The sequence below is a fragment of the Heliorestis acidaminivorans genome (assembly GCF_008933955.1).
Taxonomy (GTDB): Bacteria; Bacillota; Desulfitobacteriia; order Heliobacteriales; family Heliobacteriaceae; genus Heliorestis; species Heliorestis acidaminivorans.
Window position 1 is genome coordinate 346,029 of sequence record NZ_WBXO01000002.1, and the last position, 57,671, is coordinate 403,699.

Here is a 57,671-nt window from a genome sequence, read left to right on the forward strand (position 1 = left end):
CGTGCCACTGTTGGTGTGGCGAAGTTCTGGGTCTTGCCCTAAGCGGCCGATGAGAATTACCCGGTTCAACATAGAAATACCCCTTTCTTTACCTTTTCCTTGCTTTTCCTTTGGCCAACAAGTGCCCTAATCTTGTTAAAGTACCTGCCTTAGACGTTGAAGCGGAAGTGTACAACGTCACCGTCTTTGACTATGTACTCTTTGCCTTCTAAACGTTGCAGACCCTTTTCTCGGGCCGCTAGTTGACTTCCTACTGCCATGAGGTCATCGTAAGCTGTAACTTCAGCACGAATAAAACCTCGTTCAAAATCTGTGTGAATCACGCCAGCCGCTTGTGGTGCTTTCATGCCATTACGAATTGTCCAAGCCCGAACTTCTTGCACCCCTGCCGTAAAGTAAGTAATTAAGCCTAAGAGAGAGTAAGTTTGGCGAACAAGACGATCAAGACCTGATTCAGTCAGGCCTAGCTCACTAAGAAACATAGCTCTTTCTTCTTGATCCGTTAGTTCAGCAATTTCTGCTTCAATTTTGGCGCAGATAACTACAACATAAGCACCTTCTCGCTCGGCGCGAGCTTTTACTTCTTGTACCATTGCGTTGTCAGGTTCATTTAATTCATTTTCTGCTACGTTAGCTACATAAAGTACAGGCTTGCTTGTAAGTAAGAAAAGACCTTTAATGATTTCTTTTTCTTCGTTAGTCCACTCACCGGCTCGTACTGGTTTTTCTTCTTCGAAGAGAGCTTGTAGTTTTTGCAGTACCGCAACTTCAGCCATGACTTTCTTGTCTTGAGCTTTTAATTGTTTGCGGGCTCTTTCCATACGACGTTCTACGGCGTCTAGATCTGACAAGATTAACTCTAGTTCTATAGTGTCAATATCGCGACTAGGCGATACTTTTCCGTCAACATGAGTTACGTCAGCATCTTCAAAGCAACGAACAACATGTACGATAGCGTCTACTTCGCGAATATGAGATAAAAACTTATTCCCTAGCCCTTCGCCTTTGGAAGCGCCACGAACAAGTCCTGCAATATCGACAAAACGCACAACAGCTGGTACAACTTTTTGAGGTTTAACCATTTCTGTTAGCTTGTCCAATCTTGGATCGGGCACTTCCACAATCCCTACATTAGGCTCAATAGTGCAAAAGGGATAGTTAGCTGCTTCAGCGCCTGCTTTTGTGATTGCATTAAATAAAGTCGATTTTCCTACGTTAGGTAATCCTACAATACCTGCTTGAACTGCCACAAGATCATCTCCAACAACATGTATTCCATTTGTAAGTTTAGTGTAGTGCAAGGTATGACTGATTGCAAGGAAAAATGTAATCCTTTGTCTAACCTTGCCATGGTTTTTTATTGTTTCCATATCTTGGTCGACAGCATACTTTGTAATATAGTTGTTCCACAGGGGGAGGTGTCATCATGAGTCATTATGGTGGTTGGGGCGTTGAAGGAATCATCGCCATTATCCTGATTGGTTTGATTCTGTTTTGGATTTTTGGTGGTTTTGGCCGTAAAAAATATTGTTACTAAGGATTAAGGTTTTCCATCGTTCTTCCTGAGGCCTCTTCTAAAATTGGATCTACTTCCGATGGAATTAATTTTTCTTTCATTACCTTACTTTTAAGGTCTTCTTGCTCTATATCTTTCTGCTTTTGCTCCATTTTCAGCTTAGTAGCTTTAGATTCTTCTTTTTCCCAGCGTAGTTCTTCTGCTACTTCCATCGTTAGCAGTAGAAGATCGTGCCGTAATTTTGTCACTTTTCTCACCCCAAAAATTGTAAAACTTTCTCTATTTCTATCTGCATAGTATGCCCCAAAAAAGAAAAAGGCACATCCTGGCTTTTGCCGGGCTGTGCTTTTTTCTATTAACTATTAACTTCCTTTTCTCCTGCTCGGGAGAGGATTGTTTTCACAGCTTTTTCAAATTTTATACGAGGTAACATGACTTGGTGATTGCAACCAAGACAACGAATACGAAAATCCATACCAGTGCGAGTAACTTCCCAATCAGCAGAACCACAGGGATGGCTTTTACGCATTCTTACGCGATCACCAACAGCGTAATGTGCCATAAGTATCACCTTCTTCTTGCTTGTCATGCTAGCGACTTAAGGCTTGTAATGCTTGATGGGCGCATCCATTGACGCGATAGTCTTCATCTTCAAGGCAGTGCTGTAGAGTTTGTACTACTTTTTCTTGGTAAGATGGTCTTAATAGTTCTAGTGAGCCTAATCTGCCTAGTGAACGGGCCGCCTCAGCACGAACTCTAGCTTCGGGATCTTGCAGGCTCTCTATAAGCTTCTCTACCAGAGTTGGCCTAGCCAAGACACCAGCGGCAACTGCTACTTGAGCTCGTACTTTCTCACTGCTATCGCTTAAACCGCGGCACAGTGCTCTATCTAAGCCTGGCCATTCTTCTTGTTCTGTAGGAGGACCAAAAGAAATCACTACTTCCCAGGCTCTTAAGCGTATCTCTATCTTTTCGTGATTAGTCATAACGATGAGCTTTTGCCAGATCTCTTTGCCTTTCAAGATTCTGCGTGCCGACAATCCTCGTGCCGCTCGGTCCATCCAGGGTCCACCTTCTTGTCGATGTAAAACAGAAAGAAAGAAATCAGTTACCTCTTCTTCAGGTCTCTGCGCCAAAAGCATGGTCGCCGTAAAGCCTACAGCAGGCCCATGACCAAGTAGTGCTTTTTTTAATACTGGAAGTGCTTGAGGGATAGGTAATTTGCCAATGACTTCAAGAAGTTCTTCTTTTTTTTCTGCGCCAGGTGTTTCTATTAGTGATAACCAGTATGTTTCCAGATTGAGGATTCGCGCCAAGCGCCAAGCTGTTCCTCTTGTGTCTAATAGCTCCGTAGCTGAAGCAGAAGCAGTCTGGTCAGCAACTTCGCAATACAATGCAGGGCTTGATGTCCCTTGAACAGCTTCTCGCCACCAGCGAGCTCGATCTTCTAGAGAGGCTTTTTTGACTGAAGCTAGCTCTTCAGCTGTAGGTGGCAAGCCCTCTTCTAGTTTGGACAATAAATATTTTACTAGCTCTATGCCTTCTCTTGGTTTGGTTTTTCGAAAAAACCATTTTTGCCACCAACTTATTTTTCCTTCCAAAATCGTCACCACACCTACAAGGAAACAACTTTGGTAGCACTATTTAAGTGTTCAACAATGGTATACATGTTGCTTACTTTACCGCTTAATACTTTTTCTTTCATCTGATAGTAATCTAGGCAAGTGCCGCAGGAAAGGATTTGTGTGCCTCTTTCTTCTAGTGCTAAGAGGCTTTCTACAACTGGTGAGCCTTCACAAGCTAAGAGCACAGCACTATTTAGAAAAATAAGTGTGCCTGGAACATGATCAGCTTCTGAGAGGGTGTAGAAAAATGACTTGATCAGTATTTTGCCTAGTTGAGCATCGCCCTGACCGATGACATCAGAACGGAGAAAGTAGACTGTATCTTTGTGTAAAGCTAGATCAGTCTCTACATTGGCTAAACCTTCTTCTTGCCTTAGGTCACAGCCTTCTGACATAGAAATAGTTTCTGTTTTTTTCACTTTTTTACCTCCATATCGTATTTATCAAGGCAATGAAGCCGCTAAAAAGGCTTGATAGGCTCGGTAAGTTTCATATATATCACATTTGTGAGCAACCTCGAAAGGTGCGTGCATACTAAGCAAGGGCACTCCACAATCGAGTACATCCATGCCATAGACGGCTAGAAATTGTGCAATGGTGCCACCGCCACCTTGATCGACTTTGCCCAATTCTCCACTTTGCCAGTGAATCCCTGCTTGTTCAAAAATACGACGTACTTCACCTACAAATTCAGCATTCGCTTCTGAAGTGCCATACTTACCTCGACTACCTGTATACTTGGAAATAGAGACTCCATAGCCCATGCGAGCCGCATTTCTCTTGTCGAGTACGCCTTCGTAGTTAGGATCAATAGCTACAGTTACATCAGCAGAAAGAGCTCTCGAGGCAAAAAGACAGCGTCTACTGATCAGTTCAGGTGGTATAAGTTCATCTTGAGGCAAAGAGGCATAAATCATCTCAGCAATGGCATGTTCAAAAAAGCGAGAGCGCATTCCTGTGTTGCTATCAGAGCCTGTTTCTTCTTTGTCTACGAGCAAAACAACGGCCGTTCTATCTACTTCTTTACGCGAGAATAGTGCCTCAACAGCTGTAAAGCAACAAACGCGATCATCTTGTCCATAGCCGCCCACATAGGCTCGATCAAAGCCAATATCGCGGGCTTTTCCTGCTGGTACGGCTTGCCATTCTGAGCTTAGAAAGTCTGCTTCTGTCATGCCGTATTTGTCTTGCAATAGTTCTAAGACAGCTCTTTTGACTCGTTCTTCGGCTTTTTCATCTTTTTTCGCTGGTAGGCCACCCGCTAAAATGTTCAAGCCTTCCCCTTCTACTGCTTCAACCATCTTTTTTTGCATTTGATCTTTGGCTAAGTGCGGCAATAGATCGGTGATAGTAAAAACGGGGTCTTTTTCATCTTCACCAATTATTACTTTTTGGCTTTGGCCGTCTGCTAAGACCGTAAAGCCATGCAGTGCTAGTGGTGTGGTCAGCCATTGGTATTTTTTTATGCCACCATAGTAGTGAGTTTTGAACAGTGCCATCATTTCATCTTCATATAAGGGATTGGGCTTTAAGTCGAGCCGTGGCGCATCTAGGTGTGCTCCGATGAGTAATAGGCCTTCAGAGAGAGGACGTCGGCCAATTTGTGCTAACATAATAGCTTTGTTGCGGTTTATAAAATAAATGCGATCGCCTGCTTGTAAGCCTTTGTCGCCTAGCTCTTCAAAGGGCACATAACCTTCTGCTTTCGCCCGTTCTTCAAAATAGTCTACAGCCCATCGTTCTGTCTTGGCTGTAGATAAAAATTGTCGGTACCCTTCGGCAAAGGTCATAATTTTTTTTCGCTCATCTTTATCTTTCTGATCCCAAAGAGCTTCAACTTTGTAGTTCAAATGTTTTTTATTATTTTTTTTCGATTCTTTATCAGTCATGAGGTATTCCACCCTTTCTAGTTTCTTTTACTAACCTAGTCTTGCCTACTTTGGACTAATTAGCGACAGGAAAATATTATTCTCATTTATAAAAAGTAAATCCACCATAGAGCTCAATAATCCAATCCTTGCTTGCAAACATATAGGGCATGAGCAAAGAGCTTGCTCTAAGTGGCTCTGTCTCTACACGCAGAGGCGATGCACCTTCTATAGAACCACCGTAGAACCAGCTAAGTACAAGGATGAGCAGGAGAGTTGTTGCTGATCCTAGAAGCAAACCTCCCAGTAATTGATCTGATCGTCCGATGAGACCTTCACCGCGCCAGCCTATCCAAGCTTTACTGGCTATTTTGGCTAAGTTGGTAAGGAGTAAGAATAGCATGATAAAAACAAAACCGTTCCAGAGGGAACTGGCTAGGTAGTGGTAGACAAGGTCCGTTAAGGTTTCTACATTTACAGGTACAGTAATTGTAAGGTCTTGCAATTGGCGAGCCATTTCTGCTAAGTAAAACTGCGGCAAAGGCAAATCTTGTAGTATCATGGCCATATTTAAGCTAGGTACGACATCAATACTAACTTGAGCGGAAGGCATAGCTAAGCTTAGTTTATTGCTCATATAAGTCTGCAACCATTCTACTGTGCCTAACCATCGGTCAAGCCAATTAGCTACGAGACGATAGCTAGTAGAGGCTAAGAAAAAACCAAAGATCAAAGCACCTCCACCTAGTAAAGCCGAAAGGAGGCCTCGACGAAAACCGCGGTAAAAAGCATAGGCGATAATTAGTAAAACGATGATGTCTAGTGCATTCACCGAGTATTCCCTCCTTAAATTAAGGGTTAGTTAGTTAGATTTTACCATATATTGTCTACCAAAATACTATCTTATGCAATTCTCTTTTTATCTATTTTCCACTCTTTCCGTCTTGTCCTGCTGAAAGGTAGCATGAAAAAAATGAAAAAGCAATTTGAACTCTTTTGCTTTGTTCAAATTGCTTTTTCCTATGTTCTTTATTCAGGTGAGCGTTTAGTTTAGCCCATCATTTCCAAGAAAGCATCAATCCGTGTTTTTAATTGTTGGCTATCTCCCTGTGAGTAGTCTGTTTCAATATGGAGGAAAGGTAGATCATGTTTTTCTTTTAGATATTCTCGTAAGACACGCGACTCTACATTGTAAGTGTGACAACCTTGCCAGGTAATATCGACAACGCCGTCTGCTTTGTATTCTTCTACTAACTGAGCTAGTAGTTCTAATCTTCTGGTATTAGGGCTCATACAGGAACAGGGGGTGGTTAAGTATTTATCCGCTACGCCCTGGAGAGGCTCTTTTTGCTCATCTACTTCATCTAGGAACTGTTTCATGCCCGAGCAGTTTTCGATGTAAACTACGGCGGCACCAGCTTCTTCGATTAAGCGAAGTACTTTCTCTGCACCTAGTCCTGTGGGAACACCAGTGACGATGATGCGTTTGGCATCTTGTGGTAGTGCTCCTTCACCAGCGGCAATTCGCTCTTCTAGTTCGGCAACTAATTCTTCTACTTGGGCGGCAAATTCAGCACGATCAAAAACAAAGTTGCGAGACCAGAATACTTTGAGCAGGTCTAAACCACTTAAAGGTACAGGATTAGCTTGCATGGTAGCCGCAAGTCGTTGCATTAAGCGACGCTCTGCGTTGAGGACTTTCGTAGCTGACACAATAGCTTCATCTGTAATAGTTACGTTGAATTGTTCTTCTAGTACTTTTTTCGTTCTTGCTACTTCTGTAAGCCAGTATGCTTTGTCGGCTTCTCTTTCATAGCTTGGAGGTAAGTTCATAACTACCATGGGTTTAAATGTGCTCATGAGTTCGAACATCTTTTTCTTACCGTCGCAAGTTGTCTCACCCATGATTAGATCGGAGTACAGGAAAAAGGGGCATTTGTCGGTTATAGCAAAGCCGTAGGAAGATTTGATGAGAGGACAAAAATTGCGTGGTAAGACTTTCTCGCCATCTGCAATCGGTTCTTCTTTGGTAGCACAAAGAGCCACAGGGACAGCACCAGCGGCCAAAATAAGTTCTTGTGGTGCCATAACGCAGTAGTGACCTACAACTTTAGTACCTGCTTCTTTCATTTGTTTTATCGATGTAGCGGCATGAGGGATGGCCATATCAAAGTGGTCCATCGTTATAGGGCGAGATGGGGACATGCTTGTTCCTCTTCCTTTCTGTCTTGCTATCTTTAGTTGAAGCCTTCCCAAGCTAACAAAGCGGCGCCGATAGCACCAGCGTAGGGGGCTTTTGGTGGGACAAGGACAAAGTGGCCTAACTCTTTTTCTAAGGCTTTGGCGATACTTCTATTACGAGATACACCGCCCGTGAAAATGATAGAGCCTTTTTCTCTGGGAAGCAGTCTTGCTACCATAGCGGCAACGCGACGAGCAACGGAAAGATGTAAGCCTGCCACAATCGCTTCACGACTAACACCCTGGTTCAACAAACCAATGACTTCTGATTCAGCAAAAACTGTGCACATGGCATTGATAGGTTGAGGGTCTTCTACTGCTTCAGCAATCCCAGCTAAGTCAGCTACTTCTAGCCCCAAAGCATGAGCTGTCACTTGTAGAAAGCGACCTGTGCCTGCGGCACACTTGTCATTCATGACAAAGTCAACAACGCGGCCCTTATTATTTATAGCTATGCCTTTGGCATCTTGACCACCAATATCAATGATTAACGAAGCTGATGGCGCTAGATAAGAAGCTCCTTTGCCATGACAGGCTATTTCCGTCAAAGCTTTATCAGCAAAAGACAAGCTAACACGACCATAACCGGTAGCATAAATCTTGTCAATCTCGTAATCAATAGTCTTACTAGATTTTTCGAAAAGTTCTACCTTGGCTTGTTCTAGCATTTCTGCTACTACTTCGCGAGGACTCCATCCTGACGGTTTTTGCCAGCAATGAAATTCCTGACCATTATAGAAAGCCACCTTGATAGCTGTTGAACCAGCATCGATGCCTACCGTCCATTTTGATAGTTCCGACAGCAGGATCACCTTCCTTAAGTAACTTCATATATGAGGACTGGTGCTTTAGAGTGCCTTTTCAGCACGTAATTGCCGAATGCTAGTGCCATCGAATTGAATGCAAATGGAGCGGGTAATTAAGCGATCGGCTGTTCGCAAACTGTACCGCCCAGGTAAGTCACGTAGGGCTATGTTGGTAGATATTAGCAGAGGCTTGCCCATACGTTGGCGATCATTAACTAGTTCAAATAGTTCTGTAATCACAAATTCTGTCGTCTTTTCTGTTCCTAAGTCGTCGATAATGACTAGGTCTGCTTGCCGTAAGCTCTTGAGAACTTCAGGCTGACGGCCCTGATTCTGAAAGTCGAATTTGGCTTCGTAGATAGATGTGATAATTTGACTAATCGATCGATAGACTACCGATTTTCCCTGAGCTAATAGCTCGTTGGCTATAGCGCTAGATAAGTGGGTTTTCCCTGTGCCTACAGCGCCATAAAAAAGCAAATCTTTTTGACTCTTGCCTGCAATCACATCTTGAGTAAAACTGTGACAAAGCTTGAGAACTTTGCTCATTCTTTCTGCTAGCGCTGGCCCTTGTTCTCCTTGCCGCGCATACCACTGCAAGTCGAAAGTTTCAAAGTTTTGGCTTTTCATTTCTTCGGTCAAGCCTGATTGAGTAAAAGCTTGGTCAATTTCTTCTTGGATCAAGCAAGTGCATTTTACACCAAAATCGGTCCAGCCCCGATCCTGGCATTTCTGACAATCCCAGTGCACTTCAAATAGGTTTTTGTCAAGTTTTAAAGTCTTGATCCTTTTCTCTCTAGCTTTGTTCAATTCAGCTCTTGTTTGTTCTAATTGGGCTAACTCTTGAGGCGTTATTTTGCCTAAGGCCGTTTGTACAAGTTGAATACCTGTGAGTCGCAAAGCTTGATCGATTTCATAAAACTTTCTATCTTTTTGATAGACTTGCTCCACTCTTCTATCACGCTCTGCTTGCTTCCGTAAACGCTTTGTATCTCGATCGATCATAGGTGGGTGATCACCTCTTTATAGATGCCTAAAACGCTCGTAAGCTTTGGCCTCTTCTTCATTTTTGGGAACTACGTTCTCCCCTGAAAGGGGACTGCTTGCGGCAACAGGAGCTTTGCTTTTGTTGTAGTTACGGTTACGTTGTTGTTTGAATTTTTCTATTTCGCGCTCACCATCTTCTACTGTTCTGACGCCAGCTTGTCGCCAACGAGTAAGTATGACGTCTACGTAGTTGAGGTTGGGGTTTTGTGCGCCTTTGTATGTTTCTTGACAGGCTCTTAAGATTACTTCGTGAGAAAAACCCCAGGTCTGAGACCATTTTTTGTACACGTCTATGAAGATATCGTTGATGCGAATAGAGCTTCCTAAGGTAACCCATACTTCAGAGATTTTTTCATCGAAGTAGGATTTTTTCTCGAAATATTCTTCTAGCTTTTCTGGTCTTTCAATGCCTCTCTGATAGACCAGTTCGGCTTGACGACGGTATTCTGTTACCGTTCTATGGCCTTTTTGGAAGGATAGGCGAAGAAAGAGCATGGTAAAGTCAAGAGACCAACGGTAACGTTGTTGCATTTTTTCAATTTCTCGGATCTCTTCTTGGTTGGCCCCTTGTCCTCGCTGTTGTTGCAAGAAGGATGCCAATTGAGAAAATGCATCATTTTCCTGTGGGAAAAGAGGTGCCGAAGAACGACTTTGGGAAGCTGATTGTTGATCAAGGTAGGCTTTCACTTCTTTTAGTTCTCTGCGCAGATTATTGAGATCAATCCGCTCTTTATCGAGAAGGAGTTTCTCTTCTCGCAGTTGGAAAGCTTGTTCTTGTATACGCTTCTCTTCTTGTAAAAGATTTTTCAGTTCTTCTTGCATTTCTTTTTCTTTTTGACGAAGATCTTCTTCCCAGTTATGAAAGCGTTCTTCTTTCTCTGTTAATGCTTTACGATCTTCAGTAAGTTGGTTGCGCTCTAAGACTTGCCGATTGCGCAGGTCATCAAGTCGACGTATTTCTTCTTGAATTTCTTCATGCATCTGCAAGTATTGCTTACCTAGATCAGCTTGTCCTCCTCGCTGTTGCAGTAATTTAGCAAAGAGAGGTGCAAAAGAAATAAATGCTCGCCCATCTTCGCATTCTATCTCAATTATATTGCTTTTTTTGAGGTGAGCTATGGAATCTGCTACGTGTCTTTGCAGTCCTACTATTTGAATACCTTTCTCTCCAGCGACAGCAATTTTTTCTTCGATTACTAGCAGGGCTTGTAAGGTTTCGTTACTCAGTTGTAGCTCTTCTTTGGAATGATAGAGCAGTTTATGTAGATGAAGCACGCCTTTTTCCCAAAGGCTTTGTAACCAATGCGCTAAAGTCATAACCTGTCCCCCTTCGTGCAGGTGCTGTTGGGACAATAGAAAACCTCCGCTAGAAAAGGTCTAACGGAGGTATCATTGTATCATATTAAGGGTCTGAAAACTACTCTTGCTAGGGAATAGGTATGGGCTCTAGAAGCCTTTTGGTTTGCTTAATTTTTTAAGGATTCATTAAGGGCACTTAAGAGTCTGTCAACGTCAAAACCATGAACTTGTGCCGCTTGCTCTAAGGATTCTCCGGTGGCTGACGGACAGCCTAAGCAGTGCATACCAAAAGAACGGAAGACTGGGATGGTGGTAGGATAGTTTTGGACAATATGGGCAATGGTCATTTCTTTTTGAATCATGGTTGTAACCTCCATAATGCTTTCTTCGTTTATTAGCTTTTAATTAGTAGGTGGCATGGGGCAACTAGTTTGACCACCTGTTTGTACTGCCATAGGTGGTTGTGGTCCTTGGAGAACTTTGTTCTCTTCTTCTTCTTTGGTAGGCCAGCGTGGTAGGCCTTCGATAGGGCCTAGTACGTCCTGGCGAATTTGGGGAAGGCTTACACGAGGAACAAATTCAGACATACGCTCGCCGGGCTTCGCTTGCTCTTTGAAATAGTTCAGCATCTTGTCACAGATTTCTAGCACTTGGTGGCGATTGACACCTTCAATGAGCAGGTCGGCAATTCGCGGAGCGTGACCACCACTACCTCCAACTACTATACGGTAGGAGTCGGCGGCAAGGCCGATAACTCCGATGTCTCTGATAGCTGGTGCCGTGCAGGATAGATAACAACCTGCTACGCTCATTTTTACTTTGTTAGGTACTTCCATGCCACGAAATTTCTTATCAAGCATGGTGCCCAAGCCAATTGCATCAGATGTTGCTCGCTTACAGTAAGCAATGCCAGGGCAGAAGCGCACGCCGCGACAACGTGGCCCTAGTAAACCTTCTGGCTCTCTACCTAGCTCTTCCCAAGCTTTAGCTACGTCTTCTCTTTCTAAGCCAATGAGCATTACTTGCTGACCTGATGTAACATTAACGACTTTAGCATATTTTTTGGCTACTTCGGCAATCTTGGCCAATTGGTCAGGGTTCATAAAGCCACCTGGGTGGTGAGGTACAATGGCAAATGTTTTCAAGTCTCTTTGTTTGTTGGCACCTTTGGGAGCTAACATATCTTCAAAACCTGGAGGTGTTTTGGGTTCAGTCATTTTTTTATCCCCCTTTCGTTAACCTGATTAATCTCTTTATTTGACGAAAAAAAGCAGAAGGGTTTTGATGATATCGTTCCATATCCTCAAAATTTAAACCCTTCTGCCGAGTATTACATCTTATCTTTTTTTTAGAAGCGGGAGAAGAGGTTCTTTAGCTTATCGTTCCAAGAAGTTGGGCCTACTTGTACAGGCGTTCCTGTGCCGAGCATGGCTTGTAGGTCTTCTTGAGCATTGCCTGTTAATTTTAAGTCGAAGTTGTCTTGTAAGACTTGTAGTACACCAGGTGTGATGAATTCAGGCGCATTAGGACCGATATAGATGTTTTTCACGCCTAAGCTGAAGAGGCCAAGTAAGATGGCAACTGCTTTTTGTTCGAACCAAGATAGTACGATGCTGACAGGCAGGTCGTTGACGGAGCAACCGAAAGCTTCTGCAAGAGCGACGGCAATTTTTACGGCTGAACCAGAGTTGTTACATTGTCCTAAGTCGATGTAACGAGGAATACCGTCAATGTCACCGAAGTCATGGTCATTGAAGCGGAATTTACCACAGGAAGTGGTTAAGATGACACAGTCTTTCGGTACGGAAAGAGCTAGTTCGCGATAGTACTCGCCGCCTTTGCCTGGCTTGTCGCAACCGGCAATGACGAAGAAGCGCTTGATTTTACCCGCTTTTACAGCGGCAATTACTTTATCAGCGAGACCTAGAACTGTCTCATGATGGAAGCCTGTGAGCATAGTTTTGCTAGAGTCAATGTTAGCGGCTGGTAAGGAAAGAGCTTTTTCAATCAAAGGAGCATAGTTGTTGTTTTCGATTTTTACAGCTCCTTCTAAGCCTGTAACACCGTAGGTGAAGAAACGGTCAGCGTAAGAGCCTTTGATGGGCATAACACAGTTAGTTGTAGCTAAAATAGCGCCAGGGAAGTTTTCAAAAAGTTGACGCTGGTCGTACCAGGCTTTTCCGATGTTGCCTTTGAGGTGACTGTATTTTTTCAAAGCTGGGTAGCCGTGAGCGGGAAGCATTTCAGAGTGCGTATAGATGTTGATGCCTTTGCCTTCTGTTTGCTTAAGCAGTTCTTCCAGTGCAAAGAGGTTGTGACCAGTTACGACGATACATTTGCCTTCGATTTTGTCAGAGCTAACTACAGCTGGTTGTGGTACACCTAGTTTTTCGGTGTGAGCGCGGTCAAGTAAGTCCATAACTTTTACTGTACCAGTACCGACACGCAGTGCCATGGCAATATGCTCTTGTACGTTAAAGTTAGAGTTTGTTAAGGTCAAGTACAGGGCCTCTTGTGTGATAGCGTCTACTTCTGCGTCCGTATAACCAAGCTCTCTAGCATGGGTAGCGTAGGCGGCAATACCTTTGAGACCGAAGATAATTGTATCTTGTAGTGCTGCTACATCTTCATTTTTTCCACAGACACCAATTTTGTTTACACATCCACCTTTGGGAGTTTGAGAACATTGATAACAATGCATAGTTATTGGCCTCCTTAAAAAATTTGTTTTTTATCTTTGCTGTTGTTAATATGAGTAACTTGGTTATATTAAACCAAATATAACCTACTTGGTCAGTGATGTTTATCACGCTTTTAAAAAAAGACAAAAAAAAGCTGAAGCTTTTCTGCTCCAGTCTCTTTTAAGCTTATTTCTATTTCTGCCTTATTTCTAATAAGATATTTTTGGACTTGACGAGGTCTGCTACTGTTGTCTCGCCTAGTACGTCCAACATAGCCGCTTGAGCTCGGGCCCATACATTGTGTAGTGGGCAATTACTCTGGTTATGGCAAGTGCCAGCTCCCACAAGACATTTGTTGATGGCAATTGGTCCTTCAATCACTTCAATAATATCTTGTAGCGATATGGTCGATGGATCGGCCAAAAGGCGCACACCGCCACCGGCTCCTCGTGTTGCTTCTACCCAGCCTTTGCGACTTAAAGTCGCCATAATCTGAGGAAGAAAGTTAGCTGGTATGCCCTGACGCTTGGCTATATCTTTGGAAAGAGTGTACTCTCCTTTTGGCAAGAGAGCCAAATCAAGTAGGGCTGTGATAGCATATTCTGCTTTGCGCGTGATTTCCATGGAGATGGCCTCCAGTCCCAACTGCCTATATTACTTTATTGGTAATATTAACATTTTCAGTACTTGCTAGACAAGCTAAAAGAGCTTGTTGGACACTTTTTATCTCCATAAGAAGCCTTATTTAAGAAGAAGCCTTATTAGAGAAACCTTTTAGCTGGCCATACGAGCGACTACTACTACGGCCGGACTTTTTTGCTCATCAAAAGCTTTACCTGTTAAGTCTCCATACCATTGCAGGTGCTCATAGCCGAGATGATGCAAGTAGCTTTGTAATTCTTCTCTCTTGAGGGGCTTAAGTAAAGTCTTGTCTTGCCAGGTTTTATTATTCGCTCCTTTTTCAACTTTGAGATGGGTTACAAAAGTAATCAGCCCATCTTGCTCTGCTTCTTCATAATGGCGCTGAAAAGTAACTTTTACATCCTCTTTTTCTCCTGTGAGCAGAGGAAATTGACCGCCCTGTTCTATGATTTTGGCAAAGTTTACAATTTGAATAACCATAGTTTTCTGAGGCGAGGTAAGTTGCTTTTGCCAGTTTGCTAATGCTTCTACGATTTGTCCCGGCTTAGTTAGATGAGGAAGAGAATTACCAATACAGTAAAGCCCTTCCCATTGTTCCGAAGCGGAAAAGGTTAGTTTGGTCATGTCCATGACTTCAAAGTGCACTGAGCCACTGTTAGGATTGCTTTCTCCTACCTTTTGCTCTTTGCTTTTAGTGCGTCCTGCTTCTACCATTTCTTGATGCAGATCCATAGCCAAGAGCTGGTAGCCACGCTTAGCAAGAGCAATGGCTTGTCCCCCAGTGCCGCAAGCTACATCTAGAATACGCTTGTAAGAGTCTTGCGCAAATTGCCGGTCTAGAAAGTCAACTACTTCTTTTTTCGTAGGAAAGACCAGATCGTAATAAGATTGAAGATGATCGTAGAGGGACATTGTACTATCCACGCCTTTCCATTTTAGATTTTTTACTAATAGAGCACCGATTTTTGCCAATAGAGCACCAAAAAATGATAAAATGTGATAAAAGAACAAGCGAAGGAGGTAACTATCACTTATGGATCTTCTGCGTAGCTCTTCTTTTGACAAAGTGATTGCTAACCACGATGTTTACGTGGTCAAATTCTACACCAACTGGTGTCCTGACTGCATTCGTACAGAAAAGGGCTTTCGAGAGCTGGCTAGTGCTTATGGAGATAAAGCTCGCTTTGGTACTGTCGATGCTGAAGAAGCGGCTTCCCTGGCGCAAAACCATGGTGTTCGAGGGATTCCCACGGTTATTGTTTTTCGCCAGGGAAAAGAGATTAAGCGCCTCTTGAGCAAAGATGCCAAAACAAAAGAACAAATTGATGATTTTCTACAACAGGTGCTGATCTAAGGGCTTTATAAGTTATTACAGTACTTAGTATTTTACAAACCTGCTACTACTTCAGGACGAGCGACAAGTTCTTGCGCTTGTCCTACTTTTTTGCGTAAATTCTCGTCATCAGCTACGGCTCGAGATAGCTGTCTGAGCACATCCATGGTTCTGCGTGCAAAAGCAATGGCATCTCCTTCTGCCATGTTGGCCATAGCAAGAAAAGTGCTCCACTCTGGCGCTTCTACCAGTAGTTTCATCAACCAGCAACCTTCTAAGCGAAAGTGAGGTTGTGGTAATTTAGGTGGTACCATGTCTAGCACACGCTTAAAGATATCGGCGCCTTCTCGCAAGTTCTCACTGACGTTTTTGGCACCATGGATAATGTGCTGTTCAAATCGCCCATCTTCCATAACTACACCGCCCATTAAAGCGGCTAGCTCCACTTCATTGACGCGATATAGAAGTCCTTCAAATAGCCATTCTGTTACTAGCAGTTCTTCTACATGAAGCTTAGCTAAAGCCGCTCCTCGCGGCATCATTTTGCCATCTGCTGTGAGGTACTGGTGTTCTACCAGAAACTGTACCATCTGGTGGTAAGATTGGCTAATTTCTTCTATACGTGTTTGGGCACGTGCTATTTTTTCTTCTGCAATACGCCAAGAGCGGTTATGACTTTTGGTTTCGCTATTTCTTTGCTGGCAAGCAAGACGATCTTGACGATTGCATCGCAGTTTAGGCAGATCTTGAAGTCGGCTTTGCAGTTCTTTCTTGCGCTCTTCTGCTAATTCTATGCGACGGCGAAGTCGATCGCTTTTAGACTCCTGCTGTCCCCATGTTTTTAGTTTAGATAATATTTTGCGCAGTTCTTTTTCTAGAGCTTGTCGGTTAGTAGGGCAAGCGTCTTCGCCTTGTACACTACAGCGAGGTGGTATAGCTTCAGCTGTTAACTTTTCCATTGTTGAGCGAGCTCTTTCTGACTCTCTCGTTTGCTGATAAGCCTTAAAGTTGTGGGTAAGAATTTTGTTTACTTGTTCTTCCGTATGATGGACAGCTAAGTTGACGACAGAGTTAAAAGAAAGGGTGAAGTGAGAGCGGATTGCTTCGGCAGTTTTTTCGGGCCAGTGAGGAAAACGATCTTCGGAAAAATACTGATAGTCTGCTCTTACAATAACTAGACCGCGTTCATCCATACCTCGTCGTCCAGCACGACCAGCCATCTGGTGGTATTCCGTACCGGTCATTACTCGGAAACTCTTGCCGTCAAATTTGGTCGTAGTGTCGATACAGACTGTCTTAACAGGATAGTTAATGCCGACAGCAAAAGTTTCGGTAGCATAAAGTACTCTTACAACGCCTCGTCCAAAAGCTTCTTCGACAGCTTGCTTGACAATTGGTGGCATGCCTGCATGGTGAAAAGCAATGCCTCGAACAAGAAGTTGACGCATTGTTTTCCAGGAGGTGCTTCGAGCTAGACCAGCACCTAGCTTTTCTTCTATTTCAAGTAAGCTTTGTTCTACTTTCTCTTCTTCCTGTGGATGTAAAAAGGTATTACCTAGCCAATCACTAGCGGCTTGCTCACAACCAGCTCGGCTAAATAGAAAATAGATGACTGGAACGAGCTCCATAGAAGCAAGGCAGGAAATGAGATAGCGATGACTAGTCATACCGATTAGACCGTTACGACCGAAGCGTTTTTCTCTATTATTCTGCTCCGCTAAATCCTTAGGCGGTTCTTGCATCTCATTCCAGAAGCCAATCATGTCTGATGCTGATCCTAAGCCGATATCTTTTTGATAATAAAAGTGTTCTAAAGGAACGTGGCGATGGAGATATTTCACAACTGGAACTGGCCGTTGATGGACGTAACCGAGCCAGCTCGCAATTTCGTCAATGTTAGGCACTGTTGCAGATAGGCCTAGTAAGCGCACTTGTGGAGGCAATAAGATTAGACATTCTTCCCAGACAGCACCTCGCTCGGGATCGTTGAGATAGTGAATTTCATCGAAGACTACGTGGGAAAGGGCTGGGGGTACATCTTTTTCGATAAGCATATTGCGAAATATTTCTGTCGTCATCACAATGATCGCCGCTTGTCGGTTGATTTGATGATCACCTGTTAATAGTCCTACTTTTTCTTCACCGTAGGCTCTACAGTAATCACGATATTTCTGGTTGGACAGGGCTTTAATAGGTGCTGTATAGAAAATTTGCCGCCCTTCTTCCATTGCTTTATGCACTAGGTAGTCAGCAATTAAAGTTTTTCCATTGCCCGTATGAGCGGCTACGAGACAGTCATAGCCTTGATCAAGCTGATTTACGGCCTCTACTTGAAAATCATCAAGTTGTAGACCTTTAAAGAAGGGGTTTTGGGGATTGGAAAGGGGTGGCTTCTGTACTTTTTTCAACCGATAAGTACGTTTAAATAGACTAAGGTCCCTAGAAAGTGCTTTTACCGGTCTTGGTGCACCATCATGAACAGGTACTTCTGCTACAGTCTTTTTCCCTTTTCGTACTTTTGCTGAACCATTTTCGGGGCTTGTACTGCGCTGTTTGCGTTTTTTGGGACCGAATATTTTGCTTTTATTTTTTTTCAAAGGTGGGAGCCCCCTTTTTTCTTTCCATCTTAAGTTCTTTCCATCATAAGGAAGGTTTTTCGCTCTTTAAGTGGCTAGTTCCTCTTTTTCACTACTAAGCCTTATTAAATTTTACGAACCTTAAGTTTTTTACTCTGTAGCGTCAAGGCTATCTTCTGCTTCACAGTCCACGTAAACATTAGGATTTAATGGTTCTGCTTGTAAGTTCATTTCTTTTACGAAGATAACTATTAATCCAGCCTTTTCCGGTTTTTGGGAGGTAACTAAAGTTCCTTTTACATGAACCCATGCTCCTGGTGCAATTTTTCCTTGAGCTGTATCCTTTTCTACTACATTTTCTACAGTCATACCCATAAGAACACGATCTGCTAGACAGGAGTTAATTACATAACGTGCTACAAAATAGACAAACTTATCTTTTACTTTTTCTTTGATAAGAAAACCGCTAATTTCTACAGGTTTGCCTAGATAGCTTTCCGGTTCTTTGTTAATCTCTAGAATCAAATCGAGATAATTATTTTCATCAAATAAAATTGTTTCCTTATTTTGATTTACAGGAATAATCTCTGCTGTAGTATCCAAAAGATCTGTAAGAGTAAAAGTAAAAAGAAATCCGAAGAAAATAAAAGCGAGCAGAGATGGAAGGAGCACTTTTTTTCTGATCCACAGGATCATAAATTCGCCCCCTTATTTACTTCTGTTGCTTTTACAAGATACACAAAAGGTCTAGCCCCTAGACCTGGTCGTCTTGGCTAGACCTTCTTTTCTTTATCTTTACCTATTTTCTATCTAAGCTCTAAATCATCTTGAAGAATTTTTAGTATAGGTTGGTCTTCGAGGGCGTAATAGACCATCTTGCCTTCTTTGCGATAGCGCACAAGCTTTAACGTTCGTAGAAGACGGAGTTGATGAGATATGGCCGATTGACTCATCTTTAGCAGATAGGCTAGATCGCAGACACAAAGTTCGCCTTGTGAAAGGCCGTGGAGAATGCGCAAACGAGTAGGATCACCGAGAGCTTTGTAGATTTGAGCTTTTTCTTGATAACTTTTGGCTTGAAGCATGTATTTTTCTCGCTCTAAGACTAATTCATCGTGAACTTGATATTCTTCGCAACAATCAACTTCTCCGTTAGTTGTCTTACAGTTTGCTACCTTTTTTGGGGAGTTATCGGTTTCTTTTAGCAACATTTTTTCCACCTTTTCCTAGAAACTTGGCAGGTTTTTTGGGCCTTAGCAAGAAGTGAAACTAATAGCTAGATCAACGCTTAAGGAGGTTTATTTATGTCCGATCCTTTAACAAGCTTTTTACAAAAGTCTGACCAAGAACTGAGCGATGAAATCAAAAGCTTAAGCAAGAAATTAAACCTTATTGAACAAGAAAAAAACCATCTAGAAGCTCAGGAAACGTCGATGCTCCAGAACCTAATCGAAAAGTTACTACCTATCCTTGATAAAGTCTATGCAGGTGGTATTAAGTTCCCTATTGCTGATACAGGACATTGTTACCCTGAGATTGTCCTTTTCTACGATGAACGCAAAAAAGTCTTCTACACTTTAACCAAAAACGGTGAGATCATGGAGCGCGACTTTATTACTCCATCTGATGTCAACTTGATGCCTACTTGGGTTTTCGTCTCTCATTGTCCTTTAGAAATTGTTACTCAGAACATGGTTAGTGCTATCGAGCAATATCGTTCTTTTGTCATTGATGCAGAACAGAAGCATCAACGCAGGAAAGAATTTCTGTTGAATCATCCACAGTTAAAAATCCCAACTATGTAGCCTCTGAAGGACTTTTCTTCATTTCATCCACAGATTCCAGGACCTTCGTCCACAATTTTTGAGTCTTTTATCCACAATTATAGCGCGAAAAAAGGGGCTTATCCACAGCTTTATCCACAATTCACCCCCTTTTTTCCTTTTCTTCTATTACTGACAAAGCAGTACTGTTCTAACCATTCGGTTCAAAAATAATACAGTTCGCCGCTGAATATTGGCAATTTGTCGAAAAATTATGTACATATTGTATAGTATTTGCTAATCTTTAATGGCCTTAATTTTAATGTCTGAATATTTCTAAAAAACTAAAAAAGCTTATTAATGAGGAGGGCGCTGAATGCAAGGAGAACTGATCCCTGCTTTTCCGGGCAATCACAACATGGCTAATTACGAGGAGGCCCGGGCCAACTTCAAGTGGGAAGACGTAGAAAAAGAGTTTTCCTGGTATACTACAGGTAAAGTAAACATCGCTTATGAGGCCGTTGACCGCAACGTGCTGGAAAAGGGCTTGGGCGATAAAGTAGCACTGTACTACTCAGACCCTGCTCGTAACGAAGCTGTGACTTACCGTCAAATGATGGAAAGGTCTAACCAATTCGCTAACGTACTGAAAAAGTATGGCATCAACAAAGGCGAGCGCGTCTTTATCTTTATGCCTCGCAGTCCTGAGCTCTACGCTTCTTTCTTAGGTATAGTTAAGAAAGGTTGTATCGCAGGACCTCTTTTCGAAGCTTTCATGGAAAATGCAGTTAAAGATCGTCTAGGTGATGCAGAAGCTGTAGCTATTGTAACTACTCCTGCTCTCCGTAACCGTATTCCTAAAGATCAACTACCTCACTTGAAGCATATCTTCATGGTAGGAGTACCTGAAGAAGGTCTCGGCGAAGGCGAAATCGACTGGCATGCTGAGATGGCAGAAGCTTCCACTGAATTTGATATTGAATGGGTCGATCGTGAAGATCCCATGCTTCTTCTCTACACGTCTGGATCAACTGGCAAGCCAAAAGGTGTGCTCCACGTACATAATGGCATGATTCAGCATTATCAGACTGGTAAATGGATTCTTGACTTGAAAGAAGACGATATTTACTGGTGTACTGCTGACCCCGGTTGGGTAACTGGTATTTCCTACGGTGTCTGGGCTCCTTATCTTAATGGCGTATCTTCTGTCGTTCGTGGCGGACGCTTTAAGCCTGCAGATTGGTATCAGACAATTCAAGATAACAAAGTAACTGTATGGTACAGCGCACCAACTGCTTTCCGTATGTTGATGGCTGCTGGTGACGATCTAGTGAAAGAGCATGATCTATCTTCTCTTCGTCATGTTCTCTCCGTTGGTGAGCCACTGAACGCTGAAGTTGTACGTTGGGGTATGAAAGTCTATGAGCGCCGCATTCATGATAACTGGTGGATGACAGAAACAGGCGGTCAGATTATCTCTAACTACCCATCTATGGCTATTAAGCCTGGTTCCATGGGTAAACCATTCCCTGGCATCGACGCTGCTATCATTGATGACAACGGTAATGTGTTGCCTCCTCTTCAAATGGGTAACTTAGCCGTTCGCAAAGGCTGGCCTTCTATGATGAGAAAAATCTGGAAGAACGAGCCTAAGTATAACGAATACTTCAAGATCGAAGGCTGGTATGTATCCGGCGACTCCGCTTACATGGACGAAGACGGTTACTTCTGGTTCCAAGGTCGTATCGACGACGTTATCAACACTTCTGGTGAGCGCGTCGGTCCTTTCGAAGTTGAATCTAAGCTAGTTGAACACCCCGCAGTTGGAGAAGCTGGCGTTATTGGTAAGCCCGATCCTGTTCGTGGCGAAATCATCAAAGCTTTCATCTCCCTCAGAGAAGGTTACACTTGGTCTGAAGAGTTACAAGCTGAAATCGTTGCTTTCGTTAAGACAGGTCTGGCGGCTCACGCGGCACCAAGAGAAATCGAAGTTCGCGACAAACTGCCTAAGACTCGCTCCGGTAAAATTATGCGCCGTGTTCTCAAAGCTTGGGAGCTTGGCCTACCAACTGGTGACCTTTCCACAATGGAAGACTAATATTTACTACGCCCTTGCAGAGGCACCCCGGCTCTGCAGGGCCTTTTTTTTATGTCTTCATAGGTCTATATCATAGGAGGCTTAGCTTTGGGGAAGAATGAGCAAGTACTAAACAGACAGGTGATATCGACCTTCAATTAGACAGGAGGCCCTTGCATGGACCGACCTAACAAATCCTCAGAAGATGTAGTGGAAGCGGGAAAAAAAGAGTGGGCAGGCACTGTCAAAGCACCGGCACCAGCAGAAACTACAGGTGCCGAATATGCAGGAACAGAGTTTGCTAATGAGTGGGCTGGATCTATAAAGCCTACTTTTCCTGCTGGGCCTTTTGGTTCAGGTTCAATTGATAGCCAAAATGTAGGCAATGCTAATTCCAGCCAAGAAAGCACTGTCGCATCAACACCTTCTAATTGGGTTCTTATGGCTTTAGCAGGTGTGCCCCTAATTATGGTGCTAGGAAATTCTATGCTTATTCCTGCCTTTCCTCAAATTCGAGAAGCTATGGGGATCACACCCTTGCAAGTAGGCTTACTGATCACCTTTTTTTCCATACCTGCAGGTCTGGCCATTCCTTTTGTGGGCTTCTGGTCCGATCGCATTGAAAGAAAAAAAATTATTGTACCTGCTTTAATTATCTATGGTATAGGCGGATTAATTTCTGGCTTAGCTCCTGTACTTTTTAATAATTCTTACACAGTTATGTTAGCAGGAAGAATTGTTCAAGGATTAGGAGCCGCTGGAACAGCACCTCTTGCTATGGCTCTTGTAGGAGATCTATATCAAAGTAAGGCGCGCAATAAGGCCTTAGGTGTGTTAGAAGCAACTAACGGAATGGGTAAAGTTATCAGTCCGATTCTCGGCTCACTGCTTGTCTTATTAGTCTGGTGGTCCATCTTCTACGTTTACGCAGCTTTAGCTATTCCTGTAGCCTTAGCAGTAGCTTTTCTGGTCAAAGAGAAGAAAAAAGAAAAAGCGGCACAGGGCAAAAGCCTGTCCGCTTATTTCTCCGGTGTTTTTGAACTTTTTAAGAAGAAAGCCGCAACATTACTTATCGCTTTTTTCGGCGGTATGCTAGCTTTGTTTACTCTCTTTGGTGTCCTTGCTTACCTTTCTGATGCCTTAGAAGCTACTTATGGCTTACAAGGTGTACGAAAAGGATTTGTCTTGGCTCTCCCTGTTCTAGCCTCAGCTTCTACCGCTTTGGGAACAGGCTTTTTACTGCAGAAAAAACCAAATTTCTTAAAATCGGCCATTCTTATAGGACTGGGACTTTTCTCAATTTCTCTAGTACTTTCAGCTCTTTTTCAGACCATTCCTGCCGTACTAGCATTATTAGCAGTTCTCGGGCTTGGTGTTGGTCTTGTCTTACCAGGCTTAAATACTATTGTCACTTCATCAGCACCAGAAGAAGAACGTGGAGCTATGACAGCTTTTTATGGAGGCGTTCGTTTTATTGGTGTTGCTTTGGGACCACCTATTTTTAGCTTGTTAGAGCGAGGTGGCCCTGTAATGCTTTATGGGCCCTGGGCTGTGGTGGGTGCTATTACACTTTTCTTAGCTTGGCGTTACCTGCAACCACCTAAAAGCCAAGCTACTGGTTCAGCCTAAGAGCCAACGGTAAATAGTTAGAGCAAGAGCTGTAAGCCCACCAGCCATGAGAGGACCTACGGGTACTCCTCCGAAAAAGACGATCCCTAAAAGAGATCCTAAAATCATACCAACGATAATCTGAGGTTCGCCGTGTAAAAGCTCAATGCCCTGCTTGTTAAGATTAGTGGCAATAACACCACCAGCTAAAGCGATTAAGCCTGGTACGGAGACAAAGGTCTGATAGACTTCCTTAAATCCTACTTTTCCTGTGGCAAAAGGGGCTAACATGGCCAGTGTTAACATGAATAGTCCCATATTGACGCCGTGACGTTCAGCCCAATGTAACCAACCATGCCAGCCCAAGAGATGCAGGATCAATATAGCCACTGTGGCCATTACTGTGAGTGGAGACCTGGCGAAAATGCCAATGGCAATTACAATAAGCAGTAGTAGAGTTCCCCCATGCAAAGGGTACCTCCTCCTCTCAGGAGGTTTGTCTGCTACTATGCTTATGCAGTACCTTGTCGTTCATGCCAGTAATTACCCTTTGTTCCATAAGTCGGATTCGCGAAAAAGTTAAATGAGGTAAGAGAGGGAAAATATCTTCCCTCAAGCAATAGGCAAGATCTTTCTCAAAACCTTGTTCGATCAAACGCTGACCATGATCAGTTAGTTTCATTAAGTCCATTAATTGATAGCGGTTTAATTGATAAAGTTGTAAAGCGGCAATAGCCAGCTCATCGCCTTCTACTTCCTCTTTTTCAGAAAGATGATAAATTATTTTGCCTGCTGTAATCGTATCTTCCAAGCAAAATTGACCTTGTGTTCCGGCACAGACAAAAACAACTTGGGCTGGATCAAGGTGAGCAAGATAGTCCGCTACGGCTCGGCCGTTAAGTAAGGAAGCTACAATAACTTTTGTTGCTGATGTTGCTTTTTGTAAGGCTACAGTACCATTAGTAGTGACAAGAAAAAGAGTTTTTCCTTGCACTACTTCTTTGGTGTATTCACAAGGCGAATTACCAAAAAGAAATTGAGCAAAGCGATAGCCTTTGTACTCACCACCGAGAATAATATCTTGCTTGGGCCAACTAGATGATAATATCTTGGCCTCATTGAAGGTGCTTACCGGAAAAATTTGATGACATCCTTGGGCTAAGGCTGTCACAATTGTAGATGTTGCTCTCAGTGTATCTATTACGACAACAACTTTATTCTGTAATTCTTTCTTACTTATGTCCTGGTGGGTGCTATAAACAGAAACATACAATAGTATTCCCTCCAGGTTCTAGAAGTTTGGTAAAAGATAGCTCTTAAATGATTTTAGTGCTTGGATGAATTTCTTCTTGCCAGCTTCGCCCCGTTAAGGCTTGCCGTAAGGTATCAGAACGGAGACCTCTTCGCAGGGATTCTAAGGCAATAACTTCAGGAGAAGGTATGTTGCCAAGATTAACGTTAGGTCCAAAATTTTCAATAAGCATTTGTTGTTGATCTTTCAATGGTGCTTCCCAGAGCAGTATATCTAAAGATGGTAAAGACTCTACTAGCATTTCCATATCTTTTTCCCGAATAGCTCCATCTTCGTCATATAGATTTACATCTTTTCCTGATTCACGACCTTCTACAATTACATAATCTGCTCCCTCGTTCGTATCTTCGACGATTTGCTGAATCAAAGCAGGTAAGGCTAAATGTTTTTTTGGATCTTTTTTGCCTACTTCAGTGAGTACTTTGAAGTTTTGGGCTACTGCTTTTTGAATTAAGCTTTTTCTTTCACGCGAAGAAAGGTGTATCGTGCCATCAGAGATTTCTATCCATTGAATTCCGTGGGATCGCAGTGTATACAAAAACTCATCAAAGAGACCTTGCCAGTATGCTAATTCTGTTAAAGTGCCTCCTGTGTATAGTTCTACACCATAGCGTCTAGCCATTGTAACTTTTTGGGCTAACATTTCACTTCGATATAAGGCTGCTGAGCCAAAGCCTAATTTAATAAAATCAATATATTCCCCTGCTGTTTCTAGGAGGTCTTGGAAGGCATTCATGCCCATTCCTTTGTCAAAAACCATGGTAATACCTTGTGTTCTCGGTTTTTCATGACGCGGCCCTATAGGCCAAGCCGATAAAGGAGGCCACCAGAATTTCTTTTCCATTGTTTCACCTTCCTCGTCAATTACAGGAAATCTAGTCATCCATAGATTATGGAAAAAGAAAAATATGGTGTCTGTCAATAGTTCTGAAAAGCATAAAAAAGCCATTTACCTCTGTTATGTAGGTAAATGGCTTTTGGGTTTATTACAAGGACTTTCTTCTCAAGCTTCAATCAATGTTTGTACTTGAAAGCCTTCTTGTAGCAAAATTTCTTGTAGTTCATCTTTGTTTTCTGTAGATCCTTCTAAGCGAAGCACAAGCGATGCTTTACCATTTTTGCCGGCAAAGTTAACTATACTTGAGATATTACCGTATTTTTTTACGATTTCTGTAAGTTTAGCTAGCTCACCTGGCTGATTGTTAATGGTAACGTTAAGTCGTAGACCTTTTTTGGAAATACCCATAACATGCAAAAAAGTATCAAGGATGTCTGTACCGGAGATCATGCCGACTATCTTATTATTGCTGAGCACAGGCATGCCACCAATTTTATTTTTCCGCAATATGAGGGCCGCTTCTTCTAGAAGAGCATCTGCATCAACGGTTATCACATCAGTAGACATGATCTGATACAAGAAGGTGCTAGAGCTTAAAAGATGCATTTCGTAGGTACTCATGGAGCCTGGTGGTGTAGTGCGTAGTATATCGCTTTTGGTGACGATGCCTACAAGCTCGTCTTTTTCCATTACGGGCAAGCGACGAATCTTATGATTATGCATTAGAGCCATGGCGTCAGCTAAAGTGCTGTCTGATTGTATGGTTATCGGTCTTTTGTTCATCCAATTGCGAACGAGCAAAGGTAGGGGCCTCCCTTCTCAACGGTGCTATTGATTATGTTTGCACTTTCTCATGATAGGGACAAAAATAAGCCCACTTATAGGGGTTAAAATGGGTGTTGTGCTTTTCTTACTCTAAATAATAATCTAACGTTCTCTACCCTGTCAACCAAAATAGAGTGCCAGTATTGACCATATTCCTTGGCAAAAGTGACTAAATCTTCAAAGGGTTTTGGTATTTTTTATCGAAGAAATTAAAGGAAGTAAAGATGGCTTTTTAGGGTGATTTACTGCCTTCACACACTTTAACTATTTTTGATAATAAATTCATGGTTCTTCATATATAAAGATATAAATCACATCGTGAATGTTATTGTTAACGCAGAGATAAAGTACTTGAATGTAGATTTTTTTTTGAAAGATAAATAGTTCTTAAATTTTTAGGATTGTAAGAGTTTGAGAGTTTTCGGAGGATGTGAAATTATGAATTTAAGAACTAATAAAAACTATATTTTGATCGTACTATCCTTTTTTTTCATTGCTACTATATTTATTTCTCTGAACTTTTTAACTCAAGATATTGAAGCTTCTGTAAATCAACAAGCCGGTAACCTTGATTTATCTACTTGGAATAAAGATGATTTGATTCAACTAGAGGGCGAATGGATGTACTACCCCGAAATGCTCAAAGAGGATATTAAGACAGACCCTTTGGCGCTAGGCACCTATGTTAAAGTACCACATAAATGGACAGCTTCTGACAAGTATGATGGAAGAGCTTATGGTTACGGTACATATAATCTGAGTCTATCAGGTCTTGGGTCAGGAAAAATCTATGGAATTACTTTTCCTGATGGAGGTATGGCTTATCGGGTTATCATTAATGGTAATGAAATTATAGAAAATGGTGTGGTGGCAAAAGACAAGGCCAATTATATTCCTTACAGGAATGCTCAAAAGAGTGCCTTTGTAGCGAATGAATTTGGTGAAGCTGATATATTTATAGAAATTGCCAACTACGATCATGTAAGAGGTGGTTTTTGGGTAAGTCCTATCATAGGCTCTGTTGATGCTTTAGATGCTTGGGTAAATAAAAATTATATAGAACAGGTATTTATTTTTACAAGCATAGTTATTATGGGCCTTTTTTTTCTTATCTTGTTCAGCTTTTCAAGAGATGATAAAAAGGTCTTATATTTTGCTCTATTATGCATCTTAATTGCTCTGCGTGTACTATTTACAACGAGAGGGTTAAGCGCATCGATCATATCTTCTATACCCTGGCACTTGATGGCTAAATTAGATTACATAGTTCTTTTTCTTCTATTACCAATAGCGGGAAAACTCCTTTATAGCTTTCAATTTGTGAAGAGAGTAAAAGCTGTGGAGATATTTTATAGAGTTTTTGCCTTGCTATCAATTGCAGTAACCCTCTTACTGCCTTTTCATGTCTTTTACCAGTTGGCCATCTATTACAGGTATCTTCTTTTTATGTTCTTTATATATTTTATTTATCAATTGGCCATGGGAGTCTACAAAAAGGTTAATGGTGTCATCTATGTAGTACTTGGATTATTATCGCTTATGATAGCAGGTCTTTTGGAAATATTTGTGACTACAAATCCAATTTACACTTTTTATGGAACTCTCACTATGATATTTTTTATGTCTATATTTGTAGTATCTGATTATGCAACGACAAAAAGAAAGAACAGCTACTATGTACAGATTGAGGAAAAAAACAAACAACAAGAACAGATTGCCCAAATTGCTGGTGATTTTGTTACAGCGAGTATGACTAATATTGATGAAAAAATAAACAGAACCTTAGAACAAATTAGCCGCTTTTTTAAAATTGATAGAAGCGACGTTTTTCTTTTTTCCCAAGATTATCGAACTGTTACTATCAGCCACGAATGGTGCAAAGAAAACATTGAACCAAAGCAAAACCATTTTATTGATTTTCCCGTGGACAGTACACCATGGTACAAACAACAAATCCTAGAAAAAAAATCAATTGTCCACATACCTGACCTATCTAAAATGCCCCCTGAAGCATCTAGAGAACAACAGATCATGGAGTCTGTAGCCATAAAATCTGCTCTCTCTGTCCCCATCTACACAGAGAGTCGTGTCTACGGCTTTATAAGTTTTAATTCCGTAACTGAACAGATATGCTGGACGGAGAGCCAGATCCATGGCCTCACTGTGGTGGCCCAGATCCTAGCAAACGCCTTTGCGAGCATTGAAACAGAAAAAGAACTCTTTACCCTCAACGTGGAAAACCTCTTAGCTAAGGAAGCGGCAGAAGTGGCTAATCGGGCCAAATCTGAGTTTCTTGCCAACATGAGCCATGAGATTCGCACGCCCATGAACGCCATCATCGGCTTTAATGAGCTACTAGAAAGAACAGAACTGACGGAAGAGCAACATGACTATGTTCAAAAAAATGGTATTGCGGCCAAAAACCTGCTGAGAATTATCAACGAAATACTAGATTTTTCTAAGATAGAAGCAGGGAAAATGACCCTTGAAAAAATAGAATTCAACCTTGATGAGGTACTTGACAGCACTTCCGGTATTGTTAGAAAAAAAGCTTTTGACAAAGGTCTAGAGCTGGTTCTGACCAAAGCAAAAGAAGTGCCCGAGAATCTGCAAGGAGATCCACTGCGATTAGGGCAAGTTCTAATTAACCTCACTGACAATGCCATCAAATTCACCGAAAAGGGAACTGTGTTGGTGTCCGTAGACGTTGACCATGAACTTACCCGGGACCATGAACAGGAGCAAGAAAAAGTATTACTGCATTTTGTTGTGAAGGACACAGGAATCGGTATGAGGGCGGAAAAACAAGAAGAATTGTTCAAACCTTTCAACCAACTTGATACATCTACTACAAGAAATTACGGCGGAACTGGTTTGGGCCTTACCATCTCGCGCGCCATTGTAGAAATGATGGGTGGGGAAATATGGGTAGAAAGTGAGTACGGTAAAGGAAGTTCTTTTCACTTAAGAATACCTTTTGCTAAGGGAAGTGAAAAGGTAAAGAGCTCTAGGGAGCTCAAAAACAAGTCCGACTTGAACTCTTTGTTGAAGCATATCAGGGGTGCTAGCATATTGCTGGTAGAAGACAATCCACTAAACAGACTCATTGCCCAGAAAATTCTTTTTAATGAAGGTTTCCTCGTTGACATGGCAGAAAACGGAGAAATAGCCTACGAAAAGATAAAAAATAATTCTTACGATCTAGTACTGATGGATCTACAAATGCCCCTGTTGGACGGTATCGAGACCACTAAATTACTTCGTGCAGATTCTAGTATTGATCCTAATCTTCCTATTATTGCTTTGACCGCCGATGTGCTCCCAGAAACGCGCCAGATGGTCATGGATGTGGGCATGAATGATTTTATTCCCAAGCCTTTTGACAAAAAGGAGCTATTTGAAACCTTGAAGAAATGGATCAAGGAAGGTCAGCGGGAGATTCCATTAGCAGTTAAGGAAGATGAGCAAGTAAGAGCCTCTGCAGGAGCAGATGCATCAACAGTTACTTTGCTCTTCGAGGAGAAGGTACATCAAATGCTTCCCTCCATCAATACGAAGGAGGCTCTAGACCGTCTATCTGGCAACCATCAACAGTACCTTGAAATCATGGAACAATATAAGCACAAAAGTCGAAGGAGCGTTGCAAGTATAAAAGAAATGCTAGAGAAAAAAGAAATAGCTAAAGCGGCGCGGGAGCTTCACACCTTCAAAGGCATGTCTGCTAACATTGGTGCTGACAGGATTGAGGAAATTGCTGTTGCCTTGGAGCATAAACTGAAGGATGAAAAGGAAACGGGAACAGGAGCAAGGGACTTACTAATAGAACTGACCAAAGAAGTTGAAACCACGGCCAGAGAAATTACTGCCCTGGCACAAGCACAAAGAAGAGTCAAGCCAAAAGAGCACAAGAAAATTCTTTCCCCTGAAGTACTAGCGGCAAAGCTTACTACCCTAAAAGAGCTACTGGAGGGTTACGACACTCGCTCTTTAGAACTTCTAGCTGAAGTCAAAGAAACTCTTCTAACAAAGGGCTATCAGAAGCCGGTGCTAATGATGGAAAAGCATGTTCGTGAATACAACTATGAAGAAGCCTTGGAAACATTGAGAACAAAGTTGGACGAAGAGTCTTAATCTAGTTGGACGAAAAGTCTTAATCTAGAAAAGATAATAATCAATGTGGAGAGAGAAGGTGGTGCTGATGTACTGTGTGCTGGTGGTGGACGATGTTGCAGAAAACATCGATATATTAACAGGCATATTGAAGGATGAGTACATAGTAAAAGCCGCTGTTAATGGAAAAATGGCACTTAAAGTGGCCGAAAAAACTCTCCCCGATCTGATATTGCTGGACATTATGATGCCCGAGATGGATGGGTATGAGGTGTGCCATTTGCTGAAAAAAAACCCTTTTACCAGTCACATCCCCGTTATATTCGTCACTACCCGAGACCAAGAAAATGATGAACTAAAAGGCTTTGAATCAGGTGCCGTTGATTACATTAATAAGCCTGTTAACCCCTTGATCGTAAAAGCAAGAATTAAGACCCATATCGCACTGTCAGATCAAAAAAAGGCATTAGAGATGGACGTAGCGGCAAAAACCAAAGAAATTAACGACACAAGGTTGCAAATTATTAAGAAATTAGGTCATGCCGCAGAATATAAAGATAACGATACGGGTTTGCACATTGAGCGCATGAGCCGCTATAGCCACCTCATTGCCCAGAAGTTTGGTTTCGCTCCCCACCAATCGGAATTGATCCTCCACGCTTCTCCCATGCACGACATTGGAAAGATTGGCATACCCGATGCAGTTTTGCAAAAACCGGGCAAGTTTGACCCCAGGGAATGGGAGATTATGGCTACCCATGCCCTGATAGGTGGAGATATAATTGGGGAATCAGATGTGGAGTTGCTTAACATAGCCAAAATAATCGCCGAACAACACCATGAAAAATGGAATGGCCAAGGATATCCCAAAAAACTGTCTGGCCAAGAAATCAACATCTTTGCCAGGATAGTTGCTATAGCAGACGTTTTCGATGCCCTTACCAGTAAAAGGCCCTACAAGAAAGCCTGGTCCGTTGAACAAGCCTTCGAGCTAATTAGGTCTGAAAAAGAAAAGCACTTTGATCCCGACGTAGTCGATGCCTTTGAACAAGGACTACCAGAGCTGATTAAAATCAAGAACCATTTTCAGTAACCAAGTAACCAGGGGGACGTTTCGTTTGCCACTACTAACACAAAGGGACGGTTTGACGACGCCTGTCTCCATGCAAAGAAAGATGAGCGAAGATCAGCAAAAGATAGTTAAGGATCTCTCCGAAATGAAAACATCGATGCCATTGTCATTGGTTTGGCTCAATCGGTTGCTTTGATTCCTGGAATCAGTCGTTCAGGTGCTATCGGTGCAGTGATTCTTCAAATTGATACATTAGGCAATATTCTTACTGAAAGTTCGTCAATGCTTCTCCCCTACATCATCGCTTTACTATCTTCTTTTATTGCTTCTTACCTAGCTCTAAAATGGTTTATCAGTGTTATGAAAAAAGGTAAGCTCCTTTACTTTTCCATGTATTGTTTTGTCGTTGGCCCTCTCGTCATTCTCTTCAAATACATATTCCCGTAGTTCCTGAGAAACAATATTGTTTATTGTACAATGATTGACCTCGGGAGTTGGAAAAATGCCTGAGCTAGGTGTGGGCTTTAAGCTTTTTCTTGTGTTTTTACTAATTGCCGCGACAGCTTTTTTTGTAGCGGCTGAGTTTGCTGTCGTGAAAGTCAGAGATTCTCGGATTCAACAATTAATTAATGAGGGCAACAAAAAAGCACTAAATGCAAGAAAAGTCACCAGTAATCTCGATGAATACTTATCGGCTTGCCAACTCGGTATCACTTTAACAGCACTAGGACTCGGCTGGTTAGGTAAACCTGCTGTCGCTGTTTTATTTTATCCTCTTCTAGAACGGCTACAACTAACGCAAAGTACGATTTCTGCTATCTCTTTTGTTATTGGCTTTTCAATTATCTCATTTCTTCATGTTGTTGTAGGAGAGTTAGCTCCAAAAACATTGGCCATTCAACGAGCAGAGAAAGTCACCTTATGGCTATCGGGTCCGTTGATCCTATTTTATAAAGCATTGTATCCATTTATCTGGCTGTTAAATGGCTCGGCAAGAATTTTAGTTCGTGCCCTGGGACTTCGCAATATATCGGAGCATAGTGAAAGTCACTCGGAAGAAGAGATCCGTATGATTATGTTGCAAAGCCATCAAAGTGGTGAGATTAACCAGACAGAACTGGACTTTACTAACAATGTTTTTTTGATGACGGAGAAAGTAGTTACGGAAATCATGATTCCTCGACCCGATATGGTCTGCCTATACACAAATCTTTCATTTGAAGAAAATCTGAAAATCGTTCAATCAGAAAAGTATGGGCGCTATCCAGTATGCGAGGGCGATAAAGATCATGTTGTCGGTTATATTCACACGAAAGACTTACTAGATCTTTACGTAGATAAAAGCAGAAACCCTTCTCTACTGGAGTTCATTAGGAAACCTCTTTTGGTCTATGAGTTTACGCCCCTTATAGATATCATGAAAAAAATGCAGAAAGAACGAACTCAGATTGCTATCGTCTTAGATGAATACGCCGGCACTGCAGGCCTTGTTACGATTGAAGATATTCTTGAGGAAATTGTTGGCGAAATACAAGATGAATATGATCAGGATTATTCACCCATTATAAAGCTTCAACCGGGGCATTATTCAGTAGATGGACAAGTTTCTCTTGCAGATATAGCGCAGGATTTGGGTATATATTTGGAATCGGAAGACGTCTACACCATCGGTGGATGGTTTATGGCTCATATGCAAGGCCCATTAACGGAAGGCACATCATTTGACTATAAGAATATTAGATTTACAGTTACAGAGACGAAGTCAAATAGAGTTATGAAAATTGAAATAAAAGAAAATATCGAGAACGTTAATAGTGATATGGCTTAAGCCGTTGGAACATCATCCCTTGACCATGTTCCAACGGCTTTTTTTCTGCTTCTTAGGATCAAAGAGCTTGATAAAGCTTTGAGGCTTGCCAAAGGGTGTGTCTTTAAAGTTGCTTTCATAGTCTTCTTTGGTGCCTACCTTATGAAACAAGCACACTTTTACTCATGCTCTCAAATCAATAGTTTTGTGGTTCTCAATTAGAGCATACTCATTGCTCTTTTTTGATTCTCGATTAAATTTTTTATCTGATTCAGCAATTGTTTTTTATTTTTTATTTTTATTTCGCTACCAGTTATTGTGAAATACATATTTTGAAGTTCATTGATTGTTACACTTTTATAGATTCGCTCTTTTATCGTTTCATCTTCTGTCGTGTAGTATTTTTTTAATGTCTCAAAGTAGTACTTTTCTACTTCGGCCGCATTTTCAAAAGTTTTTTTCTTATTACTTTTCGTTTTACTGGTTCTTTTTCTTTGATCAGCTTTTTCTAAGAACTTTAATAAATTATTCACTTCATCACGAGAAAGATTTAGATTCGCTAGTATGCTAAATATATTCATATATAAAGCAGTATTGTGTAATATCCATTTGGTTTCTTTGTTTTTTGCGTTGTGGTTTGTGTAATCTTTGATAAAAATGTGGATAAAGTCAATTTCTTTCTCTAAGGATTCTACTAATCGTTTTAAATCTCCGATTTGGGTAATTAAAGCAATTAGTTTTTCCCTTTCATCCATCATTTTATTTCATTCTTCTCCTCAACTTGTAATTGTAATGATCTGATCGGTGATTTCCTCGTATTCTGGGTGATTTCCGACTGTGATTTCAGTATTTTGAACAATGTCAACTAGGTGTCTTGTATAGTTCTGAAATATGTGTTTCGTTTCTATGGTGCTGTTTTGTTTGTTATATCTAAATTTTCCATACTTTGCATCTGATAGGAGTGATGGTATGTTAAGTTTGTCAATCGCTAAATCTAGATCTTTTATTAAGTTAATGTTTCCTGTTCCTCTTCTATCTTTGTATATGGTTTCAAATACACCTATAAATAAAGGCTTTTCACCAAATAAGGAGGTGAGCATTAAGCCGCCAATCTCGTCATTCATAGCGTACTTTACATAGACATTTTCTATTTCTGTTATATAATCAGGAACTCCGTGTCCACTGATGTTGTCTCCTATCGTGGGAATAATGTAGTAATCGGAAGCCATAAAGACACTATGAATCAATGTGTTACTTGTTGGTGGACAGTCAAATAATATGTAATCATACTGTTCTAGCTCTAAATCCCGGATCAATAAGGGAATGATACATATTGAAAATACATTTTTGCTCATTTTTGATGCTAAATCATTCAATCTTGCATTTTTGAATTTGAAGGATGAAGGTATGTAGTCTAGATTATTTTTTAAGTTTCTAATTATATTTTTAATATATTTCTGTTGATTTTGAATGTTCATAGTGTATAAATCAAAGTCATTCACATTGTTATTTATAAATCGACAATAGAGTTCAATCGCATAATTTAAAACACTGTTATATGTATAATTGTGAATCTGATTCTTTGTACAAAGTGAGCTTAAAGAGCATTGAGGATCTAGGTCAAGAAGTAACACTCGCCTTCCTTTGGTAGCCATCCATGTCGCGATCTGAAATACACTTGTTGTCTTTCCTACGCCACCTTTGTAGTTTCCAAAGAAAAGTTTTTTTGCCATTCTCATACCCCCCTGCTTAAACTTTTATTTGATGTTTATTCTACTTATCATGCTTTGTTTCCAAGTTTCTATGTTTTCTTTTTTGCAGCTGCCAAGATCTACATATGCACAAGCCACAAAAACGTGTTAATATAAGTTTGTTGGTTGGATTACTTATATTAATAGGGGGTTTTACTATGACTCGTCGTTCTGCGCACGCTTCTACCAATCAGATGCTTGAACGGACTCGTGATATGGGACTCAAAACCATCTTCGACCGCTATGACGCACAACAACCGCAATGCGGATTTGGCATGCAAGGCGTTTGTTGTCAACTTTGTAGTCACGGTCCCTGTCGAATCACCCCTAAATCTCCAAGAGCAATTTGCGGTGCTACAGCCGATACAATTGTAGCAAGAAATTTTTTGAAGCTCGAAGTCCATGGCGCCGCTGCTTATTCTCATCACCTAGAAGAAGTGGCCAAAACTTTGAAAGCAACAGCGGAAGGCAAGACGCCTTTTACCATTGGCGATGAAGGTAAGCTGAAAGAAGTTTGTAAAGCTGTTGGAATCAAAGGCAACTCTACCAAAGAATTGGCCATCGCCCTTTCTGATGTCATCTTGAACGAGCTCAGAAAAGGCAGCGACGATCCCTTGGCACTGGTGAAAATTTTTGCACCGAAAACACGTCTCGAAGCTTGGGAAAAACTCGGTCTAATTCCCGGTGGTGTTCACTCCGAAATTCGTGATGCTTTAACGAAAACCATGAGCAACATTACGACAGACCCTGTAGATCTTCTGTTGACAACACTACGCCTCGCGATTGCTACAGGTTACATGGGCCTCGTCGGCACTATTACCCTACAAGACATTCTGCTTGGAACACCTCAAATCAGTGAGGCCAATGCAGATTTGGGCGAAATTGATCCTAAGAAAGTCAACATTCTAGCGCATGGTCATGTACCTCTTATGGCGACTGCCGTTTTGCAAGCAGCCCAAACTCCTGAAATGATCAAGTTGGCCAAAGCAGCCGGCGCAGAAGGTATTGATGTACTCGGCTCTATGTGTACAGGCCAAGAATTGCTACAACGCTCTGGTCATTCTGCCAAAGGCATGGGTGCTCAAATGGGCAACTGGTTAGCACAAGAATATATCGTTGCAACGGGTGCCATTGACTTGGTCATGATGGACATGAACTGTTCTATCCCTGGCTTAAAAGAAGTGGCCGACCGTTTCCATACAGAACTCGTCTCTGTTGACTCTATTTTACGGATGGCTGGTGTCGATAAAAACGTTGATTATGCACCAGAAAAAGCGGCCGAACAAGCCAAAGAACTGATCACGATGGCCATTGAAACCTATAAAAAACGGGGCAATGACATTGTCATTCCGAAAAACAAAGCCAAAGGCGTCGTTGGTTTTGGTGTTGAGTCCATCTTAGGTGCCCTCGGTGGTTCTCTCGATCCACTTCTTGACGTCATTAAAAAAGGCCTCATCAAAGGTGCCGTTGCCGTCGTTGGTTGTACCAACAACCGAAATGGCCATGACAGCGCTGGCCTGCAACTCATGGAAGAACTGATTAAGAAAGACATCCTTGTTATCTCTGCAGGATGTATGTCAAGTGCTGCTCAAATCGAAGGCATGCAAGATCCTGTTAGCGCCGCGAAAGCAGGTCCGGGACTACGTGCCGTCTGTGAAAAACTAAGTATTCCACCGGTCCTATCTTTCGGTTCCTGCGTTGACATTGGTCGAATCGGGGTTCTTGTTACAGCTTTAGCCGATGCTTTGAATGTTGACCCAAGTCAACTTCCTGTTGCCGCTTCTGCGCCTGAGTATCTAGAACAAAAAGCAGTCGCTGACGGTGTCTTTGCTGTTGCTTTCGGTTTGCTGACACACCTTGGACCGGTACCTCCTGTAACAGGATCTCCTCTTGTGACACAAATTCTGACTCAAGATGTAGAAGGACTCACAGGCGGTAAAGTTCTCGTTGAGCTCGATATGGTCAAAGCCGCCGATGCGATTGAGGCGCACATCATGACGAAACGTCAAGGATTGGGAATCTAATTTTCCATACTTCTGTTTAGGAAAAGGAGGGTCTTTGTGCGCAAAGAAGTGATGATTGATGCTAGCAAGTGTAACGGTTGTTTAAGCTGTACCGTTGCCTGTTCAGCAGCCCATATTCCGTCCGGTGATCCTTTAGAAGCATTGCTTACAGGAGAACCAAGTCGAATTGCCGTGTACTCCGTTCATGGCAAGGCCGTCCCTATCACATGTCGGCATTGTGATGAGCCCGCTTGCGTGAACGCTTGTATGGCTGGTGCAATGCAAAAAAATGCAGAGTCAGGGCGAGTGAAGAACGAAAACACCGGTCACGATTGTATTGGCTGTTGGATGTGTGTCATGGCTTGTCCCTATGGCGTTATCAACCAGCGAGAAAAAGAAGGCCGTTCCGTTGCCGTCAAATGTGATGGCTGTGTTGGTCGATCCGTTCCTGCTTGTGTAGAAAGCTGTCCCAATGGCGCTTTAACGTACGGCCCTGTAAACGAATATGCCGAAACAAAACAGCGCCAGGCTGCAGCCAGCCAAGTAGCCTAGCCTGGGGAAGGCGGTATATACTATGAAATATGTTATCATTGGATCAAGTGCTGCTGGCAGTTCTGCCGTTGAGACATTGCGAAAATTAGATAAAGAAAGCACAATCACTGTAATTTCAGAAGAAGCAAACCTACGCCCTTACTCTCGGTGCTTGCTTTCCGATTATATTGCAGGAGAGATAGAAGAAGATGGCCTTGCTTTTAAGAGTGCAGACTTTTTTGAAAAGCATAACGTAGAAACGATATTTTCTGTTCGGGCTGTCAGAATCGACGGAGAAGCCAAGGAAGTCCATCTTTCAAACAACGAAAAAGTTCCTTATGACAAACTCTTACTTGCAACGGGTTCTGTCAATTTCGTTCCTCCTATTAAGGGTGTAGATAGCAAAGGCGTTTTTGGCCTTCGTTCTTTAGAAGAGGCTCGCCAAATTCGTAATTATACCCAAAAAGTGCGTCGAGCCTTGGTCTTAGGTGGCGGTTTGGTCGGTTGTGAAACAGCCTATGCTCTTTATCGAACAGGGATAGAAGTGACCGTTGTTGAAATGGCATCTCGACTGCTCCCCGTACAAATGGATGAGCGAGCTTCAGAAATTCTTAAGTCAGATATGGAATGTGAAGGGATCCGTGTCATCACGGGCATTGGTGTTCAAGAAATCATCCCTACTGGATTTTGGGCACGTCTTTTTGGTAAACCCGGCAAAGGCGTACAATTGACCAACGGAGAACGATTAAAAGCTGACATGATCGTTTTGGCCGCAGGAACAAGGCCTGCTGTTGGATTGTTACAAGAGCATAACCCAGGGATTCAGATAAACCATGGCATTCTTGTTAACAAAAAAATGGAGACGACGTACCCTGATATTTACGCCGCAGGCGATGTGGCAGAATCTATCGATACACTGACAGGAAAACGAAGCTTAAGTCCTATCTGGCCCAATGCCATTATCCAAGGAAAAGTGGCCGCCAGTTGCATGGCTGGAAGGCCTGTGGATTTGGCTCAACAGATTGCTATGCAAAATGCTTGTGAGTTTCGCGAAGTACCGACCATCTCAATAGGACAAGTAGAAGCCACAGAAAAAGAAGACCAAGTTCTCGAAACTTATCGCCCTCAAGAACGGATATACCGCAAGATTGTTTTGCGACATGGTAAAGTACGGGGTCTGCTCTTTATGGGAGATATTCGAGGCGCTGGCTTGATTGGCTCGCTTATTCGCACACAACGCGATGTGACTTCTATCAAAGAGCTGTTGTTACATCCAGAAATCTCGTGGGCCCATGTAGCAGATCAATAATTAATCAACGCAAAGCCTGGCAGAGGTACTATAACTGGTTATAGCCTCAATGGCAAATGTTTCGAAGCCACCCGGAACAAGGGGATACAACGTGCTTCTAGAAAATAGGTTCAAAGATTTCATCTCCTGCATTAGGGTGATTTGGCTTCAATTTTCTTCCTAGATCGAATTTCTCGAAAACAAAATAAAGGCTAAAAAACACGAATGGCGATGTCAATAAAACGAAGATCTCTTGACCACCCCTCCCCCCAAGATTAAAGTTTCTTAGAAGTATGTTTATCAATTCAGTAAGTTTGACGCCAGAGTGAATAAGCGCCAGCACTTGAAAAAGGCTTACACATGTAATAAAATTATTACATGTGTAAGCCTTTTTCTTTGCCTCATAGATATTTTTCATTCTGTTAGGAAGAGGTGATAGGTGATAAATGGAAACAAGCTTAATCTAATGTTACCTTCCGGCAATGATCTACTTAAAGTACTGGAAGCAATAGCAAACCCCTATCGCTTAAAAATTATTGCTTTACTACATGGAAGATCTATTCATGTAAGCCAACTGGCCCGTGAGGTTATGATTAGTAGGCCTTTATTATACATGCATTTAAAAAAACTCGAGTCAGCTGGATTGGTAACTAGCATCATGGAATTATCGGATAATGGGAAAGCTATGAGATTTTATGAATTAACATCTTTTTCACTGCAGATAAGCCCAGAGAGCATTGCTGAAGCGGTAAAAACACTGACCCTTAAGAAAACTGTTCCTACCGTATTAGATCCCGATACTAAAAAGGAAAAGGAGGATGACAAATGAGTGAAGGAATTTTTGGAATGGTTTTTGTGCTTGTCCTTTTTTCGCTAATTACCACTGTTATTGTTGTTGCCATAACGCAAGCACTTAAAACTGCGCGAGCTAAAACAGCGAACATGGCTGAACTTGCTAGAGACGAGGCATATCGTAAACTTGCCGAAGAAGTTGTCTCGGTGCAAAGAAAGATGAGCGAAGATCAGCAAAAGATAGTTAAAGATCTCTCCGAAATGAAAGTACGTATCAATGCAATTGAGAAGATGCTTCGTGAGGTAGACTAAAGTCTACGCTTTTATGAAAACCATTATGATTGTGAGTGAGTCCCATATCTAATGAACTGATCTTGTTTTTTCTACTTGGCCTTTTGCAAGGAATAACAGAGCCCCTTCCCATTTCATCAAGCGGCCATTTGATGATTGCTCAAGAACTCTTAGGTATCTCTGTTGGAGAGCCCCAAAAACAACTTGCCTTTGCAACGCTTGTTAATGCAGCTTCTTTGCTATCTGTGCTACTTATTTATCGTAGTGATATCTTTCGGTTGACAATAAATTCTACGACCTACCTTTACAAAAGATCGCCCGATCTAAAAAGTGACTTTGATTATGTAAAACTGCTGATCATTGCGACCATTCCAGCGGGCGTTCTTGGTTTGTTGTTAAAAGATATCTTAGAAGGCCATCTTGAAAATATTATTGTTGTCGGAATCGCTTTGATTGTCACCGGTATCTTTCTGTGGTTGATTCAGAACTTAGTTGGGAAAAAGAATGACAATCAGATCTCCGTTATCGATGCCATTGTTATTGGATTGGCTCAATCGGTTGCTTTAATTCCTGGAATTAGTCGTTCCGGCGCTACCGTTGTGGCCGCTATGCTCAAAGGTTTTACCCGTGAATCAGCCTTGCGCTTTTCTTTCCTTTTGTATATCCCTGTGAGTATTGGTGCAGTACTTCTTCAAATTGATACACTAGGCGATATTCTTTCTGAAAGCTCGTCAATGCTGATCCCCTATATTATTGCTTTTCTATCTTCTTTTATTGCTTCTTACCTGGCCTTGAAATGGTTTATCAATGTTATGAAAAAAGGTAAGCTCCTGTACTTTTCCATATACTGTTTTGTTGTTGGCCCTATCGTCGTTCTCTTCAAGTACATAGTCCCATAGGTCCTGAGAAATAATACAAAGTATTATATAATGCTTGCGACCTCGGGAGTTGACGAACAATGCCAGAGTTTGGCGTGGGTTTCAAACTTTTTCTTGTCTTTTTGCTAATTGCCGCGACAGCTTTTTTTGTAGCGGCTGAGTTTGCTGTCGTAAAAGTCAGAGCTTCTCGGATTCAACAATTAATTAATGAGGGCAACAAAAAAGCACTGAATGCAAAAAAAGTCATCAGCAATCTTGATGAATACTTATCAGCTTGTCAACTCGGCATCACTTTAACAGCATTAGGACTTGGTTGGTTAGGTAAACCTGCTGTTGCTGTTTTATTTTATCCTCTTTTGGAACGGCTACAACTAACGCAAAGTACGATTTCTGCGATTTCTTTTGTTGTTGGCTTTTCTATCATTTCATTTCTTCATGTTGTTGTAGGAGAGTTGGCTCCGAAAACATTGGCCATTCAACGAGCAGAGAAAGTCACCTTATGGCTATCAGGCCCGTTGATCCTTTTTTATAAAGCATTGTATCCATTTATCTGGGTCTTAAATGGCTCGGCAAGAATTCTTGTTCGTGCCCTGGGACTTCGCAACATATCGGAGCATAGTGAAAGTCACTCAGAAGAAGAAATCCGTATGATTATGTTGCAAAGCCATCAAAGTGGTGAGATTAACCAGACTGAACTGGACTTTACCAACAATGTTTTTTTGATGACGGAGAAAGTAGTTACGGAAATCATGATTCCTCGACCTATATGGTCTGTCTGTACACAAATCTTTCATTTGAAGAAAATCTGAAAATCGTTCAATCAGAAAAGTATGGGCGCTATCCAGTATGTGAGGGCGATAAAGACCATGTTGTCGGTTATATTCACACGAAAGACTTACTCGATCTTTGCGTAGATAAAAGCAGAAGCCCTTCTCTACTGGACTTGATTCGAAAGCCTCTATTGGTCTATGAATTTACGCCTCTTATAGATATCATGAAAAAAATGCAGAAAGAACGAACTCAGATTGCTATCGTCTTAGATGAATATGCCGGCACAGCAGGCCTTGTTACGATTGAAGATATTCTTGAGGAAATTGTTGGTGAAATACAAGATGAATATGATCAAGATTATTCACCTATTACGAAACTTCAACCGGGGCATTATTTGGTAGATGGACGAGTTTCTCTTGCAGATATAGCGCAGGAGTTGGGTATATATTTGGAATCAGAAGACGTCTACACCATCGGTGGATGGTTTGTGGCTCATATGCAAGGCCCATTAACTGAAGGAACTTCATTTGAGTATAAGAATAATAAATTTACAGTCACAGAAACGAAGTCAAATCGAGTTATGAAAATTGAAATAAAAGAAATTAGCGAGAACGTTAACAAGTGATGTGACTTAAGGCGCTTTAGTCATGGTGAATTGAGCCGTCGATTACATTTTTCATAAGGATAAATGACGCAAAGATGATATTTTTCTAATTAAGCAAAATACAAAAAAGCTCCTATCACATAAAACAACGATAGGAGCTTAGTTCGTACTAATGAATTTGTGGAAGCATAAGTTTGCCAACTCAAAATGGAAGCATAACCTTGCCAAACCGGCAAACTTATGGGTTAAATCACTACAAGAAACGTCCCCTGGCTTGTTGAATGGCGGGAGTGTGTAGGAATCGAACCTACCGCGCCCGGGGTTGCCGCGCGCCACGTGGGTTTGAAGCCCAGGGAAGACACCAGTCCCCATGCACTCCCCCGCAATTTTTGATACTTATATATGATACCACTATATTATTAAAAAATAAATAGTCATTAATTCCATCTCTTCAATAAGCATCCATAAGAATTACCATTAATAATCTTGTGGACTTTTTTATTTTTTTAGTTTATAATCCTTCTTGTCGGTGCTTTCCGATGCCCTACGGGGTTCGTTGCTTCTAATGTTTTCAATCGATATTGTAAAAACGGGAGCTTTCGTTCTTAAGGTGCTGTCGAGCCTGGTTAGACAGGAGGACAAATTCCTTTAGACAGAGCACCCACCTGAGAGCATCAGGTTGGAAAACGTTACGGTGACGGCCTTCGTGGGACTACATAAAAGTAAAAACCTCTCAGTCATCAAGACTGGGAGGTTTTTTTGGTTTTTTCTTCAATCCAATCCCAGATTTTCGATCTTACTTCAACAGTCTTCACTTCTGTTGAAGTAGTGCTTAGATCAGATTGGTTTTCTACAGTTTTTACTTTTTCTGTTTTTTGACTGCCTGTTCGATCACTTAGACATAGCGGTGGATATAGAACACACCACCAGTTTTCTCCTTGTCCTGTGCCGATGGTAATTCGTAAAGCTTCATACTCACCAGCTGGTGCTGTAAGGTGTCCGTAGACTTTTTTGGGAAAGTGAAAGCGCCCTACTTCTGCTTTTGTTGTGTAGCTGTATCCTTCTGCTTGAATTCGTTGAACAGCTAGACGATTAATTTCTTCGAGCTGGCTTTCTACTTTTTCCCGAGCTTCTTCAACTGATTGACTCTGGGCAAGTAAGGGATCGATATAAGCTATAATGTCATCACGAACTTTGAGCTTAAGAGCTTGATCGTGCTGTTCATTAGATTCTGCCACTACATGCAAGCGAAGCAGTGGCAGGGGGTCTTCTGTGCGAGCTTCTATGTACGGCAGATAAAAAGCTACGCTTAGACAGAAGACTAAAAGAGTAAAGGAGAGGGTTAGGAGCCGGAAGGTAGGAGCAAGTTGTGGCAACAACAAAGGTAACTCCTCCTTCGCAAGATTTTTTATCTTACGGGAGTAGTCATGCCTCTTTGTTGCCTCCTTTAAACCTGCTGATGATAATTTTTTTTAGGGTTCAATAACGTCTACAAGTTCGAGGGTAGGACCAACTTGCATGATGGCCATAGGACGTAAGGCGTGTCGATCTTGGCTGATCTTCATAGAACCGCCAACGACTGGCCATGAACCTATTTCTTTAATTTTTTGGATTAGTCCTTGCTGATCCTCAGGGTCTTTACAGGCCGCTAAAGTGGTGAGCATTCCTTTCGTAGCTTCATAGGCCCATAGGGCCATGGGGCTTGGCTCTTCTTGGTAAGTTTTGCGATAAGCTTCGTAGAAAGCTTGTCCCGCTTCTGTTGGTAAGAAGTTAGCAGTTGTGTAAAAAAGCCCCCAGCTAACTTGGTTGCGTTTTTCTTCTAGTAGATCTTTTGCTAGATCTTCTAAGCTATCACCACCTAGGATAGGCAGTGTGATACCTTTTTGTCTTGCTTGTCGCAAAAAGGCTGAACTTTCTTTAGCATAGCCAGGCAAGTAGATGACTTGCGGTTGTCCACTAAGTATTTTTTCTAGTAGTTGCATAAAATCTTGTTGATCGCGCTGGTAGCTTAAGGTGTTGACGATAGTTCCTCCTGCTTGTTCATAGGCTTGACGAAAAGACTCCGCTAGAGCTTGTCCGTAGGCACTTTTGTCTTCTACTACAATGACTGCTCGTTCGCCCCAATAAGTAGAGGCAAATTGGGCGGCTACTAATCCTTGTTGCCGGTCATCGTAGCTTCCCTGGTAGATATTTTCGCCTAGGCCTGGTGTAGAGGAGTGGGTCGATAAGGTAAGCAAAGGCAAGGATACTATTTCCTTGGCTAGTACTTCTGCTTTTGACGGTGTAATCGGTCCTATGATGGCTACGAGATTTTCTTTTTCTACTTCTTTGGCAAAAGAGGTCAAGCCTTCGGTGTCATTAGCATCGGCTGTCTGAGTTTTTATGAAGCGACCTTGAATGCCACCCTGGTTATTTACTTCATTTACAGCCATTTGAAGACCTTTGAATGCTCCTTGGCCCCAAGGTGAGACGGGACCTGATAGCTCAAGGGCTACTCCTAATTGTATGGGCTGAGCAACTGGCTTTGGTTCTGTAAGGGAGGTAACTTTTTGATAGCCTGCATAGAACCCAAGGGGAAAAAGAATTATGGCGATGACGATCATGATTAAAGTGCGACGAGGCAAAAAAAACATGGTCCAAACCTCCTTATCGAATAGGTATGTACCATGTTTTCGCTATATTCCATTTTTTTCCTTTTTTATTTTCTTCTTTTTCTTTGCTGGCTTTAGCCTTTGGCTAGGACTCGCTTGTCACCTTTTCTAATGGTCACTCGCTCTCGATCGAGCCATTCCATGAGGGGGACTACATAACGTCGTGAACTGTCTGTAAGATCTCGGACTTCGGAGATAGTCATTTCTGCTTGTTCTTGAAGCCCTTGAATGACTATTTCTCGAAAGCGCTTCATGGCTTGGCTATGGATGCGCAGATCTTCAGCTAGCTTAAAGAGCAGTCCTTGATCAATCATGTAGTTCATTATTTCATCTGCTGATTCTGGCGATACCTTTTCTTCTGTTATTAATTTTTCTTTTGTTTCTGCTACTGTCGGTGGCTGAAATTCTTTTTCTAAGTACCATTTTTCAATTTTCTTGATTATTGCTCTTACTTCTGCTGATGGCTCGTTGCCAAAGTTATACAGCGCAAGGGCATGGCCTTTTATAGCGATGCTTTGGCGTTCTTGTAAGGTCTGTAAAAGTGCTCCGTAAGCTTTGCTGTTCCAAGCTGATAGGAGCTTTCCTTTTAGCTCTTCTTTGGCCATTCCGCTTCGCAAAGGATAGTCTTGATGATATTTTTCTAGATGCCTAACAAAAGATTGTTCTAAGGAGACTAGTAGGGCGGCCGATATAAAGTAAATAGGAGGTTTTTCTCTACCTAGCAGAGCTATTCCCGGTGTTTTATGATCTTGCACTTTTTCTAAGAGCTTTTCTAGCTCTTCTTTTGATAATGTAAATTTTTTTATCGCTTCATCTGGACTAAGTGGTAGTCCTGTCTGGGATAGATGCTGTAGCAGTCGATCTGCTATAGAGCCTTTTTCTTGGGTCTCTATGTTTTTAAGCAATTCAACTTTATTTTTGCGAACCTTCAGTGCGTTAGGATCGATGACTCGGCCTCCACCTATGGTTAAGGCTGGCGAGTAACTTCTTAAGACGAAACGATCTCCTTTGAGTACTACTACTGGTTCTTCTAAAACAATTTGAGCAAGGCTGTCTTTTCCTGGTTCTAATTCATGGCGATCAAGTAGGGTTAAGCGGCCCAGTGTCTCTCTTGTTCCGGCATGAAAGCGTACTCGCTCTTGATCTTTCATGGTCCTTCCGCTGTGGGAGAGGTTTTGCAAGCGTACTGTAACTCGATAAGCTGGTGTAAGTGCCTCAGCTGTAGCTAGTAGATCACCACGGTTTACGTCGGAAAGTTCTATGCCGGAAAGGTTAACGGCAACTCTTTGACCGGCTCTAGCTTCTTCTACTTTTTCACTGTGAACTTGTAAGCCTCTGATGCGACAAGGTTGTTCTGAGGGCATAATGGTTAGTTGCTGTCCTACTTGTAGCTGACCGGATAGTAAGGTGCCTGTAACAACAGTACCAAAACCAGCCATTGTAAAAACACGATCGATAGGTAATCTTGGAGCGCCTGCTAAGAGTCGACGTGGTATTTTCGTTACTTGAGCGGCGATCATAGCCTTCAAGCTATCAATTCCTTGACCTGTTGTTGAAGAAAGGGTAACTACAGGAGCTTGCTCAAAAAGGGTGCCTTGTAGTGTTTCTTTGACTTCTTCTACGATTAAGTCTAGCCACTCTTCTTCTACTAGATCAGCTTTGGTGATGACGATAATACCTTGCGGGACTTGTAGTAGCTCTAAGACGTCGAGATGTTCCTTCGTTTGTGGCATTACGCCTTCATCAGCGGCGATGACGAGCAACACTAGATCCATTCCGACAGCGCCGGCTACCATTTGTTTTACAAATTTTTCATGGCCTGGCACATCAACTATGGCCGCTTTCTTACCATCAGGCAGAACAAAAGGGGCAAATCCAAGTTCAATGGAGATGCCCCTTGCTTTTTCTTCTTTCAGTCGATCTGTATGGACACCTGTAAGGGCATTAACAAGTTTGGTTTTTCCGTGATCAACGTGACCTGCTGTCCCTATGATGACATGTATGTCTTCCGCTCTTGTCATTCTTTCTCTGCCTCCTGCAGGAGTTGGCCGAAGCCTCTTCTTAACTATATAGTCAATGCAATTTACTCTTGCTGTTCATTGTACCACAATTTATTCAAAATAACTGTTCAGAGGTCCTGCTTCATTATACAAAGCAGGATTATAAAGACTTATAACAGAATTATGCTTTATCAATATTTTAAGGAGTGGGCACTGGTGAAATGGTTCAACTCATGGCTCTACCTAATACTTTTCTCTCTATTTATGCTTTTTCCAAGTTCCTCTCTTGGTAAGACTTTAGACTTTCCTGATCTTCAAGGCCATCCTGCTCAGTCTGCTGTGCGGGCTCTTGCAGAGCAAGGCATTGTTAGTGGAACTGACAATGGTCTCTTTGAACCAGATAGAGCAGTGAATCGGGCTGAGTTTGCTGTAATTATAGGGCGAACGATAGGCTTACAGCCTCTTTTTCCTGAAAAAGAGCCTTTTCTCGACTTGCCTGCTCATTCTTTTGCCTATGGCCATGTTGCGGCTTTAACCGCTAAGGGGCTTATTCAAGGGCAAGGTGAAGGCCTCTATGGTGCTTCCCAGTCCTTAACTCGTCAAGATGTTGCTGTCATGGTCGATCGTATTCTTGTTCTAGAAAAGCGCTTTGAGCAAGTACCAGCCCTTCCTGCTTGGGAAGATCGAGATGCTATTGCCCCCTATGCTTTAGAAGCCCTTGCCCGTGTGGCCGCTCTTGGCTTGATGAAAGCTGATCAAGATGGCCTATATAGTAATCACTTTCGTCCTCAGTCAGCGGCTACGCGAGGAGAAGTCGCTATTGTAGGCAACAGCATCTGGGAAGATCGTATTGCTTGGGCAATGAAGCCTTTTCAAGTAGCACCTGCTGAACTTTATGCTATTGCTGGCCTTGAGCAAAGCATCAAAATTATTAATATAGAACCATCCCCCTATCCTCCTGCTTATGGCATCAATCAAGCCTATATGGGTCAATTTAAAGATTCAACTTTTCAACCTACCGAAGCTACTGGACCTGCTTATATAACGATCAATCAAGGTTTACAAGCCCGGCTCGTCCCTCTGATAGAAAAAGAAGATCTTTTACCTGCTGATGAAGAGTTTGAAGAAGTAAGACCCTTATATCCACCTGGTTCTATGAAAACTTTAAGTCCTATGTCTGCTAGGACCGAGATCACAGGCTTTGCTGATCCTTCCTACATAGAATTAGAGAAAAAAAGTTACCCTGGTCCTGACGAAGGTTTGCTATCTTATAGTCCTAAGTGGACTGGTTTTTATCGTCAACAAAGTCGTGCTGTTACCGTTGATTTAGGAGCTATCCAAAAAGTTAGTCGTTTTTCTATGCAGTTTTTGGGCGACAGTGATCAAGCTATTACCCTCCCTCAAGAGTGGACCGTAGAAATATCTCAAGACGGAAGATATTGGAACTATGTAGGCAAAGTGTTAAAAGGCCCTGAAGAGTCTGGTCAACAGGGGCCTCAGGTGAAAACTTATAGTCTCACAACAATTCCTGTAGATGCACAGTATTTACGCTTTTCTTTTCCTGTCGATGTTTGGACTTTTGGCCGCTGGTTACGTGTAGAAGGACCTGTTCAAGCAGAAGAAGACAGCTCCAGTGCCTCTTCTGCTCTAGTTACACTCGTTCCGCGGGGTGCTCTTTCCGTCAATGCGTTAGTAGGGGATCAAAAGCCCTTACCTTTACCAACAGTAGATGAAAAAGAACCTCTTGAGAAAACTTCCTCTCCTATTGCTGATTTGCTCTTAATCTATACAGGACCTCATCAGCAAAGTGAGTGGAGAAGTCAAGACTTCTTACCTATGATCGCTTATCGTGATCTTCACGGTGATTTTGTAGATACTTTTTTTGATGGTATGCTCTTTTTACCCTACATTAGCTTACCGTCGTATGAAGCAAGCTGGCATAGTTATCTTGACAATCTTTTTGCTGAAGATAGACAGTTGAAGGCGCTTAATGATGCCGTTGCCCAGTGGCAAGCAATTGTTGGTGCTAATCAAGGAACTTACCCTGTTGTTATTGCTCTCCCTTACCCAGAACGAGTACAAGGTCAGTGGAAAAGTCTAGATGAACGTCGTGATGCTATCTACTGGTATAAAGAATTGTTACAGGAGAAGTGGTCAGAAAGCCAATTAGATAATTTAGAATTAATCGGCCTTTATTGGGAAGGAGAAGCTATATACGACTCTGAGGATGCTTCGCTAGTGCAAGAAATGGCTCAGCAGTTAGAAGAAGAAAATCTTCTTTTTTACTGGATTCCTTATTATGAAGCACCAGGATTAAAGAATTGGCGCTCTTATGGCTTTGACCAAGTCTTCTTGCAACCTAATTATTATTTTGATCTTAATACAACAACAAGAAGGCTTGATAATGCCCGTCAAATTGCAGATAACCTAGGTATTGGTCTAGAAATTGAAGGCGATGAGCGCTTTATGAATTATGCAGATTTTCAAGACCGCTATCTCGATCAGTTGGCCTTACCAAGAGATAGCAGTATCTCCTACGCTTACTACTTTGGTTCAAAAAATCTATTAAGAGCCATGTACAGCGGCAATTCTGATGTGCATCGTATATATCATCAAACTTATCAGTGGATTAAGGAAAGCCGCGATTAATATTTTCTTTAGATTATGAGCCTATCTTGGCGTCTTGCTCAGACCACTTCTTACGCCACCAATCGCGACCAACAGACCAAGCGATGGCGGCAATAATTGGAAGTCCTATATAACCAAAGATAGGGTACAAAGTTGCTACCAGATCAGCAAAGGGTAAAAGTGAAAAAGGCGCTACACTTACGATGGAGAAAAAGAGCGCTTTTTGAAACTTTTTCCCTTTTTTTTCTTTTGAAATACGCAGAGCCGCACCAAAGGCACTTCCTAAGGCGGCTGTGAACATGGCTAACCAGAGCAAGAAAGCATAGATATGACCCGTCCAAGGGTGTAATGTACTAGCTAAAAAGAGCATAGGAACAGGATAAGCTTCAATTTCAGGCACATATTGAAGCATTGCCAAGGTTAAGACATAGGCAAATAATCCTAGCAGAAGGCCCCCTACAGCGGCACCTTGATAACCACCTTGTTTTTTTACTTGTGGCGTTAACGCTACAAGCACAACCATTGACATAGCCAGGTTAAAAGAAACATACAAAAAAGCACCAAAGGCGGCTGAAGAAGGCAAGAGACCAAAAGATTCTGTTGTACTAGCAGAATCAAGATTAGGGTTATGATAGCCAGCAAAAACATCTACATAGCCTTGCCATTCCGTAGGTACACTTTCTATGCTAGGGCTTAGTAGTAAGACACCTCCCGCTACTGCAACGCAGATAAGGGCTTTTATGGGGACTAAGAAGGTATTAACCCATAATAGCCCCTTTAACCCTCCCCAGAGCGAGAAAAAGACACCAATAGCTGTCAAGGAAACTCCTAGCCAATAAGGCCAGCCCCATTGTTGAGAAACAAGAGCACCTGTACCGGAGAGCATTACCATCAAGCCTGAAAATAAAGATATAGCGATAATAAGGTCCATCACTTTACCAAGCTTTTGACCGAACAGATAATTCAATAAGTCCTGATATTGAAAAAAAGAACGTTGCCTGCAAAGCACTAGCACAGCAGGACCGAGGATGCCAAAAAGAACACCCGAAAGAACTACTGCCGATGGACCATCAGAGCCATAGCGCACAAAAAACTGCATGATTTCCTGTCCCGAAGCAAATCCTGCCCCCAATACAGCTCCTATGTAGACTGAGGCCACTTGTAATTGCCAGAGGACGCCCATAAAAAATACCTCCCCTCAGTACATTATGGTTTATTTTGCCTTTACAGAGGGAAAAATGTAGCCATAATGACCGAAAAGGGGGATGAGTCATGAATACACAAAATTGGGACCATTTGAGAGCAGGCAAGAAGCATTATATAGACGCTTCTCATGGCGCTGCCCATGAGTTAGGTGACGCTTTAGCTGAACTATTGCTACATCTGGATCCTGAAATGAATAGACCTAGAGTTATTGTCTGCATTGGTACGGATCGTTCCACGGGAGATTGTCTTGGCCCTTTAGTGGGTACGCAACTCATGCCCCTGGCTTCATCTTATTATCATATCTACGGCACTCTTGACGATCCCATTCATGCCACCAACTTAATTGAGAGAAAAAAAGCAATTGAAGAAGCTCATCCTAACGGATTAATAATAGCTATTGATGCTTCTTTAGGTATGATGGAACAAGTAGGTAAAATTTCTATTGGTATGGGTGGACTTCGTCCCGGGGCAGGCGTAAAAAAAGACCTCCCTACAGTGGGAGATCTTCATATTACTGGAATTGTGAATGTAGGAGGCTTTATGGAGTTTATGGTTTTGCAAAATACGCGCTTAGCCTCCGTCATGAAGCTAGCTCAACATATTAGCAGAGGACTGCTCTTTGGTTATTATCGATTAGCAAGACGACAGCCTCTCTTCCCCTTGCAACACAACGTTGCTTACAGCGCAACTGCTGAGAACAATTCACTTTCCTATTGAGATTAAGAAATTGAGATTAAGAAAGGGCTGGTACCCTTTCTTTTTCTTCTACTGTCCCTACAGCTTTGGAGCTTCCTTGGAATCGAGCTCCCTCATCAATGATTAAACTAGATGCACAGATGTCACCAAAAAGTTTTCCTGTAGATGCTATCTCTAGTCGACCAGAAGCATCAACATTACCATGAACAGTACCGGCAATAATTACATTTCTACCTTCAATTGAAGCTTCCACTTGACCGCTTTCACCAATGATGATGTCGCCATTGCCCAAAATTTCACCTTCAAGTGCACCATCGACGCGAATAGCACCACTTGCTTTTAATGTACCTTTAAAGTGACTCTCTTTGCCAATAACTGTTTCTACTGTGTCACTTGCTATAGTAGTGTGCTCTTTCTTCTTTCCAAACATTGAAACCCTCCTGATTTAATGAACCAGATACTTCTGCGGATCTTGCAATCGTCCGTTTTTGTAGATTTCAAAATGCAGATGAGGTCCTGTACTTCTACCACTACTGCCGACGCGACCAATAGCATCACCTCGTTCTACTTTCTGACCAACTGTTACATTGATAGCAGAAAGGTGATTGTAAGAAGATACATAACCATGGCCATGCTGAATATCTATAACTCTGCCCATGCCTGCTTTCCATCCGGCAAAGATTATTGTACCTCCTGAAGCGGCTCTAACAGTTGTGCCATGATCAGCGGCAATATCTATACCTGAGTGAAATTCACGAGAAGTACCACCAAAGGGTGAGGGCCGTTCACCAAAAGGAGACGAAATCCTTCCACGAACAGGATAGGTAGAAGGAACAGCGGCTAGATAGCGAAGACGCTCTTCTACAACTCCTTCAAGTTGATGAAGATTTTCTTCTTCGTTTAATAATTCATTGTTGAGATTCCTTAAAGAATTTTTCAGTTCATCCAGATTAAGCTCTGTCCTTGTGCCTTCTAGATTTACTGCTTGAGAAGCCGCCTCGGCTCTACTGTAATTAGCACGTGATGGAAAAAGGCCAAAAAGCTTTCGCCTATCCTCTTGATCCTGCAAAGCTTCCACAGTTTTCTTGTTGTTTTCATCTGTAAGTGCACTCTGTTCAACTCGCTCACCTAGCAGTTCTGACTGGCCTTCTAGACCTACGAGCTGACGAACTTGCTGATCCATAGTTCTAATTCTTTCTACCTGCTCTTGCACCTCAAAGGCCACTTCTCGCAGTTCTGCAATCTGCTTAGCTTGTTGGTCATTGACAGAACGGAGTCTTTGTAATTCCACAACATTACTACTGGAATAGAAAGACAGACCTAAAAGGAATACAAAAAAAAGAGAGAACACTAAAGCGCCTCCGACTAATAGTTGTATCTTGTCATAACGTAAATGGAGGCGAAATGGTTGCTTTTTACCTTGATCAGAAACGAGTAACAGAGTAAAATTTTCTTTTTTCTTTTTTTGAGGAGTCCTTTTGTACCTAATTTTTCTCACCTGCTTATAAATAAGGGGTCTCCTTACCCGATCATGGCCTGTTGAATGGCCTTTTTTTCTTCATCCGTCAATGGGTACGTGGAGTTGCCTTCTTTGACAGGCTTCGCATATACCTGAGACAATTCTCTACCATAGAGACTTGATAAAACAACACCACAACCTCTATGATCGAGTAAGGCCACAGAAAAACTCTGATTAGATCCAATGTTTTCAAAGGCATTAAAACGAATAATACCTACATGGCGGATCGTTTCTAGAGAAATTTTCTTCAACTTGATTAATTCTTGTTCATGTTCTTTGAGCTGTGCTGATAATTCTTGATTGAGGTTTAAATTTTCTAATAAAAGCTCTTCTAGATTTTTTTGATTGCCTTCTTGTCCTGTCATTAAAGTTCTGTACATTTTTTTTATTTTGCTAAATTGATAAAACAAGACGGCTAATAGAACAAGAGCCAAAATCGTTAATCCCCATGAAGCAAGCAAAAGAGTAACTATATTTTCATGGATTCCTTCCATCCCTAGTGGCACCTCTTGTTCCCCCTTTCCCCCGTCCCTTTATTCCACACATTTTGCCTTTTTCCTCTATCTTTTGGTATAAAATCGTGATAACACTTCTTTTTTTGACATAAAAAAGAAGTGAATATAAAATCGTGGAGGGAGGTTTTAGAGGTGCACAATTTATCGTTTGATTTTTTTCAAAAAAATAATAGCTCTCTTCAAGCTATTCGCAAGTATTCCCAGCTTCGAGAAATCTTACTCCGTTATCCCTCTGTCATGCTGGCTTATTCTGGTGGTGTAGACAGTACTTTTCTTTTAGCCGCTTGGCAAGATGCGTGGCGACAAGAAAATATTTTTTCTACTGCAAAAAAACCTATAGAAAAAAAACCTACAGCGATAGCAAATAGAGAGCAAAAACCACGCTTACTAGCTTGTACTTTTCTTACGCCGCTCTTACCTGATGGTACAGCTGAAGAAGTAGAAAAACTTGTTCAACTAATTGGTGCAGAACATCGTTTTATTGAAATGAATCCTCTCGAAGAATCTTTTATGCAAGATAATAAGATCGATCGTTGTTATCACTGCAAAGCTCATCTTTTTTCTCATCTGCTTTCTCTAGCACAAGAAGAAAAACTAACTTGTCTTATGGATGGAACTAACATAGATGATTTTAATGATTATCGCCCTGGTCATCGGGCTTTGCAAGAGCTTTCTGTTGTAAGCCCTTTGGCTGAAGTTGCCTTAACGAAAGCAGAGATTCGTACTTTATCGAAAGCAATGGCTTTGCCAACTTGGGATCAACCTTCTATGGCTTGTCTGGCTTCGCGAATCCCTTATGGCACAGCTATCGACAAGATAAAGTTAGAGCAAGTCGATAGAGCAGAAAAAATCTTGGTAGAATTTGGCTTTGTTGGCTCTAGAGTTCGCCATCATGGCGACATTGCTCGTCTTGAAATTGCCGGAGATTTAACACAAAAGGCAACTCGACTTTTCTATGAACCTCTTCGCTCTCATCTTATTAATGCTTTTAAGAATATTGGCTTTCGGTATATAGCTATTGATCTAGAAGGATATCAAACAGGAAGCTTGAACCCCACTAACGAAAGCATAGCAAATAGTTAAAAGAGGTGTTCTATTGGATCGTTTAGAACTGCTTAATTTGTTAGAAGATTTTAAAAAAAATAAGATCTCCATAGATGATATGGCAGATCGCTTAAAAGGTTGGCCTTATGAAGATCTAGGCTATGCTAAAGTTGATCATTGCCGCAGTGCTCATCAAGGTTTCCCAGAAGTTATTTTCGGTCTCGGCAAAAGAGCGGAGCAAATCGGTGCTATTTTTCAGCGCTTAGCTGAGAAAAATAATCCTGTATTGGCAACTCGTTGTGATGAAGATGCTTATCAAGCTGTTCAATCCCTAGTTCCCCAAGCTACTTATCATGCTGTAGCCAGAGTTATTTCTTATCAGCTTCCTGATTTAGCAGAAGGACAAGGTTTTGGCAAAATTGCTGTTTTATCTGCTGGTACGGCCGATTTACCTGTAGCAGAAGAAGCTGTGATCACTGCTCGAGCTATGGGATGTTATGTTGAGCCGATCTACGATGTAGGCGTTGCTGGTCTTCATCGACTCTTAGACCATCGCGAAAAGCTAGCTGAGATGGACGCTCTAGTTGTTGTTGCCGGAATGGAAGGCGCTCTTGCTTCTGTCGTAGGTGGCATGTCTGAACGACCTGTTATTGCTGTTCCCACAAGTGTAGGTTATGGTGCTAATTTTGGTGGACTGGCCGCTTTGTTAAGTATGTTGAACTCTTGTGCTGTCGGTGTTGGTGTAGTCAATATTGACAATGGTTTTGGTGGTGCGGCATTAGCGGCAACAATTGTCCGTAGTAGTTATAGAAGAAGTCAAGCGAAAGCGGAGTAAAATTGGAGTGAGTTGGAGGCCTCTCTATGGATAGCTTGAATCGGTACTTAATTGTAGACCCCGTTGGTGGAACGGCCGGTGATATGTGGTTAGCCGCTCTTGTCGATCTAGGTGTTCCTTGGGATGATTTAGTAGAGGCCCTTAGTGCATTACCTATTAGTGGTTATAAGATGGATTATGAACAAGTGACTGTGCAAGGAATTAATTGTAGCCGAGTTAAGGTCTACTTAGATGAAGAACCACAGCCTCATCGACATTTGCACCATATTGTGAAAATTATTGAAGAATCTACATTAGATGGGAAAGTCAAGGAGCAGTCTATCGCTGTTTTTACACGTTTAGCTGAAGCTGAAGCTAAAGTTCATGGCACTACAATCGAAAAAGTTCATTTTCATGAAGTTGGAGCTGTAGATGCTATTGTAGATATTGTAGGTACTGTCTGGGCTCTACACAAACTGGAAATTGATGAAGTTTATTGTTTACCTCTTCCTCTTGGTTCTGGTACGGTGCGCTGTGCTCATGGCCTAATGCCTGTACCAGCACCTGCTACAGCAGAGCTAGTAAAAAACTTCCCCGTTCGCATCGGTGTGGGAGAAGGAGAACTAGTTACGCCTACTGGCGCGGCTCTTTGCACTACCTTAGGTAAGCCGCTTGAGCCACAAGAGTCTACGAGCTGGTTAATAGAGAAAAATGGTTATGGTGCTGGTTTACGTCCTTCTAAAAGTAGACCTAATCTTATGCGTTTAATGTTAGCGAAAAAAAAAAGTTTGTAATTACTGAGAGTACTTCTGATGATACGACATGGGAAGAAATTTATGTTATAGAAGCTACTATTGATGATATGAACCCTCAATGGTTTCGCTTCTTACGCAAAAAATTATTTTCTGCTGGGGCTTTAGACGTGCAGTTAACTTCCACCATGATGAAAAAAGAAAGAGTCGGTCAAAGTCTCAAAATTCTTGTTCCTCTTGAGCAAAGAGATAAGCTTGTATCATTGATATTTCAACATTCTACAACTATAGGACTTCGTTGTCGTCGAGAAAAAAGAATCGTACTAAAAAGAGACTTTTTCATAGTAGACACTCCCTACGGTCCTATAGCAATGAAGAGAGCTTTCTGGCAAGGTGAAGTCATTAATGTACAACCAGAGTACGATGATTGTGTAAAAGCAGCCCATAGCTGTGATGTTTCTATTAAAGAAGTTTACCAAAGAGCTCTTTCTGCATATTATAGTCAGCATGTTGACTATTAGTTCTATGGAACAATCTAACCTATTGACTACAACCTCTGGCGTCGACTTGCCATATTGCCTTTACTTCGCTTTTCGAATTGATGAGATAGACTTGATTGGTTAAGTTAATTACGGGACAGGCGTGGTTAGGAATTATCATTAATTTTGTTCCCACAGGAAGCTCCGTAGCTTGGGTGCTTACTTTTTCCAAAACTCCATGCTCTTCTGAAAGACGAGAAAGCTTCCAGCCTTTAGCATTGCAAATTATTCCGTAACTATCTGTCCCTTCTTGACCATGAGCACCTTTATCTAAGGCAAATACTTTAGATCCACCGTCGATGATGCGTCTGTTTTCTACTGGGTTGGCAACTACTGTGGTAAGGACACGAAGCGCACAATCTTCTTCTCTTGCTACGGCAAGTCGTACTTGTGTAGCATCGTTAAAGACATAATTACCAGGTCTTACTTCGGTAACACCTCTTGTCTCTAAGTTTTCACCTACTGTTGGGGTAGAGCCTACAGATATTTCATTAATCCTAATCTCTTCTGTTTTCTCTTCTGTTTCTAGTGCTCTAGCTACTTTTAGTAGTATTTCTCCTTCTGCTAAAGCAATAGTTTTACGTTCTACTTCGTTCTTTGCTCCATAGACATGGCCTGCGTGTGTGAGTAAACCACGAAATATTAAATTTTCACTGCCAGCTACTTTACGAATCAGCTTATATAGTTCTTCTCCCGGAGGATAACCTACTCTTTGCAGGCCTGTATCTACTTTTACGTAGACTTCTACAGGCTTTCTTTTTTGTTCCCCTATTGCTGACCAAGCAGAGTATGCATCGTGGGAATCTATAATCGTTGACATTTTTGCTTGTGATGCTAATTCAAAATAATAATTCCATTTTTCTATACCCCAGATGGGATAGGCTACAAGAATATCTTTCCACCCTGCATTAACTAAAACTTCTGCTTCAGATAATTTGGCAACTGTAAAGCCTTGCGCGCCATATTGATTTTGCAACTTGGCAATAGGCAAAAGTTTATGAGCTTTAAAATGAGGTCGCAAGGAAATATTTTTTTCCTTGCATTTTTTTGCCACACGCTCTATGTTATTGATTAATTTTTTTTCATCAATCAATATAGCAGGCGTAGTTAAGTTTTCTGCTTTTTTTCCTAATTCTTGTGTCTTCATCAAGGGTATGTCTCCCTGTCTCCTTGCTAAACTTCAGCAATTAATTCTTCCATTACTGCAAGAACTTGATCTATTTCTTTTTCTGTTGTGAAATATCCTGGGCTAATGCGCACTGTTCCACTTTCTAAAGTTCCAATTCTTCTATGTGCTAAGGGCGCACAGTGCAAGCCCGTGCGTACAGCGATTTGATAAGCCTTATCTAGTA

At 41.9% G+C, this 57,671-nt stretch carries 57 protein-coding genes, 1 tRNA gene and 1 other RNA gene (2 of these 59 cut by a window edge); 23 read left to right on the forward strand and 36 right to left on the reverse strand.

Features of this window, described 5'->3' with window-relative positions:
- The 17 genes from F9B85_RS04460 to F9B85_RS04540 all read right to left on the reverse strand — a co-directional run.
- Window positions 1–72, reverse strand: partial view of a single-stranded DNA-binding protein gene (locus tag F9B85_RS04460; protein ID WP_151618926.1) — the start only. 558 nt of this gene lie to the left of the window's left edge; only the first 72 of its 630 coding nucleotides appear in the window; its start codon is at window positions 70–72; the stop codon falls past the left edge of the window.
- A 77-nt stretch (window positions 73–149) separates the two neighbouring features.
- Entirely contained in the window at window positions 150–1,250 is a 1,101-nt protein-coding gene (ychF, locus tag F9B85_RS04465) for a redox-regulated ATPase YchF (RefSeq protein ID WP_151618928.1), read from the reverse strand.
- Window positions 1,251–1,533: 283 nt separating this feature from the next.
- Window positions 1,534–1,764 (reverse strand): hypothetical protein, encoded by a 231-nt coding sequence (locus F9B85_RS04470; protein ID WP_151618930.1) that lies wholly within the window; start codon window positions 1,762–1,764, stop codon window positions 1,534–1,536.
- Between the two features lie 107 nt (window positions 1,765–1,871).
- On the reverse strand, window positions 1,872–2,078 hold the full coding sequence (locus F9B85_RS04475; RefSeq protein ID WP_151618932.1) for a DUF951 domain-containing protein: 207 nt from the start codon (window positions 2,076–2,078) through the stop codon (window positions 1,872–1,874).
- Window positions 2,079–2,106: 28 nt separating this feature from the next.
- On the reverse strand, window positions 2,107–3,117 hold the full coding sequence (locus F9B85_RS04480; protein WP_151618934.1) for a HEAT repeat domain-containing protein: 1,011 nt from the start codon (window positions 3,115–3,117) through the stop codon (window positions 2,107–2,109).
- 14 nt (window positions 3,118–3,131) lie between these two features.
- The gene (gene yedF, locus F9B85_RS04485) at window positions 3,132–3,560 is read right to left on the reverse strand and encodes a sulfurtransferase-like selenium metabolism protein YedF (protein ID WP_151618935.1); all 429 of its coding nucleotides are present in this window, start codon (window positions 3,558–3,560) and stop codon (window positions 3,132–3,134) included.
- 24 nt (window positions 3,561–3,584) lie between these two features.
- On the reverse strand, window positions 3,585–5,030 hold the full coding sequence (locus tag F9B85_RS04490) for an aminopeptidase (RefSeq protein WP_151618937.1): 1,446 nt from the start codon (window positions 5,028–5,030) through the stop codon (window positions 3,585–3,587).
- A gap of 82 nt (window positions 5,031–5,112) precedes the next feature.
- Complete coding sequence (locus F9B85_RS04495; protein WP_151618939.1) at window positions 5,113–5,841, reverse strand: CvpA family protein; 729 nt, start codon at window positions 5,839–5,841, stop codon at window positions 5,113–5,115.
- Between the two features lie 218 nt (window positions 5,842–6,059).
- Window positions 6,060–7,214, reverse strand: a complete 1,155-nt coding sequence (locus tag F9B85_RS04500; protein WP_151618941.1) for a double-cubane-cluster-containing anaerobic reductase — start codon at window positions 7,212–7,214, stop codon at window positions 6,060–6,062.
- A gap of 32 nt (window positions 7,215–7,246) precedes the next feature.
- The gene (locus F9B85_RS04505; RefSeq protein WP_243138062.1) at window positions 7,247–8,062 is read right to left on the reverse strand and encodes an acyl-CoA dehydratase activase; all 816 of its coding nucleotides are present in this window, start codon (window positions 8,060–8,062) and stop codon (window positions 7,247–7,249) included.
- 36 nt (window positions 8,063–8,098) lie between these two features.
- On the reverse strand, window positions 8,099–9,061 hold the full coding sequence (locus F9B85_RS04510; protein ID WP_151618943.1) for an ATP-binding protein: 963 nt from the start codon (window positions 9,059–9,061) through the stop codon (window positions 8,099–8,101).
- Between the two features lie 18 nt (window positions 9,062–9,079).
- Window positions 9,080–10,420 carry a DnaD domain-containing protein gene (locus F9B85_RS04515; protein ID WP_151618945.1) on the reverse strand — a complete coding sequence of 447 codons (1,341 nt, stop codon included), beginning with the start codon at window positions 10,418–10,420 and terminating at the stop codon, window positions 9,080–9,082.
- A gap of 149 nt (window positions 10,421–10,569) precedes the next feature.
- Window positions 10,570–10,764: a DUF1858 domain-containing protein gene (locus F9B85_RS04520; RefSeq protein WP_151618947.1), complete on the reverse strand. Its 195-nt coding sequence runs from the start codon at window positions 10,762–10,764 to the stop codon at window positions 10,570–10,572.
- Window positions 10,765–10,803: 39 nt separating this feature from the next.
- On the reverse strand, window positions 10,804–11,619 hold the full coding sequence (locus F9B85_RS04525) for a nitrite/sulfite reductase domain-containing protein (protein WP_151618949.1): 816 nt from the start codon (window positions 11,617–11,619) through the stop codon (window positions 10,804–10,806).
- A gap of 131 nt (window positions 11,620–11,750) precedes the next feature.
- Window positions 11,751–13,103 (reverse strand): hydroxylamine reductase, encoded by a 1,353-nt coding sequence (gene hcp / locus F9B85_RS04530; RefSeq protein ID WP_151618950.1) that lies wholly within the window; start codon window positions 13,101–13,103, stop codon window positions 11,751–11,753.
- 172 nt (window positions 13,104–13,275) lie between these two features.
- Window positions 13,276–13,707 carry an RrF2 family transcriptional regulator gene (locus F9B85_RS04535; protein WP_151618952.1) on the reverse strand — a complete coding sequence of 144 codons (432 nt, stop codon included), beginning with the start codon at window positions 13,705–13,707 and terminating at the stop codon, window positions 13,276–13,278.
- A gap of 150 nt (window positions 13,708–13,857) precedes the next feature.
- A complete protein-coding gene (locus F9B85_RS04540) occupies window positions 13,858–14,697 on the reverse strand; it encodes a class I SAM-dependent methyltransferase (protein ID WP_151618954.1) in 840 nt (279 codons plus the stop codon).
- Window positions 14,698–14,758: 61 nt separating this feature from the next.
- On the opposite strand from F9B85_RS04540, the gene F9B85_RS04545 reads away from it, so the two are divergent.
- The gene (locus tag F9B85_RS04545) at window positions 14,759–15,079 is read left to right on the forward strand and encodes a thioredoxin family protein (protein ID WP_151618956.1); all 321 of its coding nucleotides are present in this window, start codon (window positions 14,759–14,761) and stop codon (window positions 15,077–15,079) included.
- A gap of 32 nt (window positions 15,080–15,111) precedes the next feature.
- On the opposite strand, the gene F9B85_RS04550 is transcribed toward F9B85_RS04545, so the two are convergent.
- From F9B85_RS04550 to F9B85_RS04560, 3 genes are all read right to left on the reverse strand, one after another.
- On the reverse strand, window positions 15,112–17,655 hold the full coding sequence (locus F9B85_RS04550) for a DEAD/DEAH box helicase (RefSeq protein WP_151618958.1): 2,544 nt from the start codon (window positions 17,653–17,655) through the stop codon (window positions 15,112–15,114).
- Between the two features lie 129 nt (window positions 17,656–17,784).
- Window positions 17,785–18,330 carry a TIGR03943 family putative permease subunit gene (locus F9B85_RS04555; RefSeq protein WP_151618960.1) on the reverse strand — a complete coding sequence of 182 codons (546 nt, stop codon included), beginning with the start codon at window positions 18,328–18,330 and terminating at the stop codon, window positions 17,785–17,787.
- Between the two features lie 110 nt (window positions 18,331–18,440).
- Window positions 18,441–18,845 carry an ArsR/SmtB family transcription factor gene (locus tag F9B85_RS04560; RefSeq protein ID WP_151618962.1) on the reverse strand — a complete coding sequence of 135 codons (405 nt, stop codon included), beginning with the start codon at window positions 18,843–18,845 and terminating at the stop codon, window positions 18,441–18,443.
- 93 nt (window positions 18,846–18,938) lie between these two features.
- Here F9B85_RS04560 and F9B85_RS04565 point away from each other — a divergent pair, with 93 nt between their 5' ends.
- The 3 genes from F9B85_RS04565 (at window position 18,939) to F9B85_RS04575 (ending at window position 23,103) form a co-directional block, all read left to right on the forward strand.
- Window positions 18,939–19,439 carry a hypothetical protein gene (locus F9B85_RS04565; RefSeq protein WP_151618964.1) on the forward strand — a complete coding sequence of 167 codons (501 nt, stop codon included), beginning with the start codon at window positions 18,939–18,941 and terminating at the stop codon, window positions 19,437–19,439.
- A gap of 334 nt (window positions 19,440–19,773) precedes the next feature.
- Window positions 19,774–21,495: an acetate--CoA ligase gene (gene acsA, locus F9B85_RS04570; RefSeq protein ID WP_151618966.1), complete on the forward strand. Its 1,722-nt coding sequence runs from the start codon at window positions 19,774–19,776 to the stop codon at window positions 21,493–21,495.
- Window positions 21,496–21,651: 156 nt separating this feature from the next.
- On the forward strand, window positions 21,652–23,103 hold the full coding sequence (locus tag F9B85_RS04575; protein WP_243138063.1) for an MFS transporter: 1,452 nt from the start codon (window positions 21,652–21,654) through the stop codon (window positions 23,101–23,103).
- Here the strand turns inward: F9B85_RS04575 and F9B85_RS04580 are convergent.
- The 4 genes from F9B85_RS04580 to F9B85_RS04595 all read right to left on the reverse strand — a co-directional run bounded on the left by F9B85_RS04580 (window position 23,095) and on the right by F9B85_RS04595 (window position 26,033).
- Window positions 23,095–23,553: a DUF441 domain-containing protein gene (locus F9B85_RS04580; RefSeq protein ID WP_151618968.1), complete on the reverse strand. Its 459-nt coding sequence runs from the start codon at window positions 23,551–23,553 to the stop codon at window positions 23,095–23,097. The genes F9B85_RS04575 and F9B85_RS04580 overlap by 9 nt on opposite strands.
- 16 nt (window positions 23,554–23,569) lie before the next feature.
- Window positions 23,570–24,355, reverse strand: a complete 786-nt coding sequence (locus F9B85_RS04585; RefSeq protein WP_170270165.1) for a 2-phosphosulfolactate phosphatase — start codon at window positions 24,353–24,355, stop codon at window positions 23,570–23,572.
- A gap of 43 nt (window positions 24,356–24,398) precedes the next feature.
- Window positions 24,399–25,238 (reverse strand): phosphosulfolactate synthase, encoded by an 840-nt coding sequence (comA, locus tag F9B85_RS04590; RefSeq protein WP_151618972.1) that lies wholly within the window; start codon window positions 25,236–25,238, stop codon window positions 24,399–24,401.
- 159 nt (window positions 25,239–25,397) lie between these two features.
- Window positions 25,398–26,033, reverse strand: coding sequence for a CBS and ACT domain-containing protein (locus tag F9B85_RS04595; RefSeq protein ID WP_151618974.1), 636 nt, complete (start codon window positions 26,031–26,033; stop codon window positions 25,398–25,400).
- A 462-nt stretch (window positions 26,034–26,495) separates the two neighbouring features.
- On the opposite strand from F9B85_RS04595, the gene F9B85_RS04600 reads away from it, so the two are divergent.
- The 4 genes from F9B85_RS04600 (at window position 26,496) to F9B85_RS04615 (ending at window position 33,067) form a co-directional block, all read left to right on the forward strand.
- Entirely contained in the window at window positions 26,496–30,188 is a 3,693-nt protein-coding gene (locus F9B85_RS04600; RefSeq protein ID WP_151618976.1) for an ATP-binding protein, read from the forward strand.
- A gap of 67 nt (window positions 30,189–30,255) precedes the next feature.
- Window positions 30,256–31,260, forward strand: a complete 1,005-nt coding sequence (locus F9B85_RS04605) for a response regulator (RefSeq protein ID WP_151618978.1) — start codon at window positions 30,256–30,258, stop codon at window positions 31,258–31,260.
- Window positions 31,261–31,413: 153 nt separating this feature from the next.
- Complete coding sequence (locus F9B85_RS04610; RefSeq protein WP_170270166.1) at window positions 31,414–31,686, forward strand: undecaprenyl-diphosphate phosphatase; 273 nt, start codon at window positions 31,414–31,416, stop codon at window positions 31,684–31,686.
- A gap of 55 nt (window positions 31,687–31,741) precedes the next feature.
- A complete protein-coding gene (locus F9B85_RS04615; protein ID WP_151618982.1) occupies window positions 31,742–33,067 on the forward strand; it encodes a hemolysin family protein in 1,326 nt (441 codons plus the stop codon).
- A 197-nt stretch (window positions 33,068–33,264) separates the two neighbouring features.
- Here F9B85_RS04615 and F9B85_RS04620 read toward each other — a convergent pair whose 3' ends face one another.
- On the reverse strand, window positions 33,265–33,804 hold the full coding sequence (locus tag F9B85_RS04620) for a hypothetical protein (RefSeq protein ID WP_151618984.1): 540 nt from the start codon (window positions 33,802–33,804) through the stop codon (window positions 33,265–33,267).
- An 18-nt stretch (window positions 33,805–33,822) separates the two neighbouring features.
- Complete coding sequence (locus F9B85_RS04625; RefSeq protein ID WP_170270168.1) at window positions 33,823–34,779, reverse strand: ParA family protein; 957 nt, start codon at window positions 34,777–34,779, stop codon at window positions 33,823–33,825.
- 176 nt (window positions 34,780–34,955) lie between these two features.
- On the opposite strand from F9B85_RS04625, the gene cooS reads away from it, so the two are divergent.
- From cooS to F9B85_RS14745, 8 genes are all read left to right on the forward strand, one after another.
- Complete coding sequence (gene cooS, locus F9B85_RS04630; protein WP_170270170.1) at window positions 34,956–36,821, forward strand: anaerobic carbon-monoxide dehydrogenase catalytic subunit; 1,866 nt, start codon at window positions 34,956–34,958, stop codon at window positions 36,819–36,821.
- Between the two features lie 36 nt (window positions 36,822–36,857).
- The gene (locus tag F9B85_RS04635) at window positions 36,858–37,352 is read left to right on the forward strand and encodes a 4Fe-4S dicluster domain-containing protein (protein ID WP_151618990.1); all 495 of its coding nucleotides are present in this window, start codon (window positions 36,858–36,860) and stop codon (window positions 37,350–37,352) included.
- A gap of 22 nt (window positions 37,353–37,374) precedes the next feature.
- Window positions 37,375–38,640 carry an NAD(P)/FAD-dependent oxidoreductase gene (locus F9B85_RS04640; protein ID WP_151618992.1) on the forward strand — a complete coding sequence of 422 codons (1,266 nt, stop codon included), beginning with the start codon at window positions 37,375–37,377 and terminating at the stop codon, window positions 38,638–38,640.
- Between the two features lie 418 nt (window positions 38,641–39,058).
- Window positions 39,059–39,448: an ArsR/SmtB family transcription factor gene (locus tag F9B85_RS04645; protein WP_243138064.1), complete on the forward strand. Its 390-nt coding sequence runs from the start codon at window positions 39,059–39,061 to the stop codon at window positions 39,446–39,448.
- Complete coding sequence (locus F9B85_RS04650; RefSeq protein ID WP_151618994.1) at window positions 39,445–39,723, forward strand: hypothetical protein; 279 nt, start codon at window positions 39,445–39,447, stop codon at window positions 39,721–39,723. The genes F9B85_RS04645 and F9B85_RS04650 overlap by 4 nt, the downstream gene beginning before the upstream one ends.
- A gap of 35 nt (window positions 39,724–39,758) precedes the next feature.
- Window positions 39,759–40,601 (forward strand): undecaprenyl-diphosphate phosphatase, encoded by an 843-nt coding sequence (locus F9B85_RS04655; protein WP_207707033.1) that lies wholly within the window; start codon window positions 39,759–39,761, stop codon window positions 40,599–40,601.
- A 59-nt stretch (window positions 40,602–40,660) separates the two neighbouring features.
- Complete coding sequence (locus F9B85_RS14740; protein WP_243138065.1) at window positions 40,661–41,389, forward strand: hemolysin family protein; 729 nt, start codon at window positions 40,661–40,663, stop codon at window positions 41,387–41,389.
- Window positions 41,347–41,976: a hemolysin family protein gene (locus F9B85_RS14745; RefSeq protein WP_243138066.1), complete on the forward strand. Its 630-nt coding sequence runs from the start codon at window positions 41,347–41,349 to the stop codon at window positions 41,974–41,976. The genes F9B85_RS14740 and F9B85_RS14745 overlap by 43 nt, the downstream gene beginning before the upstream one ends.
- Before the next feature lie 261 nt (window positions 41,977–42,237).
- On the opposite strand, the gene F9B85_RS04665 is transcribed toward F9B85_RS14745, so the two are convergent.
- A tRNA-Sec gene (locus F9B85_RS04665) sits at window positions 42,238–42,335 on the reverse strand.
- Window positions 42,336–42,493: 158 nt separating this feature from the next.
- Between F9B85_RS04665 and ssrS the strand changes: the two genes are divergently transcribed.
- Window positions 42,494–42,672, forward strand: a non-coding RNA gene (gene ssrS / locus F9B85_RS04670) — 6S RNA.
- 23 nt (window positions 42,673–42,695) lie between these two features.
- Here the strand turns inward: ssrS and spoIIR are convergent.
- The 3 genes from spoIIR to selB form a co-directional block, all read right to left on the reverse strand.
- Window positions 42,696–43,337, reverse strand: a complete 642-nt coding sequence (gene spoIIR / locus F9B85_RS04675; RefSeq protein ID WP_170270171.1) for a stage II sporulation protein R — start codon at window positions 43,335–43,337, stop codon at window positions 42,696–42,698.
- 90 nt (window positions 43,338–43,427) lie between these two features.
- Window positions 43,428–44,588 carry an ABC transporter substrate-binding protein gene (locus F9B85_RS04680; RefSeq protein WP_151618998.1) on the reverse strand — a complete coding sequence of 387 codons (1,161 nt, stop codon included), beginning with the start codon at window positions 44,586–44,588 and terminating at the stop codon, window positions 43,428–43,430.
- A 92-nt stretch (window positions 44,589–44,680) separates the two neighbouring features.
- Window positions 44,681–46,627, reverse strand: coding sequence for a selenocysteine-specific translation elongation factor (gene selB, locus F9B85_RS04685; protein WP_151619001.1), 1,947 nt, complete (start codon window positions 46,625–46,627; stop codon window positions 44,681–44,683).
- Window positions 46,628–46,822: 195 nt separating this feature from the next.
- Between selB and F9B85_RS04690 the strand changes: the two genes are divergently transcribed.
- Complete coding sequence (locus F9B85_RS04690; RefSeq protein ID WP_170270173.1) at window positions 46,823–49,255, forward strand: DUF4855 domain-containing protein; 2,433 nt, start codon at window positions 46,823–46,825, stop codon at window positions 49,253–49,255.
- Window positions 49,256–49,268: 13 nt separating this feature from the next.
- On the opposite strand, the gene F9B85_RS04695 is transcribed toward F9B85_RS04690, so the two are convergent.
- Complete coding sequence (locus F9B85_RS04695; RefSeq protein WP_151619005.1) at window positions 49,269–50,417, reverse strand: YkvI family membrane protein; 1,149 nt, start codon at window positions 50,415–50,417, stop codon at window positions 49,269–49,271.
- 89 nt (window positions 50,418–50,506) lie between these two features.
- On the opposite strand from F9B85_RS04695, the gene yyaC reads away from it, so the two are divergent.
- Entirely contained in the window at window positions 50,507–51,157 is a 651-nt protein-coding gene (gene yyaC / locus F9B85_RS04700; protein WP_151619007.1) for a spore protease YyaC, read from the forward strand.
- 16 nt (window positions 51,158–51,173) lie between these two features.
- On the opposite strand, the gene F9B85_RS04705 is transcribed toward yyaC, so the two are convergent.
- The 3 genes from F9B85_RS04705 to F9B85_RS04715 form a co-directional block, all read right to left on the reverse strand.
- On the reverse strand, window positions 51,174–51,566 hold the full coding sequence (locus tag F9B85_RS04705; protein WP_151619009.1) for a bactofilin family protein: 393 nt from the start codon (window positions 51,564–51,566) through the stop codon (window positions 51,174–51,176).
- Between the two features lie 15 nt (window positions 51,567–51,581).
- Window positions 51,582–52,427 (reverse strand): M23 family metallopeptidase, encoded by an 846-nt coding sequence (locus tag F9B85_RS04710; RefSeq protein ID WP_151619011.1) that lies wholly within the window; start codon window positions 52,425–52,427, stop codon window positions 51,582–51,584.
- Window positions 52,428–52,657: 230 nt separating this feature from the next.
- Window positions 52,658–53,161 (reverse strand): DUF4446 family protein, encoded by a 504-nt coding sequence (locus F9B85_RS04715; protein ID WP_151619013.1) that lies wholly within the window; start codon window positions 53,159–53,161, stop codon window positions 52,658–52,660.
- 141 nt (window positions 53,162–53,302) lie between these two features.
- Between F9B85_RS04715 and larE the strand changes: the two genes are divergently transcribed.
- Genes larE through larC2 form a run of 4 tightly spaced genes read left to right on the forward strand, consistent with a single transcriptional unit; the run spans window position 53,303 to window position 56,301 of the window.
- Window positions 53,303–54,253: an ATP-dependent sacrificial sulfur transferase LarE gene (larE, locus tag F9B85_RS04720; RefSeq protein ID WP_151619015.1), complete on the forward strand. Its 951-nt coding sequence runs from the start codon at window positions 53,303–53,305 to the stop codon at window positions 54,251–54,253.
- A 13-nt stretch (window positions 54,254–54,266) separates the two neighbouring features.
- Window positions 54,267–55,049, forward strand: a complete 783-nt coding sequence (larB, locus tag F9B85_RS04725) for a nickel pincer cofactor biosynthesis protein LarB (protein ID WP_151619017.1) — start codon at window positions 54,267–54,269, stop codon at window positions 55,047–55,049.
- Window positions 55,050–55,075: 26 nt separating this feature from the next.
- Complete coding sequence (gene larC / locus F9B85_RS14865; protein ID WP_151619019.1) at window positions 55,076–55,822, forward strand: nickel pincer cofactor biosynthesis protein LarC; 747 nt, start codon at window positions 55,076–55,078, stop codon at window positions 55,820–55,822.
- On the forward strand, window positions 55,822–56,301 hold the full coding sequence (gene larC2 / locus F9B85_RS14870; RefSeq protein ID WP_151619021.1) for a nickel pincer cofactor biosynthesis protein LarC2: 480 nt from the start codon (window positions 55,822–55,824) through the stop codon (window positions 56,299–56,301). The genes larC and larC2 overlap by 1 nt, the downstream gene beginning before the upstream one ends.
- A gap of 19 nt (window positions 56,302–56,320) precedes the next feature.
- On the opposite strand, the gene F9B85_RS04740 is transcribed toward larC2, so the two are convergent.
- Both F9B85_RS04740 and F9B85_RS04745 read right to left on the reverse strand, forming a co-directional pair.
- Window positions 56,321–57,466 carry an alanine racemase gene (locus F9B85_RS04740; RefSeq protein WP_151619023.1) on the reverse strand — a complete coding sequence of 382 codons (1,146 nt, stop codon included), beginning with the start codon at window positions 57,464–57,466 and terminating at the stop codon, window positions 56,321–56,323.
- Between the two features lie 26 nt (window positions 57,467–57,492).
- On the reverse strand, window positions 57,493–57,671 hold the 3' portion of the coding sequence (locus F9B85_RS04745; protein WP_151619025.1) for an aminotransferase class V-fold PLP-dependent enzyme. 964 nt of this gene lie beyond the right edge of the window; 179 of the gene's 1,143 nt are visible here — the last part of the coding sequence; its start codon lies off the right edge, out of view; its stop codon occupies window positions 57,493–57,495.

Coding starts and splice junctions, on each gene's coding strand:
- F9B85_RS04475 (WP_151618932.1), bottom strand. CDS start 2,078: ATGGCACATTACGCTGTTGGTGATCGCGTAAGAATGCGTAAAAGCCAT.
- F9B85_RS04490 (WP_151618937.1), bottom strand. CDS start 5,030: ATGACTGATAAAGAATCGAAAAAAAATAATAAAAAACATTTGAACTAC.
- F9B85_RS04500 (WP_151618941.1), bottom strand. CDS start 7,214: ATGTCCCCATCTCGCCCTATAACGATGGACCACTTTGATATGGCCATC.
- F9B85_RS04510 (WP_151618943.1), bottom strand. CDS start 9,061: ATGATCGATCGAGATACAAAGCGTTTACGGAAGCAAGCAGAGCGTGAT.
- F9B85_RS04515 (WP_151618945.1), bottom strand. CDS start 10,420: ATGACTTTAGCGCATTGGTTACAAAGCCTTTGGGAAAAAGGCGTGCTT.
- F9B85_RS04520 (WP_151618947.1), bottom strand. CDS start 10,764: ATGATTCAAAAAGAAATGACCATTGCCCATATTGTCCAAAACTATCCT.
- F9B85_RS04525 (WP_151618949.1), bottom strand. CDS start 11,619: ATGACTGAACCCAAAACACCTCCAGGTTTTGAAGATATGTTAGCTCCC.
- hcp (WP_151618950.1), bottom strand. CDS start 13,103: ATGCATTGTTATCAATGTTCTCAAACTCCCAAAGGTGGATGTGTAAAC.
- F9B85_RS04535 (WP_151618952.1), bottom strand. CDS start 13,707: ATGGAAATCACGCGCAAAGCAGAATATGCTATCACAGCCCTACTTGAT.
- F9B85_RS04545 (WP_151618956.1), top strand. CDS start 14,759: ATGGATCTTCTGCGTAGCTCTTCTTTTGACAAAGTGATTGCTAACCAC.
- F9B85_RS04555 (WP_151618960.1), bottom strand. CDS start 18,330: ATGATCCTGTGGATCAGAAAAAAAGTGCTCCTTCCATCTCTGCTCGCT.
- F9B85_RS04560 (WP_151618962.1), bottom strand. CDS start 18,845: ATGTTGCTAAAAGAAACCGATAACTCCCCAAAAAAGGTAGCAAACTGT.
- F9B85_RS04565 (WP_151618964.1), top strand. CDS start 18,939: ATGTCCGATCCTTTAACAAGCTTTTTACAAAAGTCTGACCAAGAACTG.
- acsA (WP_151618966.1), top strand. CDS start 19,774: ATGCAAGGAGAACTGATCCCTGCTTTTCCGGGCAATCACAACATGGCT.
- F9B85_RS04575 (WP_243138063.1), top strand. CDS start 21,652: ATGGACCGACCTAACAAATCCTCAGAAGATGTAGTGGAAGCGGGAAAA.
- comA (WP_151618972.1), bottom strand. CDS start 25,238: ATGGAAAAGAAATTCTGGTGGCCTCCTTTATCGGCTTGGCCTATAGGG.
- F9B85_RS04600 (WP_151618976.1), top strand. CDS start 26,496: ATGAATTTAAGAACTAATAAAAACTATATTTTGATCGTACTATCCTTT.
- F9B85_RS04605 (WP_151618978.1), top strand. CDS start 30,256: ATGTACTGTGTGCTGGTGGTGGACGATGTTGCAGAAAACATCGATATA.
- F9B85_RS04615 (WP_151618982.1), top strand. CDS start 31,742: ATGCCTGAGCTAGGTGTGGGCTTTAAGCTTTTTCTTGTGTTTTTACTA.
- F9B85_RS04620 (WP_151618984.1), bottom strand. CDS start 33,804: ATGATGGATGAAAGGGAAAAACTAATTGCTTTAATTACCCAAATCGGA.
- F9B85_RS04625 (WP_170270168.1), bottom strand. CDS start 34,779: ATGGCAAAAAAACTTTTCTTTGGAAACTACAAAGGTGGCGTAGGAAAG.
- cooS (WP_170270170.1), top strand. CDS start 34,956: ATGACTCGTCGTTCTGCGCACGCTTCTACCAATCAGATGCTTGAACGG.
- F9B85_RS04640 (WP_151618992.1), top strand. CDS start 37,375: ATGAAATATGTTATCATTGGATCAAGTGCTGCTGGCAGTTCTGCCGTT.
- F9B85_RS04650 (WP_151618994.1), top strand. CDS start 39,445: ATGAGTGAAGGAATTTTTGGAATGGTTTTTGTGCTTGTCCTTTTTTCG.
- F9B85_RS14740 (WP_243138065.1), top strand. CDS start 40,661: ATGCCAGAGTTTGGCGTGGGTTTCAAACTTTTTCTTGTCTTTTTGCTA.
- F9B85_RS14745 (WP_243138066.1), top strand. CDS start 41,347: ATGGTCTGTCTGTACACAAATCTTTCATTTGAAGAAAATCTGAAAATC.
- F9B85_RS04680 (WP_151618998.1), bottom strand. CDS start 44,588: ATGTTTTTTTTGCCTCGTCGCACTTTAATCATGATCGTCATCGCCATA.
- selB (WP_151619001.1), bottom strand. CDS start 46,627: ATGACAAGAGCGGAAGACATACATGTCATCATAGGGACAGCAGGTCAC.
- F9B85_RS04695 (WP_151619005.1), bottom strand. CDS start 50,417: ATGGGCGTCCTCTGGCAATTACAAGTGGCCTCAGTCTACATAGGAGCT.
- yyaC (WP_151619007.1), top strand. CDS start 50,507: ATGAATACACAAAATTGGGACCATTTGAGAGCAGGCAAGAAGCATTAT.
- F9B85_RS04705 (WP_151619009.1), bottom strand. CDS start 51,566: ATGTTTGGAAAGAAGAAAGAGCACACTACTATAGCAAGTGACACAGTA.
- larC (WP_151619019.1), top strand. CDS start 55,076: ATGGATAGCTTGAATCGGTACTTAATTGTAGACCCCGTTGGTGGAACG.
- F9B85_RS04740 (WP_151619023.1), bottom strand. CDS start 57,466: ATGAAGACACAAGAATTAGGAAAAAAAGCAGAAAACTTAACTACGCCT.